At 35.1% G+C, this 57,671-nt stretch carries 44 protein-coding genes and 1 pseudogene (2 of these 45 running past the window's edge); 28 read left to right on the top strand and 17 right to left on the bottom strand.

Annotation, left to right across the window (positions count from 1 at the left end):
• From GWJ01_RS15975 to GWJ01_RS15985, 3 genes and pseudogenes are all read left to right on the top strand, one after another.
• Positions 1-793: pseudogene (locus GWJ01_RS15975) on the top strand (YdbH family protein); it begins 1,844 nt to the left of the window's first position.
• A complete protein-coding gene (locus GWJ01_RS15980; protein ID WP_375804060.1) occupies positions 790-996 on the top strand; it encodes a YnbE family lipoprotein in 207 nt (68 codons plus the stop codon). The pseudogene GWJ01_RS15975 and the gene GWJ01_RS15980 overlap by 4 nt, the downstream one beginning before the upstream one ends.
• A gap of 10 nt (positions 997-1,006) precedes the next feature.
• On the top strand, positions 1,007-1,339 hold the full coding sequence (locus GWJ01_RS15985; protein ID WP_109393811.1) for a YdbL family protein: 333 nt from the start codon (positions 1,007-1,009) through the stop codon (positions 1,337-1,339).
• An 82-nt stretch (positions 1,340-1,421) separates the two neighbouring features.
• Here the strand turns inward: GWJ01_RS15985 and GWJ01_RS15990 are convergent, their stop codons facing one another.
• The 6 genes from GWJ01_RS15990 to GWJ01_RS16020 all read right to left on the bottom strand — a co-directional run bounded on the left by GWJ01_RS15990 (position 1,422) and on the right by GWJ01_RS16020 (position 6,660).
• Positions 1,422-1,973, bottom strand: a complete 552-nt coding sequence (locus tag GWJ01_RS15990; protein WP_109402345.1) for a fimbrial protein — start codon at positions 1,971-1,973, stop codon at positions 1,422-1,424.
• A gap of 26 nt (positions 1,974-1,999) precedes the next feature.
• Positions 2,000-4,162 carry a fimbria/pilus outer membrane usher protein gene (locus tag GWJ01_RS15995; RefSeq protein ID WP_337247778.1) on the bottom strand — a complete coding sequence of 721 codons (2,163 nt, stop codon included), beginning with the start codon at positions 4,160-4,162 and terminating at the stop codon, positions 2,000-2,002.
• Positions 4,159-4,368 carry a hypothetical protein gene (locus GWJ01_RS16005; RefSeq protein WP_161711289.1) on the bottom strand — a complete coding sequence of 70 codons (210 nt, stop codon included), beginning with the start codon at positions 4,366-4,368 and terminating at the stop codon, positions 4,159-4,161. Before GWJ01_RS16005 ends, GWJ01_RS15995 begins: the two co-directional genes overlap by 4 nt.
• Positions 4,358-5,053 carry a fimbrial biogenesis chaperone gene (locus GWJ01_RS16010; protein ID WP_161711290.1) on the bottom strand — a complete coding sequence of 232 codons (696 nt, stop codon included), beginning with the start codon at positions 5,051-5,053 and terminating at the stop codon, positions 4,358-4,360. Before GWJ01_RS16010 ends, GWJ01_RS16005 begins: the two co-directional genes overlap by 11 nt.
• Before the next feature lie 77 nt (positions 5,054-5,130).
• A complete protein-coding gene (locus GWJ01_RS16015; protein ID WP_157957608.1) occupies positions 5,131-5,679 on the bottom strand; it encodes a fimbrial protein in 549 nt (182 codons plus the stop codon).
• A 357-nt stretch (positions 5,680-6,036) separates the two neighbouring features.
• On the bottom strand, positions 6,037-6,660 hold the full coding sequence (locus tag GWJ01_RS16020; RefSeq protein WP_109402341.1) for an FMN-dependent NADH-azoreductase: 624 nt from the start codon (positions 6,658-6,660) through the stop codon (positions 6,037-6,039).
• Between the two features lie 233 nt (positions 6,661-6,893).
• Between GWJ01_RS16020 and hrpA the strand changes: the two genes are divergently transcribed.
• Positions 6,894-10,790, top strand: coding sequence for an ATP-dependent RNA helicase HrpA (hrpA, locus tag GWJ01_RS16025; protein ID WP_161711291.1), 3,897 nt, complete (start codon positions 6,894-6,896; stop codon positions 10,788-10,790).
• 242 nt (positions 10,791-11,032) lie between these two features.
• Here hrpA and GWJ01_RS16030 read toward each other — a convergent pair whose 3' ends face one another.
• Together GWJ01_RS16030 and ydgH are read right to left on the bottom strand one after the other, a co-directional pair.
• Positions 11,033-12,427 carry a basic amino acid/polyamine antiporter gene (locus tag GWJ01_RS16030; protein ID WP_109393804.1) on the bottom strand — a complete coding sequence of 465 codons (1,395 nt, stop codon included), beginning with the start codon at positions 12,425-12,427 and terminating at the stop codon, positions 11,033-11,035.
• A 265-nt stretch (positions 12,428-12,692) separates the two neighbouring features.
• On the bottom strand, positions 12,693-13,646 hold the full coding sequence (gene ydgH / locus GWJ01_RS16035) for a DUF1471 family protein YdgH (protein WP_161711292.1): 954 nt from the start codon (positions 13,644-13,646) through the stop codon (positions 12,693-12,695).
• Between the two features lie 386 nt (positions 13,647-14,032).
• On the opposite strand from ydgH, the gene pntA reads away from it, so the two are divergent.
• Together pntA and pntB are read left to right on the top strand one after the other, a co-directional pair.
• The gene (pntA, locus tag GWJ01_RS16040) at positions 14,033-15,562 is read left to right on the top strand and encodes a Re/Si-specific NAD(P)(+) transhydrogenase subunit alpha (RefSeq protein WP_161711293.1); all 1,530 of its coding nucleotides are present in this window, start codon (positions 14,033-14,035) and stop codon (positions 15,560-15,562) included.
• An 11-nt stretch (positions 15,563-15,573) separates the two neighbouring features.
• The gene (gene pntB / locus GWJ01_RS16045; RefSeq protein ID WP_098942712.1) at positions 15,574-16,962 is read left to right on the top strand and encodes a Re/Si-specific NAD(P)(+) transhydrogenase subunit beta; all 1,389 of its coding nucleotides are present in this window, start codon (positions 15,574-15,576) and stop codon (positions 16,960-16,962) included.
• Between the two features lie 70 nt (positions 16,963-17,032).
• Here pntB and uspE read toward each other — a convergent pair whose 3' ends face one another.
• A complete protein-coding gene (uspE, locus tag GWJ01_RS16050; RefSeq protein WP_109372272.1) occupies positions 17,033-17,983 on the bottom strand; it encodes a universal stress protein UspE in 951 nt (316 codons plus the stop codon).
• A 141-nt stretch (positions 17,984-18,124) separates the two neighbouring features.
• A complete protein-coding gene (locus GWJ01_RS16055) occupies positions 18,125-18,883 on the bottom strand; it encodes an FNR family transcription factor (RefSeq protein WP_036912995.1) in 759 nt (252 codons plus the stop codon).
• Positions 18,884-19,455: 572 nt separating this feature from the next.
• On the opposite strand from GWJ01_RS16055, the gene GWJ01_RS16060 reads away from it, so the two are divergent.
• The 12 genes from GWJ01_RS16060 (at position 19,456) to ahpF (ending at position 34,853) form a co-directional block, all read left to right on the top strand.
• Positions 19,456-21,846, top strand: coding sequence for a DMSO/selenate family reductase complex A subunit (locus GWJ01_RS16060; protein ID WP_161711294.1), 2,391 nt, complete (start codon positions 19,456-19,458; stop codon positions 21,844-21,846).
• Positions 21,843-22,472 carry a DMSO/selenate family reductase complex B subunit gene (locus GWJ01_RS16065; protein WP_075673640.1) on the top strand — a complete coding sequence of 210 codons (630 nt, stop codon included), beginning with the start codon at positions 21,843-21,845 and terminating at the stop codon, positions 22,470-22,472. Before GWJ01_RS16060 ends, GWJ01_RS16065 begins: the two co-directional genes overlap by 4 nt.
• Complete coding sequence (locus tag GWJ01_RS16070) at positions 22,469-23,341, top strand: dimethyl sulfoxide reductase anchor subunit family protein (RefSeq protein ID WP_161711295.1); 873 nt, start codon at positions 22,469-22,471, stop codon at positions 23,339-23,341. Before GWJ01_RS16065 ends, GWJ01_RS16070 begins: the two co-directional genes overlap by 4 nt.
• 14 nt (positions 23,342-23,355) lie before the next feature.
• A complete protein-coding gene (locus GWJ01_RS16075; RefSeq protein ID WP_109402336.1) occupies positions 23,356-24,240 on the top strand; it encodes a 4Fe-4S binding protein in 885 nt (294 codons plus the stop codon).
• A 128-nt stretch (positions 24,241-24,368) separates the two neighbouring features.
• Positions 24,369-25,394 (top strand): NAD(P)H-quinone oxidoreductase, encoded by a 1,026-nt coding sequence (locus GWJ01_RS16080; RefSeq protein ID WP_161711296.1) that lies wholly within the window; start codon positions 24,369-24,371, stop codon positions 25,392-25,394.
• A gap of 516 nt (positions 25,395-25,910) precedes the next feature.
• On the top strand, positions 25,911-27,749 hold the full coding sequence (locus GWJ01_RS16085; protein ID WP_161711297.1) for a tyrosine decarboxylase: 1,839 nt from the start codon (positions 25,911-25,913) through the stop codon (positions 27,747-27,749).
• A 424-nt stretch (positions 27,750-28,173) separates the two neighbouring features.
• Positions 28,174-29,040, top strand: coding sequence for a PadR family transcriptional regulator (locus GWJ01_RS16090; RefSeq protein WP_161711298.1), 867 nt, complete (start codon positions 28,174-28,176; stop codon positions 29,038-29,040).
• Positions 29,033-29,188, top strand: coding sequence for a hypothetical protein (locus GWJ01_RS18735; protein ID WP_167392444.1), 156 nt, complete (start codon positions 29,033-29,035; stop codon positions 29,186-29,188). The genes GWJ01_RS16090 and GWJ01_RS18735 overlap by 8 nt, the downstream gene beginning before the upstream one ends.
• A gap of 696 nt (positions 29,189-29,884) precedes the next feature.
• Positions 29,885-31,408 (top strand): carbohydrate porin, encoded by a 1,524-nt coding sequence (locus tag GWJ01_RS16095; protein ID WP_161711299.1) that lies wholly within the window; start codon positions 29,885-29,887, stop codon positions 31,406-31,408.
• Positions 31,409-31,724: 316 nt separating this feature from the next.
• Entirely contained in the window at positions 31,725-32,375 is a 651-nt protein-coding gene (locus GWJ01_RS16100) for a hypothetical protein (RefSeq protein ID WP_234566193.1), read from the top strand.
• A gap of 279 nt (positions 32,376-32,654) precedes the next feature.
• Positions 32,655-33,218: an alkyl hydroperoxide reductase subunit C gene (gene ahpC / locus GWJ01_RS16105; RefSeq protein WP_006536680.1), complete on the top strand. Its 564-nt coding sequence runs from the start codon at positions 32,655-32,657 to the stop codon at positions 33,216-33,218.
• Between the two features lie 69 nt (positions 33,219-33,287).
• Complete coding sequence (gene ahpF, locus GWJ01_RS16110) at positions 33,288-34,853, top strand: alkyl hydroperoxide reductase subunit F (protein ID WP_075673632.1); 1,566 nt, start codon at positions 33,288-33,290, stop codon at positions 34,851-34,853.
• 253 nt (positions 34,854-35,106) lie between these two features.
• Here ahpF and catA read toward each other — a convergent pair whose 3' ends face one another.
• Positions 35,107-35,748 carry a type A chloramphenicol O-acetyltransferase gene (gene catA / locus GWJ01_RS16115; RefSeq protein WP_109402330.1) on the bottom strand — a complete coding sequence of 214 codons (642 nt, stop codon included), beginning with the start codon at positions 35,746-35,748 and terminating at the stop codon, positions 35,107-35,109.
• A gap of 276 nt (positions 35,749-36,024) precedes the next feature.
• Here catA and GWJ01_RS16120 point away from each other — a divergent pair, with 276 nt between their 5' ends.
• Positions 36,025-36,516, top strand: a complete 492-nt coding sequence (locus tag GWJ01_RS16120) for a hypothetical protein (protein WP_109393793.1) — start codon at positions 36,025-36,027, stop codon at positions 36,514-36,516.
• A 75-nt stretch (positions 36,517-36,591) separates the two neighbouring features.
• Here the strand turns inward: GWJ01_RS16120 and GWJ01_RS16125 are convergent, their stop codons facing one another.
• The 3 genes from GWJ01_RS16125 to GWJ01_RS16135 are packed head-to-tail and all read right to left on the bottom strand — an operon-like array spanning position 36,592 to position 41,073.
• Entirely contained in the window at positions 36,592-39,105 is a 2,514-nt protein-coding gene (locus tag GWJ01_RS16125; RefSeq protein WP_109393792.1) for a PEP/pyruvate-binding domain-containing protein, read from the bottom strand.
• The gene (locus GWJ01_RS16130) at positions 39,089-39,970 is read right to left on the bottom strand and encodes a phosphatase PAP2 family protein (protein ID WP_109402329.1); all 882 of its coding nucleotides are present in this window, start codon (positions 39,968-39,970) and stop codon (positions 39,089-39,091) included. Before GWJ01_RS16130 ends, GWJ01_RS16125 begins: the two co-directional genes overlap by 17 nt.
• Positions 39,964-41,073 carry a 1-acyl-sn-glycerol-3-phosphate acyltransferase gene (locus tag GWJ01_RS16135; RefSeq protein WP_161711300.1) on the bottom strand — a complete coding sequence of 370 codons (1,110 nt, stop codon included), beginning with the start codon at positions 41,071-41,073 and terminating at the stop codon, positions 39,964-39,966. Before GWJ01_RS16135 ends, GWJ01_RS16130 begins: the two co-directional genes overlap by 7 nt.
• Positions 41,074-41,215: 142 nt before the next feature.
• On the opposite strand from GWJ01_RS16135, the gene GWJ01_RS16140 reads away from it, so the two are divergent.
• The 4 genes from GWJ01_RS16140 (at position 41,216) to GWJ01_RS16155 (ending at position 45,753) form a co-directional block, all read left to right on the top strand.
• Positions 41,216-41,701, top strand: a complete 486-nt coding sequence (locus GWJ01_RS16140; RefSeq protein WP_109402327.1) for a GNAT family N-acetyltransferase — start codon at positions 41,216-41,218, stop codon at positions 41,699-41,701.
• 191 nt (positions 41,702-41,892) lie between these two features.
• Complete coding sequence (locus GWJ01_RS16145) at positions 41,893-42,801, top strand: AEC family transporter (RefSeq protein ID WP_161711301.1); 909 nt, start codon at positions 41,893-41,895, stop codon at positions 42,799-42,801.
• 92 nt (positions 42,802-42,893) lie between these two features.
• Complete coding sequence (locus tag GWJ01_RS16150; protein ID WP_161711302.1) at positions 42,894-44,234, top strand: hypothetical protein; 1,341 nt, start codon at positions 42,894-42,896, stop codon at positions 44,232-44,234.
• Positions 44,235-44,301: 67 nt separating this feature from the next.
• The gene (locus tag GWJ01_RS16155) at positions 44,302-45,753 is read left to right on the top strand and encodes an AMP nucleosidase (protein WP_161711303.1); all 1,452 of its coding nucleotides are present in this window, start codon (positions 44,302-44,304) and stop codon (positions 45,751-45,753) included.
• 90 nt (positions 45,754-45,843) lie between these two features.
• On the opposite strand, the gene GWJ01_RS16160 is transcribed toward GWJ01_RS16155, so the two are convergent.
• Together GWJ01_RS16160 and GWJ01_RS16165 are read right to left on the bottom strand one after the other, a co-directional pair.
• Positions 45,844-46,836, bottom strand: coding sequence for a tyrosine-type recombinase/integrase (locus GWJ01_RS16160; RefSeq protein WP_161711304.1), 993 nt, complete (start codon positions 46,834-46,836; stop codon positions 45,844-45,846).
• A 340-nt stretch (positions 46,837-47,176) separates the two neighbouring features.
• Positions 47,177-48,211, bottom strand: coding sequence for an isoaspartyl peptidase/L-asparaginase family protein (locus GWJ01_RS16165; RefSeq protein ID WP_161711305.1), 1,035 nt, complete (start codon positions 48,209-48,211; stop codon positions 47,177-47,179).
• A gap of 853 nt (positions 48,212-49,064) precedes the next feature.
• Between GWJ01_RS16165 and GWJ01_RS16170 the strand changes: the two genes are divergently transcribed.
• From GWJ01_RS16170 to GWJ01_RS16190, 5 genes are all read left to right on the top strand, one after another.
• The gene (locus GWJ01_RS16170) at positions 49,065-50,138 is read left to right on the top strand and encodes an HlyD family secretion protein (RefSeq protein WP_161711306.1); all 1,074 of its coding nucleotides are present in this window, start codon (positions 49,065-49,067) and stop codon (positions 50,136-50,138) included.
• A gap of 8 nt (positions 50,139-50,146) precedes the next feature.
• Positions 50,147-52,903 carry a ribosome-associated ATPase/putative transporter RbbA gene (gene rbbA, locus GWJ01_RS16175; RefSeq protein WP_202611267.1) on the top strand — a complete coding sequence of 919 codons (2,757 nt, stop codon included), beginning with the start codon at positions 50,147-50,149 and terminating at the stop codon, positions 52,901-52,903.
• Positions 52,904-54,031, top strand: coding sequence for an ABC transporter permease (locus GWJ01_RS16180; RefSeq protein WP_109402322.1), 1,128 nt, complete (start codon positions 52,904-52,906; stop codon positions 54,029-54,031).
• 269 nt (positions 54,032-54,300) lie between these two features.
• Positions 54,301-54,690: a hypothetical protein gene (locus GWJ01_RS16185; protein ID WP_109402321.1), complete on the top strand. Its 390-nt coding sequence runs from the start codon at positions 54,301-54,303 to the stop codon at positions 54,688-54,690.
• Entirely contained in the window at positions 54,677-57,424 is a 2,748-nt protein-coding gene (locus GWJ01_RS16190; protein ID WP_161711308.1) for a phage tail protein, read from the top strand. Before GWJ01_RS16185 ends, GWJ01_RS16190 begins: the two co-directional genes overlap by 14 nt.
• 39 nt (positions 57,425-57,463) lie before the next feature.
• Here the strand turns inward: GWJ01_RS16190 and kdpE are convergent, their stop codons facing one another.
• Positions 57,464-57,671 carry the end of a two-component system response regulator KdpE gene (gene kdpE / locus GWJ01_RS16195; protein WP_161711309.1) on the bottom strand. Its footprint extends 476 nt past the window's final position, so only the last 208 of its 684 coding nucleotides appear in the window; its start codon lies beyond the right edge, outside the window — the gene reads right to left on this strand; it ends in the stop codon at positions 57,464-57,466.

Consider the following 57,671-nt stretch of genomic DNA (forward strand, 5'->3'; position numbering starts at 1 on the left):
ACAAGGATTAGTTGCTGGTGGGCATCTTGTTGTTAGACAGGGCGGAATGTGGCTTAAAGATGGTGTCTTAGAAGGTTTAGATTTTATCTTACCTTGGCGTTTAAATAGGGATGAATGGCAATTAGGGGTTAAACAACCCGTTCAGTTACGAATAAAACGAGTTAATAACCTTTTTGAAATGACCGATATTACGGCAGATCTCCAAGGCTTTTATCCAGCAACTGAAAGTAAACCACTAATCTTATCTAACGTTAATGTCGCAATGCTGGATGGAACAATATCTTTAGCAGAATTAACGATACCACAACATGATGCTGCGATTATTTCTATTGATAATATTCAATTAAGTCATCTGTTTACTCTATTAAAAGTGACTCAGTTTGCAGCGTCAGGTAAAGTGAGTGGTGAGTTTCCATTCTTTATTAATAATAATCAATGAATTATTAAAAATGGTTGGCTGGCTAATTCATCTTATCTAACGTTAAGACTTGATAAAGATTTCGTTGATTCAATTGATGATAACAATATGTCAGCCGGTGTTGCTATGGCATGGTTGCGTTATCTAGAGATCAGTCGTTCTTGGACGCGTGTTAATTTAAGCAATTTGGGTGAGTTAGTGCTAGAGGCTGAAATTCAGGGAACGAATCCTTTAGAGGATAAACGCCGTCAGGTTAATCTAAATTATCGACATGAAGAAAATGTCTTCCAATTATGGCGAAGTTTACGATTTGGTTCACAATTGGAAGAGTGGTTAGAAAAAAGCTTATCAGATTTAGGGAGTGAGTCAGAGTGAAACCATTATTCTTTAAAAAACTATTTTTATTAACGGCCATGGTAATGGGAATATCAATGTTAACAGGATGTATTCGATTAGAAGTCGCGACACCTGATAAACCTATAAATATTAATATGAACGTAAAAATTGAACATGAGATTAATGTAAAAATAGACAGACAAGTTGAAGATCTCTTAAAAAATAACAGCGCCATTTTTTAAAGGGTAAATGATGAATTATAAAAAATATCTCTTAAGTTTTGGGCTAATAATAGCTTTAACTGGTACAAATGCTATCGCATTAACACTTGATGAAGCGAGATCACAAGGGTTAGTAGGGGAAACCTTCAGCGGTTATATTGAACTTGTACAAACAAATAACAAACAAGCGCAACAACTTGTTGATGAAATCAATCAAGCTAGAAAAGCAAAATATGTTGAAGTTGCTAAAACTAACCAAGTAACACCAGAATCAGTGGCTCGACTTGCAGGTGAAAAATTAGTCGCAAGAGCTAATGAAGGTGAGTATGTTAAAGGTATTAATGGTAAATGGGTAAAAAAATAGTAACTCTTTAAATAAGCATTTAATTCCATTAAAAGCACGATCTATTATAAATAGCTATCGTGCTTTTCCATAATTGAAATCACTAACTATCGTCAAATGTAACAACATCATCATTTATTTTTATAGTAAACTGAATATCGGATTGTATATAACCGGGTTTTGGAGGTGTATCATCTTTTTTTACATAATTAGCAAAAAAATAAAACTCAACTTTTCCATCAATGAGATCCTCAACAAATTCATTTTCTTTATTAAGATCTAATGGTCTTTGTTCTTCATTGTATAATAATTGAAATGCAATATTAGCACTTGCACTATCATCAGTGAACTGATTTTTTAAATAACCGGTATTACTATCAATGCTTGAATTTTCAATTTTTAAACGAACTTCGCCATGGCTTTTCGAACAGTCATTTATAGTAATAATAATGATGTGGCTATCAGTATCGGCTAATGTCCCCACTTCATGTGATGAAAAATCATTTTCATTAATAGAAATCTTATCGCTAATGTTTTCATAGATATAATCAATATCACAACTTAAAGGAATTTTATGATCACCACGTCTAGGTTCTGATGATAGTGAAAAAGAGATAAATAGTAACGTAATTATTAAATAGATGGTTTTTTTCATATTTTTCTTAATAGAGATAACTTAGTTTAAATACAATTGATTTCTTTTTTTATTAGTGTGGTGTTCTTTTCATTATTATCAATTTCATAAATAAATTGACACTGTTTATCTTCTCCCCATTTTACTTTTACTAATCCATTCTCTGTAATACCAGAAAGAAAAATAATATTATTTTCTGATACTAACCCATGAGAAATAATATTACCGTTTTTATCGAATGTGGTGACTGTCGATGCAAAGGGAAGTGGGGTTGTTGATTTAAAAATAACACGATAACCAATTTTTATTGGGAAAGTTATTTTAGATACTGCGCCTAATGTGGGAATAATATTTTTGCTATAAATTTCGGTTTCTGCTTGTTGCGGTAATGTCGTTGCATTTAATTTAATATTATTTATTCGATAAGGTGTTATGTTATTTAAAATTAGATTTCCAAAAATATCTGATTTTGTTTTTGTTGAAAATGATGTTTTAATTCCAGATATTCCTTGAGTATTAATCAGTGCAAATGTTCTACCTAAACGAGGAGTGAGAGTAATACCATTAGAATGAAGAACAATTCCTCCATTAATAGAAACATTGTAATTATAACTATCTTCCATTTTGTTCATATTAAATGTGTAAGATTGATAGTTGTTTTGATAACGGGCATTGGTAGAAAAACGGTTGGACTTTCTCTTCTCATTATAAGTATGTTGATAATTTACTGAATATCCTAAATTATAGTTAAGCAGAGCACCTCCAATGTTGGTCGTGTTGATATAATGTTTTTTCTTATTTTGATAATTTGTTTGATTATTAAACCAATTATAGTGATCACTATTATTACCTAATGGTATATGGAGATTGAGTGAGAAGGAATGATCAAAAATAGATTTGTCTTTTTTAAATTCATATTTAAGATTATAGTTTATTTTATTTATTGAGGATGAAAAAGAAGTACCTAATTCAAAGTTTTTAGATATATTTTCATATGTTTTTTCGTGATACCGACAAGAAAGATAACCTAAGTCATTAATATTTTGTGATACAGAAACCGAATAATTTCTTTTAATACTATCTTTTTTTTGAAAATTATCTAAATAATGATAAAAAGATATTCCAGAAGTAAAGTAGGTTTGTGTTTTTGACATGCTTTTTTGATAACGAAATTGATATTTTAATTTATCTCTACTATTTTCATAACTTAAATCTGTTGCTAAACCACCCAATATACCTAAATCAAGAGATAGTCCAGATAGATAATTCATATGGGTATCTCGTTTTTTTATTGCGCTATATGAGGTGATCCTTTGACTAAGACCATATGAAAATTCACTTAAAAGGAAAATAGAATGTTCTTTATGGCTATTCTTAGCTAATGTACCGGAAATAAAATTATATTGATAACTACCTTTATTTAGTTGATTAGGTAATGATGTGAAATAATGTGTTGATATTTTTATTCTTCCATCTGCTTCTTTAACTTCTAGACTGAGTTTTTCACTCCCTAAAACAGGTAATGAATTTATAATAAAAGGACCAGGGGGAACAGTGCTTTCATAAATAACTTTGTCACCTTGTTTAATCATTACTTGAGCTTCTGTATCAGCAATTCCTTCAATAATAGGTTTGTTAGCATAAAGAGTATTACTTGAAATTAAATTATTGGATATTAATTGAAAGCCAATTATTTTATCTGTTGGTAATATTCGTGTTGTGGGTGAAAACTTACCTCCATAAAAAAGAGCAGAAAAAGAATTAATTTGGCGATAGGTATATATTGATGAAAGCTTCGATTGGTAACGGTTTTTATTCCAATAAAAGTTGTTCTGACTGCGTATGCGCCAAGCACCAAAATTAAGGCCTGTTTGTAAATTGAGTTTTTGTTCTAGTGCTTTTTTTTGATGATGTCTAATTGAATAGGAGTATTGGCTAAATAGTGCAGTGATCCCATTATCCCAATCTTTTTTATCGGTAATATAATTATCTTTTTTTATTAATGCTTTTTGTGGAATAATTAAATTTAATTTTTGATTTGAAAAAGAGTATTTAAAATTAATTGAATGGTCACTTAAAGGAATTATATCTTGATATTCTTTTTTTATTGAATAAAAATCGATATCAATACCAAGAGAAATTAAATCACTAACAGAGATACAAGGGGTTAACTTGTTGTCTATATTTTTAAAGTAAAGAAGTTTTGCTATTTTTTTCTATTATTGATATAAATTATAGAATGATAAAAACCTTCAGGTTTTTTATTTTCAAGTAATTGTTTAATCGTTTCTTTATCAATATTAGAAAATGCATGAGCATAAATAGAGAGTGAACTATCTTGAGCTATAGTATTTTTGTTATAAATGGAAATTAAAATAAAAAATACTGCTTTTGTTTTCATATGATTAATAATCATTAATAACTTCCTTGTCTACTGCCTCTATTTCAAGACCATATTGATTAAATATTTTCCATTTTACGACCCCGTTTATTAAAATTTCTTTTTTTGTATTATATTTCTTAAAAGGAGGGATTGTTTTACTTTCATTAATTGTTAAAACATCATCACAAGAAATTGAAGATAGAGTAATAAAATAAGGTGTGGGATTATTTATAATAAATTCATTATTTTTATTTTTTAAAAACTCAATTTTTTTATAAGCATATTTCGCATCTTTTTCTATTGATAAAGGTCTATATATTAAGTTATATACAGAATTTAAAGAGACATGTAACATGTTTTTATTGTTGTCGGAATTTGATAGAATCGGTATTCTTTTAATGTTTATTCTATATAATGTCTCTCTGTTTTCTTCTTTTATTTTATCGTTTTTAAGTATTTTTAAAGAAAAGGTTTCATCTTTTTCCATCTTAATAAGAGGAGGGGTTATCATAAAAGGAATTTCATTATTATTTTCTTTATCATAATGTGTAATCCAACTTTGTATAAAATAATCACTATTTGTTTTGTTATTTATTTCAATTGTTTCTTGATTGATACTTTCAATAAAAATAAATTTATCTTTATTTATTTCTATTGATGATTGACTATATGTGGGAAATATGAAAAATAATACGAAAAATTTAAATTTTTTAAACATATTCTTTTGCTAGTTAAAGTAGAAAGTATAAATATTAAAACAAAGCTGGTATTCCAGCTTTGTTGATTTATAGAGTTTTAATCCATAGCAATATCACTATATATAACATCAAAAGTTAAAGAGGATGATACCGCACCTGGTGTCGCATCTATGCCATTAGGTTTCATATAGTTAACGTCAAATAAAAATTGTGCGCTGTTATTTCCTTTATCCACATTAACTTGAAATTCATCAGGTTTTTCATTATCTAAATTAATGATGTTTTTATCAGTATCAAAAATAGCAACCTCAACATTGCTACCATTATCAGCTAAATTTTTCAAACGCATATTAGTTTGTTTTTCTATTTTTAATTGTAATCTATTAATGTTGTCTTTACAGTTAGTAAATTGAATCGAAAGGGGCTGAAATGCAGTGTTGGCGATATCATCATTACCAAAGTTATTCTCTTGAACCGGTAGTAATTCAACGGGTTTTATTGCCTCTAGTTGACATTTTGGACTCGGTGTAACAGAACCATTAATTGTAATTGTTCCTACATTTTTTTCTGTATATTCAGCAGCATTTGATTGAATTGATAAAAGAGTCGTAGATAGAATAAATAATGAGAGTATATTTTTTTTCATCGTAAGTTCCATTTATTGAATTAAGAGAATTATTTAATTACTTCTATATTACTTAAGGCGATTAAATTTTATTAATTTGGTTTTTACAAATCAAATTGGTTTTTTATATGAGCATTCATTTGTAGTATGAATAAAAGAATAAACAATAAAATATGGCTATTAAAATAATCTGTATTTTATTATTACTTTGAAAGTTTGATTAAATTTGGTTTTTCTTGCTATTAAGGTTTTTAAATTATAAATTAGAAATGATTTTTTTATAAAATAAAAATTAGCATATCTTTGTGTTTGGTGAAGTGTAAAATTTAGATATAAAAAAAGCACCTGAAGTAGGTGCTTTAAGAAAAATATAAATTATTATTTTGCTGTAATGCTTCTTGAGTTAACAACAGCATCAATTTCTTTTTGTGCTTGTAGGTGAGATTGCTGTGCGTATTCTTCACCATATGCGGTACCTTCAGCCATAATAAACTGTACGTCATTGATACCGATAAAAGCTAAAAATTGTTTTAGGAATGGAACAATAAGATCAGAAGGTTGATCTTTATGAACACCACCACGACTGGTTAATACAATCGCTTGTTTATTTTCAAGCAAGCCAACAGAACCCGCTTCAGTATATTTAAACGTTTCACCGGCGCGAGCAATAAAATCAATATAATGTTTTAATTGAGCCGAAATTGAAAAGTTATACATTGGTGCAGTAATCACTATCATATCGTGGGCTTTTAATTCACTAATTAACTCATCTGATAATGCTCTAGCTGCTTTTTGTTCATCCGATAGCATCGCAGTTTCTTTGCCAAAAGCAAATAGCGTTGCTTGGTCTAAAGTAGGCACTGGATTTTTAGCGAGGTCACGTACTGTAATTAAGTCATCTTTATGATTACTTTGCCAATTTTCAATTAAGTAATCGGTCATTTTATTACTGTGCGAATAGCTATCTAAAATACTGGATTTCAGTACAAGGATCTTTTTCATTATTTTCTCGTGGTCTATAAAATGTTCTATTTATTTAAATTTGTTAGTTGGTAGTAGTTTACCCGATCTTTAAAATATCACATCACAATCCTTTGAATATGCTATTCAAAATTATTGATTATATAAAATTATATACTAATAAATTTAATCAAGCCTTTATGTGCCAATAGCCGGATGTGATATCATAAGGGCATTAGTTTTGATTAGAATAACCTCAAAAAGGATAATAAAAGGTGACATTATCATCTGCCACACTCTATCAAGAAATAGAGCAATTATCGTTGCGGGAGCAGCAACGATTAAGAAAACGTCTACGTGGCGTCGCTAAAATTAATAATGAAGAGTCTAAACAAGCGGTATTAAGTGCAATTAAAGACGATATTACAACAGCACAACAGATGATAATTCGCCGCCGTGCCAATTGTCCTGAAATTACTTACCCAGAAAACCTTCCTGTTAGCCAAAAGAAAGATGCCATTTATAATGCAATAAGAGATAACCAAGTCGTTATTATTGCAGGGGAAACTGGCTCAGGTAAAACAACACAGATCCCTAAAATTTGTCTTGAATTAGGACGAGGGATCAAAGGTTTCATTGGTCATACACAGCCTCGCCGTTTAGCTGCACGGTCAGTAGCTGAACGTATCGCTCATGAGTTAAAAAGTACATTAGGAGAATCTGTAGGTTATAAGGTTCGCTTTAGTGACCATGTTGGCGATAATACTCTCGTCAAGTTAATGACAGATGGTATTTTATTGGCAGAATTACAGCAAGATAAGCTGTTACTTCAATATGACACTATCATTATTGATGAAGCCCATGAACGCAGTTTAAATATCGATTTTATTCTTGGTTATTTAAAACAGCTATTACCTAAACGCCCTGATTTAAAAGTTATTATTACTTCTGCAACCATCGATCCTGAACGTTTTTCTAAACATTTTAATCAAGCACCTATTATTGAGGTGTCAGGTCGAACTTATCCTGTTGAAGTTAGATATCGTCCTATTGGTGGTGACGAACTTGATAGTGATAAGGATATGACCGATGGTATTGTTGATGCTATTGATGAATTAAGCAGAGAAAGTGCGGGTGATATTCTTATTTTTATGAGTGGTGAGCGCGAAATTCGCGACACTGCTGATGCGTTGAATAAATTACAACTTCGCCATACGGAAGTATTACCTTTATTTGCCCGTTTATCTAACAGTGAACAGAATCGAATATTTCATCCTCATAACGGTAGACGTATTATTTTAGCGACTAACGTCGCCGAAACGTCATTAACTGTACCCGGTATTAAGTACGTTATTGATACCGGCTTTGCGCGTGTTAGCCGTTATAGTTATCGTACTAAAGTACAACGGCTTCCAATTGAGCCTATTTCTCAAGCTTCGGCAAATCAAAGAAAAGGGCGTTGTGGTCGTGTTTCTGACGGTATTTGTATTCGTCTTTATTCAGAAGATGATTTTATTTCTCGCTCTGAGTTTACTGATCCTGAAATATTAAGAACTAATCTTGCATCTGTTATTTTACAAATGACGTCGATAGGGTTAGGTGATATTAGTGCTTTCCCATTTGTGCAGCCACCAGATAAACGCAATATTCAAGATGGTGTTCGTTTATTAGAGGAACTAGGCGCGTTACAAAACGAAACTGACCACAATGGTGCTTATCGTTTAACTCCAATGGGGAAACAACTTGCACAACTTCCTATCGATCCTCGTTTAGCGAGAATGGTACTTGAAGCGCGTAAATATGGCGCAGTGAAAGAGTTGATGATCATTACATCCGCACTTTCGATTCAAGATCCGCGCGAAAGACCAATGGATAAACAGCAAGCCTCTGATGAAAAGCATCGACGCTTCCAAGATAAAGACTCTGACTTCTTATCTTTTTTAAATATGTGGGATTATTTAAAAACTCAGCAAAAAGAGTTGAGTCAATCTCAATTTAGAAAATTGTGTCGCCAAGAATTCTTAAACTTTATGCGAGTAAGGGAATGGCAAGATGTTTATACACAGTTGCGACAAGTTGTTAAAGAGTTAGGGTTCCCTGTTAATAGTGAGCCTGCTGATTTTAGAAGTGTTCACGTTGCGTTGTTAAGTGGCTTGTTGTCACATATTGGGCAAAAAGATGCAGATAAACAAGAATTCACTGGCGCAAGAAATGCCCGTTTTTCTATTTATCCGGGGTCAGGTTTATTTAAAAAACCACCAAAATGGACAATGGTGGCAGAGCTAGTCGAGACATCTCGTCTATGGGGAAGAATTGCAGCACGCGTTGAACCTGAATGGATAGAACCTATCGCTGAACATTTGGTGAAACATCAATATAGCGAACCTCATTGGTCAAAAGCGCAAGGCGCTGTAATGGCTAATGAAAAAGTCACCCTGTATGGTTTACCAATTGTAGCTTCTCGACCTATTAATTACAGTCAAATTGATCCACTTTTATGTCGTGAGCTTTTTATTCGCCACGCGTTAGTGGAGGGAGATTGGCAAACTCGCCATGCATTTTTCCGTGACAATTTAAAATTACGCACAGAAGTTGAAGAGTTAGAGCATAAATCTCGTCGTCGAGACATTCTTGTTGATGATGAAACAATGTTTACGTTCTACGATCAACGAATACCTCAGGATGTCGTTTCGTCTCGTCATTTTGATAAATGGTGGAAAGAGGCACAAAAGGCATCACCTGATCTGCTTAACTTTGAAAAAAGTATGCTTATCAAAGATGATGCTAAACGTGTTAGTGCGCTAGATTATCCAAATTATTGGCACCAAGATAATTTAAAATTACGCTTAACCTATCAATTTGAACCGGGTACTGCGGCTGATGGTGTCACTGTTCATATTCCATTACCTATTTTGAATCAGGTAAAAGACGAAGGTTTTGACTGGCAAATTCCAGGTATTCGCCATGAATTGATTGTGGCTTTAATTAAGTCACTACCAAAACCTATCCGTCGTAATTTTGTACCAGCGCCTAATTATGCTTCTGCATTTTTAGAGCGTGTACCTCAAGTTGAAGGTGATTTACTCGATAGGCTTGAAAAAGAGTTGCGCCGTATGACAGGAGTGACTGTCGATAGAGAAAGCTGGCAGCTTGACCAAGTCGCTGATCACTTAAAAATGACATTCCGTGTTGTTGGCGAAAAAAATAAAACGCTGGCAGAAAGTAAAGATCTCAATAAATTAAAAGAGAACTTAAAGGAAAAAGTGCAAGAAACATTATCAGCAGTCGCCGATGATGGTATTGAACAACAAGATTTACATATTTGGAGTTTTGGTGATTTGCCTCAGCGTTATGAGCAAAAACGGGGTGGCTATTCAGTGAAAGCTTATCCTGCACTCGTGGATGAAAAAAACAGTGTGGGTATTAAGCTTTTTGAAACAGAATCTGAACAGCAAGCTTCAATGTGGGAAGGGGTAAGACGATTATTATTATTAAATATTCCGTCACCTATTAAATATCTGCATGAAAAATTACCTAATAAAGCAAAACTTGGTCTTTACTTTAACCCTTATGGCAAAGTGTTGGAGCTGATTGATGATTGTATTGCTTGTGGTGTTGATAAACTGATGTCGTCTTATGGTGGTTTAATTTGGCAAGAAGATGAATATCAAAAACTGCAAGAATATGTCAGAGGTGAACTAAACGATGCTGTGGTTGAAATAGCAAAACAAGTTGAAGCGATTTTAACTCAAGTATTTGCTATTAATAAGCGTTTAAAAGGGCGGGTGGATATTAGCGTTGCTTTTGCATTATCTGATATTAAAGCTCAACTTGGTCAGTTAGTTTTTCCTGGTTTTGTTACCTCTCATGGATGGAAACGCCTTGCGGATATTCCTCGTTATTTGAGTGCAATTGAAAAACGAATGGAAAAACTAGCTATTGATCCTAATCGCGATCGGGCGCAAATGAGTCGAGTTGAAAATGTTATTCAGCAGTGGCAACAGTGGTTAGGCAAACTAACCGAGAAACAAAAGCAACAAGAAGAAGTGCAAAATATTCGTTGGATGATAGAAGAGCTAAGAGTAAGCCTATTTGCTCAACAGATAGGGACTCCATATCCAATATCAGATAAACGTATATTGCAGGCGATAGAACAAATTAGTTTCAATTAATCAAACTATCATATATTTAGACCCACGGGAATTTATGCTTCTCGTGGGTTTTTTATTACCTTACTAATTAATAGTTATCTATATGTTAGTTACAACATACTATATAGTTCTTGATTTATACACACCTAACCATCCGTGTAAAAAATAACAGCTTAGCAAGGGAGGTTTTTGACTTAAGGGGAATTTTTTTGAAGAGAAGAGAGGCCGAGAGGTACTGTTTTTCAGTACCCCTCAGATTATCTTTAGTAAATAGTTAAGTAACCCAATGCTGGAATAGCGCCAAATAAGACAAGAGCTAACAGAATTTTCTCACTTAAAAGCAGCGGTTTTTTATCTTTATATTGTTTGCGTGTATATAAAAACATCAGAATACCTGGTGCATACAGAACAACAGAGAGTAATAAATTAATAACACCTGATGCATAAAGTAACCATAAACCATATAAACTTGCAGGTATGGCAATTAATAATAAAGCACGACTACTGCGAGCAATTGCTACTTTAAATAAAAATGCACCTACGAGGAAGTAAGGAACAAGGATCATCTCTGATGCAATAGTCAGTAATGTGTTGTAGTTACTTCCTGTCAGCCAAATTAAAACTAAAGAGAATTGAACCGCACAATTGGTAAACCATAACGAAGCTGAAGGAGCATCATTTTTATTCTGTTTCCCTAATTGTTTCGGGAAAGAGTGATGTAGTGCTGCAATATACGGTACTTCCGCGGCCATAATTGTCCAGCTTAAATAAGCACCACATACAGAAAGAATAAGGCCTGCTGCAATAATTATCTCGCCCATGTTACCAATAAGTTGAACAAGTAGTGGTGCCATTGATGGGTTTTTCATCACCGCCAATTCTGCTTGGGTAACTAAACCTTGTGATAACAAAGTTACAAGAATATAGATAATCAATGCGATGACAACGGCAAGCACTGTTGCTAAACCAACATCACGACGGTTTTTAGCTCTTGCGGAAACAACAACTGCGCCTTCAATACCAATAAATACCCACAGCGTGATCAGCATGGTATTTTTGACTTGATCCCAAACTGGGACACCTAGATTTACACCTTTAAAATCAAGGGTAAATATATCCATATTGAAAGCTAATAGGGCGACAATAACAAATAATCCTAAAGGAAGTAGCTTTGCCATTGTTGCCATTAAATTAATACTGGCTGCAGTTTGAACACCCCGTAGAACAAGAAAATGAACAACCCAAAGTAAGATTGACTCACCAATTAATGCTTGCCATGTATTTCCATCACCAAAAATGACGTTCTCTTGTGTGTCTGTAAAAAAACTAAAGGCAGCAAAGACAATAACAAGATAAGAAACGTTAGCAACGACAGCACAAACCCAATAACCCCATGCTGAACAAAAACCAATGAACTCACCAAATCCTTCTTTTGCATAGGTAAAAATACCACCATCAAGATCAGGTCGAAGGCGAGAGAGAAGTAATAAAGATGTAGCAAGAAAGAGGATACCAATGCCTGTTATCACCCACCCAATAATCAATGCGGCAGGGCTGGCAACTTCAGCCATATTTTGAGGCAAACTGAATACACCTGCACCAACCATTGAGCTTAATACTAATGCGGTGAGTGATATTAAGCCAAGTTTCTTATTCAAGGATAATTACCTACATGATTAAAATTGTAAATAAATAGCGTATTTTCTTGTTTTTTGGTCAGTAAATAGAATAAATATGAATATCTCAAATTTAAATAAAGATAAAAACACTAAAAAACAGCGAGATTTTACGGAGAGTTGACTTGGTTGTCTATGCATTAAATCATAAAAATTATTCACTTTTACAAAATAATGTCTGATTGATTAAATTTTGAATAAAAAAAACCTTGCAGATGCAAGGTTTTTATCAATAGGAAATTTTTTATTACTTGAACAGATCAGCAGTAATAGTGACTGTACCGCCATCACTTTGCCATTCATTTGTAATATGGTAGAACTTAGCGCCTTTTGCTGCTGCACGCTTAGCAACCTGATACGAGATTTCTGGTGAGTTTACAAAGTATCCACTAAAAGTAATGGTATCGAAAGGGTCCATTAGTGCAGCAGCTGCTTTGTTAACTTCTTGAATTTCAGTGCCATTTGGTAAAGTTACAGTGTAACGACCACTTGCACCAGAACTTTGCGTTTCAGCAAAGGTACCTACGCTTCTATCAAAATCAGTGTTTGATGCAAGACCTGGTTTCTCAACTTTATTGGCAGCGGCTCCGCCTTCTGCAATAAGTGCGCGACCGGCATCAGAATCATAAGGAACAACCGCTTCTGGTGCTTGAATAGCGCGTTTAGGTGCATCTTTTTTGTAGATATAAGCTGTAACTTCTTGGTTACCACCATCATTTATCGATACATTACGTACAATAAAGAATGATGCTGCACCTTTTTTGGCTGCTGCTTTTGCAATTGCGTCGTTAATATCAGGGGTTGTAGGGAAATAACCGCGGATAGAAACTGTATCAAATGGTTGTAGCAGAATTGCTTCAGGTTTTGGTAGCTCTTTCACGCCATGAAAAACGCGATAGCTTTCTTGCTCTGCTTTTGGTGCATCTTTATGGTATAGGTCCGCAGTAACACTCATGTTGCCGCTATCACTAATATCATCTAGGCCTTGAATATAGAAACTATCAGCACCGACTTTATCCGCACGACGAGATACCGCATCAGCGGCTTCATAAATAGCGTTAAAACGACCGATAACTGTAATTCTTTCAAATGGTTTTAGTTCTGCAGCTTGTTCGGGTGTTAATTCCTGAGCAGCCTGCGCAACAGTGATATTAGTTAAAGACAACATCGCTGCTGCGATGACTGAGGTTTTCAGCTTCATACAAAATCCTTCCGCCTTGCGCAATTAATATTGGTCATGTGCTGAACGTCGTGGTTTATCACATAGGGATTAATTATTACATGTAATAATAGCATTTGTCGCATTATTTTATTTAGCGAATTACCACAGAGTCAAATGACCAGTATATGTTACCAGATATTTACCTGAATATAGTGAATAATTCATAAATATGCCTTTTCGACTAAAATGATCCAATTAAGTTCAATTTTAGCTTTACACAGATATAGATTATTGGTTTTATTTTCAGTAGGTTATTAGAGCTCCGATTAATGACATGCATATTATTATTTTTAACATTTTTTTTGCATGAATGTGAAGTTAACGGAGAAATTTTAACAGATCTCTATGGATAAGAAGGGAAAATTATGCGAATTGGTATACCCAAAGAGCGACTTTCTAATGAAACAAGGGTTGCAGCTACACCAGCTACAGTGACTCAACTCATAAAATTAGGATTTACAGTCGCAGTTGAAAATGGTGCAGGTATTGCCTCAAGCTTCGAAGATAAAGCTTATCAGGAAGCCGGTGCCGAGATCCTCGCTCTTCAAAATGTTTGGGAATCAGACATTATTTTGAAGGTAAATGCACCGCTGGATAATGAAATAGCGTTGCTACAAGATGGTGCAACACTGGTGAGTTTTATTTGGCCAGCTCAAAATGCGGCATTGCTTGAAAAGTTAGCTGAAAAGAATATTAACGTTATGGCAATGGATAGTGTACCACGTATTTCTCGTGCACAATCTCTTGATGCGTTAAGTTCAATGGCAAACATTGCAGGTTATCGCGCCGTTGTAGAAGCAGCCCATGAATTCGGAAGATTCTTTACTGGGCAAATTACTGCGGCAGGTAAAGTACCACCAGCTAAAGTGATGGTTATTGGCGCAGGTGTTGCAGGCCTTGCTGCAATTGGTGCGGCAGGAAGCCTCGGTGCAATTGTTCGTGCATTTGATACTCGTCCTGAAGTGAAAGAACAAGTTCAAAGCATGGGGGCTGAGTTCCTTGAGCTTGATTTTAAAGAAGAAGCAGGCAGTGGTGATGGCTACGCTAAGGTAATGTCAAAAGCATTTATTGATGCTGAAATGGCATTATTTGCAGAACAGGCAAAAGATGTTGATATCATCATTACAACGGCATTAATTCCAGGAAAACCCGCTCCTCGTTTAATTACGAAAGAGATGGTCGATTCGATGAAGCCGGGAAGCGTTGTAGTTGATCTTGCAGCTCAAAATGGAGGTAACTGCGAATATACCGTGCCTAATGAAGTCTTTACGACAGAACATGGCGTAAAAATCATTGGTTACACTGATTTAGCCGCTCGTTTACCTGCACAGTCATCTCAGCTTTATGGTACTAACTTAGTTAATCTACTGAAATTATTGTGTAAAGAAAAAGACGGTAACATCAATATCGATTTTGATGATGTTGTTATTCGTGGCGTGACCGTTATTCGTGCTGGTGAAGTAACATGGCCTGCGCCACAAATTCAAGTTTCAGCACAACCTAAAGCAGCTCCTGCTGCAAAGCCACAAGAAAAACCCGTTGCTAAACCAGTTTCACCTTGGAAGAAATACAGTTTATTAGCGATAGTTTTCTTATTGTTTGCATGGCTTGCAAATGTTGCACCGAAAGAGTTTTTATCTCACTTTACGGTATTCGCACTTTCTTGTGTTGTAGGTTATTACGTTGTTTGGAATGTAAGTCATTCATTGCATACACCATTAATGTCAGTTACAAACGCAATTTCAGGCATTATCGTCGTCGGTGCTTTACTCCAAATTGGTAGTGGTGGCTGGGTTAGCCTATTTTCGTTTATCGCAATATTGATTGCGAGTATTAATATTTTTGGTGGGTTTACTGTTACTCAACGTATGTTGAAAATGTTCCGTAAAGGATAAGGGAGACAATTATGTCCAGCGGAGTTGTTACAGCGGCATATATTGTCGCCGCAATATTATTTATTTTCAGCCTTGCCGGCTTATCAAAGCATGAAACCTCTAAACAAGGTAACTACTTTGGTATTGCAGGGATGGCAATTGCTCTGTTCGCAACCATTTTCGGGCCTTATGCTGGTAATGTGGGTTGGATCATTATTGCAATGGTAATCGGTGCTGTTATTGGTATTCGTTTAGCTAAAAAAGTCGAAATGACTCAGATGCCAGAATTGGTCGCAATTTTGCACAGTTTTGTAGGTTTAGCGGCGGTTTTAGTCGGTTTTAACAGTTATCTTGACCACAATACAGCAATGGACCCTGTAATGGTGAATATTCACCTAACAGAAGTCTTTTTAGGGATCTTCATTGGTGCTGTTACATTTACGGGTTCAATTGTTGCTTATGGTAAATTAAGTGGAAAAATGTCATCTAAACCGATGATGTTACCTAATCGCCATAAATTAAATCTTGCAGCTTTAGTTGTTTCTTTCTTATTGATGGTTTGGTTTGTTAAAACTGACAGTGTCGGTTTACAAGTTTTCTTAATCATCGTAATGACTGTGATTGCCTTAGCGTTTGGTTGGCATTTAGTTGCATCAATTGGTGGCGCGGATATGCCAGTTGTTGTTTCAATGCTGAACTCTTACTCTGGATGGGCAGCTGCTGCTGCGGGCTTTATGTTAAGTAATGACCTGTTGATTGTAACAGGTGCATTAGTGGGTTCTTCAGGTGCAATCCTTTCTTATATTATGTGTAAGGCGATGAATCGCTCTTTTATTAGCGTAATAGCTGGCGGATTTGGTACTGATGGCTCAGCTTCAACAGAAGAAGGTGAAATGGGTGAGTACCGCGAAACAACGGCTGAAGAAGTAGCTGATATGCTGAAAAACTCCACATCAGTTATTATCACTCCAGGTTACGGGTTGGCGGTTGCTCAAGCACAATATCCTGTACATGATATTACTGAAAAATTACGCCAACGTGGTGTGAAAGTGCGTTTTGGTATTCACCCAGTAGCAGGGCGTTTACCGGGCCATATGAATGTGTTGTTAGCAGAAGCCAAAGTACCTTATGACGTTGTATTAGAAATGGATGAGATTAATGATGATTTCTCTGACACTGATACGGTTTTAGTAATTGGTGCTAACGATACAGTAAACCCAGCAGCACAAGATGATCCAAACAGCCCAATTGCAGGTATGCCAGTATTAGAGGTGTGGAAAGCGCAGAATGTTATTGTGTTTAAACGCTCAATGAATACAGGTTATGCTGGGGTTCAAAATCCGCTGTTTTTTAAAGAGAATACACAAATGTTGTTTGGCGATGCTAAAGCCAGTGTGGATGCAATTTTAAAAGCGCTGTAATAGATACAAATAGTGAATAGTAAAAAGCCAGTCAAAAATCGACTGGCTTTTTTAATGGATACTTTAACAATTAATCGTGATCGCTATCAACAGTAATAGGGCAAGTAAAACCATCCGGTTTTATTGCTAACAAATCACACTTAATATGATCAATAAGTTGTTCTGCTGTATTTCCTAAGAATGCAGCAGATAGGCCTGTTCTTCCTAATATACCTAAAACAACAATCCCAGCATTTAACTCTTCACAAACTTGAGGGATCACTTGTTCTGGCAATCCTTCTTTAACATGTGTTTTCTCTTCTGGGATACTGAATTTCTGGCGCAGCTCTTTCATCGCAATAAGATGCTGACCACGTAATGCATTGTTATAAAGATTTGGATCAAAATCAGGTAACTCAATCGCAATATTGATAGGTGCAACAGGGTAGGCGCTAAGTAAATGGACATCAGGATCTTTTTGTATGCGATGAGATAAATCGGTTGTTAGCTCAATCAGTTTTAGATTAAGCGCGTCATGATAAGATTCTTCATTTGATAAATTCGCGGCGACAACGATGGTACCGTATTCAGGCCATTCTTTATCTTTGACCATCCAAACAGGGCAAGGGCATTTTCTCAGCAATTGCCAATCAAGCGGGGTAAAAATAAGCGAACCTAATTTATCATGTTGGTGAGCCATTTTAATCAGTAAGTCATGTTGATGTGCAACGACTTCTTCAATAATTGCTTCATAAGGGCGATTATGCCAAATGACTTTGATATCAATCTCTATACCGGCTTCAAGGTAATAGCGTGCTTGTTGTTTTATCCAAGCCGCCTTTTGGCTGATAACACCTTTGCGCATTGCATTGCGTTCATCGGGAGATAAAAGGGTTGTCATGTCATAAGAGAGATCATAAACAGGTAGAAAAGCTTTTATCCGCCCACCATTACGCTGAACGATATAGACAGCACGACGAAGTGCTGGTTGGTCATCTTGGTTAGGATCAATGACAACGAGAAGGTTTTGATATTTTTCCATTGTAATATCCTCTTTAGGGCTGGATTTATCCATCTACAATTTAAAGATAACCCAAGAAGATAAAATGCAATAGCATAAAATAGAAAACGGGGCACAAATTTGTGTGCCCCGTTATAAAATTAGTATGTGAAATGTAACAGATTAAACTTCAACTGATGAAGGAAGCTTGCCTGCAAGTTCACTTAACAGTGTACTATCTTCGATAGTAATGTATTTGCCTTTAACGCTTAACATGCCACTTTTCTGGAAGCGACCAAGTAAGCGGCTAATCGTTTCAACGGTTAAACCCAAGTAATTACCGATATCACCACGAGTCATGGTTAAACGGAATTCACGAGGAGAAAAACCACGCTGTGCGAAACGGCGAGAGAGGTTATAAATAAAAGCAGCCAGACGCTCTTCTGCATTCTTTTTCGAAAGCAGTAAGATCATTTCTTGGTCACCTTTGATTTCACCACTCATTAGGCGCATCATTTGTTGACGTAAGTTAGGCATTTTGCCTGACAGGTCATCCAAAGTTTCGAATGGAATTTCACAAACCATAGACGTTTCTAAAGCTTGTGCGAAACTTGGGTGTTCAGTATTAATAATGGCGTCAAAGCCAACCAAATCACCAGCAAGATGAAATCCTGTTATTTGTTCGTCGCCTTCTTCCGTAATGGTATAACTTTTAATTGTACCGGAACGTATGGCATAAAGTGATTTCAGCTCATCACCTGCTTTAAACAAGGTTTGACCTTTTTGGATGGGCTTTTTACGCTCGATAATATTATCGAGTTGATCAAGCTCATGCTCGTTTAAAGTAAACGGGATGCAGAGCTGGCTAATACTGCAATCCTGACAATGGATTGCACAACCGCCAGATTGGATTCGGCGAACGACGCGTTTTTCTGGGATCATAAGCTTGCTCATTACAAATAAAAATATTGATATGCGTCAATTTTAACACATATTGCAGTAATTAGTAAGGGGAATAACGATACGTGTAGAAATAATTCTGAATGTAACAAAACATGTATCTTGATAAAAACAATGTTTTGCTTAAAGGTCTATTTAGAACAATTTGCGCTAACCCTATACTCAATTGGTATATTATTCGATTTTCTAACGAAGTCATAGTGCTATTACTAAATTATCCTTGTCAAAAGCCAAAAATGAAGAGGCGCTTCAATATTTTCTATCTTTATATTGACATTTTATTTACGGCTTTACCTTAAATTCGTGTTTTTTTTGCATAACTCTTTATTTTTATAACAAAAAATTAGGTAAAGTTAACTAGATGTATTTTTGATACAACTTAATGCTACCTTGAATTAGCTTTTCCTTATAAAAAGTGGAGGATCTGCAAAGAAGTGCGAAATATTGAAACATTCTATTACCTCTTTAGTGGTATTGATGTGCATCAATGAGGGTTTACCACTATATCCTATCATTTTTACTGATGAGAGTTGTTATGTGAGAATGATAATCTAATGAAAAAAATAGAAAAAAGTGAGAAAAACAAAGGGATGATGTCACTAAGTCGTCGCCACTTTGTTCAAACGAGTGCTGCATTAGTTACGGTGCCATTTTTCGCACGAAATGCACAAGCTAATGTAGATGAAAGTTTGTCTATTGCAAAAATGGACGGAAACCCAGCTACCGTTGTAGCAACATGTAGTACTTTTGACTGTGGTGGTAAGTGCGATATTCGCGCCCATATAAAAGAAGGGATTGTCACTCGGATAACAACAAGACCTGATAATGAACTCGATGAATCAATGCCTATTATGAGAGCGTGCGTGCGCGGCAGAGGTTATCGTAAATTTTCTTATCATGCAGACAGACTAAAATACCCAATGAAACGCGTGGGTAAACGTGGTGAAGGTAAATTTGAACGCATTTCATGGGATGAAGCCACAACACTTATTGCAGAAAATATTACACGTTTAACCGAAAAATATGGTGCAGCAAGCCGTTTCTTAACCGTCAATACCGCTGTAACAGGAGGGATCTTCTCTGGCGATACCATGATGAAGAAACTCTTCAATTTAACAGGTGGATACTTACCTTATTATCACTCTGTTAGTTTAGGGAATACGGTCAAAGTGACCCCTTATACTTACGGTATATCTAAAACAGGCAGTTCACTCGATACACTTGAAGATACGCCACTAGTGATTTTATGGGGTCATAACCCTAATGAAACCATTTTTGGTCATACAAACCATTATTTTCAAAAAATGAAAAATAAGGGGACCAAGTTTATTGTGGTCGATCCTCGTTATTCAGATACGGCTCAATCTCTTGCTGACCAATGGATACCTCTTTTACCAACAACAGATAATGCTTTAATGGATGCAATGATGTATGTCATTGTTACCGAAAACCTTCATGACAAGCCTTTTATTGATAAATATGTTGTTGGTTTTGATGAAGAACATATGCCAGAAGGTGTTCCTGCTAATGAGTCCTTAGTGGCTTATTTAACGGGGCAAAAAGATGGAATAGAAAAAACGCCTGAATGGGCAGAGAAAATCACGCGAGTACCCGCAAATACCATTCGTCAACTGGCACGCGAATACGCCATGACAAAACCAGCAGCCCTAATTCAAGGCTGGGGCCCTCAACGCCATATTTGTGGTGAGCGTAGTGCTCGTGGTTCAACATTACTCGCTGCAATTACTGGGAATGTGGGTAAAAAAGGGGCATGGGCGGCAGGTTACGGCGGTATTGGTAATCGTCAATCTATGCGTGGGCCGAATGTTGGGAAGAACCCAATTAAAGCGCAAATTTCCATCATGAATTGGATGCAAGCGGTTGATGATGCAAGCCAAGTACGTGTTGAAGATGGTCTTTTAGGTGTTGATAAACTCGATACCAATATCAAAATGATATTTTCTTTAGCAGGTAACTATTTAGTTAACCAAAACCCAGATGTAAATGCGGCAGCTAAATTATTAGCTGATGATTCAAAAGTTGAATTTATTGTTGCTAGTGACTTATATCTCTCTCCATCTGCAAAATATGCCGATCTAGTTTTACCTGAAACCAGTTTTCTAGAACGTTGGAACATTGGTAATACTTGGGGAACGGGTAACTATTTTCTTCTATCTGAAAAAGTGGTTGAGCCGGCTTTTGAACGTCGTTCTGATTATGAGTGGATAACAGACGTTGCAGAAAAAATGGGAGTAAAAGAAGCGTTTACTGAAGGTCGAAGTGAAAAAGAGTGGATAGCGCATCTTGTTGATACTAATAAAGAGCGTTTCAAAGATAGACCTGACTTCCCTAATTTTGAAGAACTAGTAAAAACACGCCGTTATCTTTTCAAAGATGAACCTTTTGTTGCCTTTGAAGAAAATATTAATGACTTTGCAAATAATCCATTCCCAACGCCATCAGGAAAAATTGAAATTTTTTCTAAGCGTCTTTATGACATGAATAATCCGGATATTCCGGCTTTATCTCATTATGTACCTGCTATTGAAGGCCCTGAAGATAAGTTAACAGCAAAATATCCATTGCAAATGCTAACTTGGAAAGGGAAAAATCGTGCAAATTCAACACAATATGCAAATCCTTGGTTACAAGAAGCACAACGCCAAGAAGCATGGATAAATCCAATTGATGCTGAAAATAGAGGTATCAAAAATGGCGATATGGTGCGCATCTATAACGATAGAGGAATAACTCAAATCCCAGCATTGGTTACACAACGCATTATTCCTGGTGTAGTGGGATTGCAAGCCGGTGCATGGTGGACACCTGATGAAAATGGTGTTGATCATGGTGGATGTCCTAATGTTTTAACATCAACACGAATGACACCATTAGCCCATGGTAACTCGCATTTAACCGTTTTAGTTGAGGTAGCCAAAGCATGAGTGACTTTAAAGAATATGCATCGGTGAGTGATGAACAGCTCGGTTTCTTTATTGATTCCTCTCGTTGCTCTGGTTGCAAAGCTTGCCAAGTGGCATGCAAAGACAAAAATAACTTGGAAGTAGGACGCCGTTTTCGCCGTATTTATGAAGTAAAAGGTGGTGGTTTTGCACCAACAGGACAAGGCGGTCTGGTTAATAATGTTTTTGCTTATACATTAACCATATCTTGTAACCACTGTGATTCACCTGTCTGTGTGAAAAACTGCCCAACTACCGCAATGCATAAGCGTGAAGGTGATGGCATTGTTCGTGTGGATACCTCTAAATGTGTCGGTTGTGGATATTGTGCTTGGTCATGTCCTTACGGTGCACCACAAATGAATGAAGAAACCGGGCAAATGTCAAAATGCGATTTTTGTATCGATTTGTTAGCCGAAGGCAAAAATCCAATTTGTGTTGATACCTGTCCGTTAAATGCAATTAAGTTTGGCAAAATTAAAGATCTAAGAGCGAAGTATGGGCATTTAAACCAAGTTCAAGGATTACCCGATTTTACGATGACCAATCCGAATTTAGTTATCAAACCTCATACCGGAGCGACGAAAAAGGGAGGAGTTAAAGCATGAGTGAATGGCCATTAGTTACCTTTACTTTGTTCGTCCAAAGTTCTGTGGGTGTGACAATTTTTACCGCACTTTATTTTTGCTGGCTAGAAAAAGAAATTGGTAATCAAAGAGCAACTGTTGCTATGCGTCCTGTATTATTAACAGCCGCTATTTTAGGTTGCTTAGGATTATTAGCTTCAACTTTACACATGGGATATCCATGGAATGCTTTTCATGCATTACGCCATATATCTTCATCATGGCTAAGTCGTGAAATCATATTTGCTGCAGTTTATCTTGGTGCATTATGCCTTTATACCTTAATTATTTTGATAAAAGGGCATATGAATAGAACCATACTGGCAATTATTGGTTTACTTGGCATTATCGATATATTCTGTATGGCATCATTGTATTACAACACCTCAATGCTGACATGGATGCACGCAAATACCTATTTTATGTTTATAGGGGCATTATTTGCAGCGGGTGCGGCTATTGCACTATCAATAACAGCGTTTCGTGTTAAAGCATTTGTGAATGGTGAATTAGCAAAAAAGGTTGTAATAAGTGCATTAGTCGTTGTTTTCCTTGCGGTAACAATACGTATGGCTGTACAGCCGTTCTATTTGGAATGGATGTCAGCAGTCATTTCAACAAATGATGCAATAACGTTCCCTCATACGCCTATCATTGCGTATAATGAAACATTCGGATTAAGAATATTTGCATGGCTTATGTCAGTTTTTGGTATTTTAATGATGGGATACAGCGTATGGAAATATCGCAATGCTGTATTTACTTCAGGATTGCGCATGGTTTTAGCGAGTAGCGCAATAATACTGATTGCAGAAATTCTTAATCGTTTTGCATTCTTTATTGTTAAGTAGTGGAGTAGTGATGTATGAGGCGTTTTATTAAGGTGGATCTTCCTCCTGAACCAATTATTAATGATAAATGTGTTAGAAAACGCCTCAAACAAAGCCTATGTGATAGTTGCTCCAAAGTTTGCCCTGTGGGCGCTATCACTTTTGCTCACTTAGATGTAAGAATAGACAATGAACTCTGTTTTCAATGTGGTAATTGCCTATTTACTTGTCCCGTTGATGCGATAGAAAATATCGCACCTCATGAAAGAACACATCAAGATAATTACCTTGTTGTTAATCATGATGAACCGTTAGCAAGTACAGAAGAATTGTTAGTGTGGCATCGCCAATATCAAATTAGAGGGATGAAGATAGCACAGCCTTTAGTGGATAAATGGCTTCCTGTTTTAGCAAACTTAAATCTTCAATTAAAAACGTTACAAGAGCCTATTTGGCAATTGGTTATCACAGAACCTACTGATATTGATAGTGGGCGTCGCTTTATGCTTTTTCGTCAAAAACTGGATGAGAAGCCACTCAATAAAAATCAAGTAAGAACAGGATTAAATGCAAGAAAACAACTTTATCCTGAAGACAGTTGGTTTCAAATTCAGCTAGATAAAGACAGTTGTATTCTTTGTTCTGCCTGTGCCAAAGTGTGTGATGAAGGAGCTATTGAACTTGAAAATAATATATTTACACTTGATGAAAAGCGCTGTACAGGTTGCATGAGTTGTGAAGTAGTTTGTTTTCCTAAATCTATTCATGTTAATGAACAAGTTGCTAAAAATAACGAACCCACACACTATCATTATTATAATGCTCACTGTGAAAAATGCCGTTTAGCTTTTTTATCATGGACGCCAGAAGCAAAATTGTGCCCGATTTGCATACAACATCAGAAGCAAGGTTGGTTATAATCTCTCTCAAATACACTTAAGTTATTTATTGCTTCATAAGCCAATACCCTGATTAAAATCAGAAATAGGGTGTTGATTTTTCTTATTTATCATTAAATTCCGAGTGTGGCTAAATAAAATGGGAGCATATGATGAAAACAACTGTTTTACCTGCAAATATGTTAGAAATTGCCATCACAGAGCCAGGTGATATAGATAAATTACAACCTCAATTATCACCGATACCTCCACTTCCCCCACATTATCTTTTGATCAAAGTTGGCGCTTCTGGTGTTAATCGCCCTGATATTTTTCAACGTCAAGGTAGTTATCCGCCACCAGCTGATGCTTCACCTATTCCTGGTCTTGAAGTTGCTGGAGAAGTTGTCGCATTAGGTGAAAACTGCACTAAATGGCAACTGGGAGATAGAGTTTGTGCTTTAGTTGCTGGTGGTGGTTATGCTCAATATTGTATTGCGCATGAAGACATCGCACTACCGTCAATGAATTTAACGGATATTGAAGCAGCCGCATTGCCCGAGAATTTTTTTACTGTCTGGGCTAATTTATTCCAGTTAGGAAAACTAACACAAGGTGAATCTGTTCTTATTCATGGCGGAACCTCGGGAATTGGTTCAACAGCCATAATGCTGGCTCATACAATAGGTGCGACAGTTTATACAACGGTTGGCTCTGAAGAAAAAGCGGCCGTAGCTCGTGATCTTGGCGCTGATTATATCATTAACTACAAACAAGTTGATTTTGCTAAAGAAATTCCTATTTTAACTGAAGGGAAAGGCATTGATGTCATCCTTGATATTATTGGTGGGGATTACGTAGAAAAGAATTATCAAGTTGCCGGCAAATTTGGGCGAGTTATACAAGTGGGCATGATGAAAGGAATGCCTAAAAATTTAAATATGATGCCAATGATGATTAAGCGTTTAATTCACACTGGTTCAACGATGCGATCCCGTTCAATAGAAGAAAAGGCACAAATAGCGCAAGAACTAAAACAACAAGTGTGGCCACTTATTGCTGAAGGGAAAATTAAGCCCATCATTAATGCTACTTTCCCATTAAAAGAAGTGGGAAAAGCACATCAACTAATGGAGTCTGGTGATTTAATTGGTAAAGTGATGCTTGAAATTTTACCTTATAACAAAAAAGAGTAAAAATAAGAGCAATTAAAACTTATTTGATATAAGAGTAAGAAATTATTTCCTTTCCTAAAAAGCGAATATTCCGAAAAACACATGTTCAATATTTCATGTGTTTTTTTATATATTGAAGAAAAAATGAATTACATTTAAATAAATAAACTCCTATTTTAGATAAGTAATTTGACATCTATTCTTTATAATAGATATTAAGCGATAGAATTATTCATTGATTCTAATTAGGGTAGGTTTAAGTATTGACCTTAGCAAAAATAATATCATATTTACAGAAATATAACTTAAATCAAAATTGATAATAAGTTAAAGAAACTAACAAATAAAGCTAAATCATTTATCCTCAAAGTGTCAGTTACTTAAATTAAATTGGGAAAATATTAACTAATATCAATAAAATAAAGAGGATTCTTACTCATCATGTAGTATATCATTTGAATAAAGGTTAATTATTAACGATCAGTAAACATAATTCTCATTAAAACAGATAATAAAAATTTATATATAGGTGCGATGATGGCAAATTACAAACAAACCTGTCTGAGTGCTACAGAGCGTGTATACCATACCCGAACCGTTGATACCCTTACATGTTATCATCGAGAGATGGCAAAAATATTAATGAATAGTGAGTATTCTTTTCCTAAAGAAAATAAAGTGAAAAGAAATAATAGCGAGAGTTTAGACGCTAAAATAAAAAATAATACTATTGAAAAAAAAGCAGTAGATAATGCTTATGAATGTATTTTAGAGACTTTAAAACAGCAAAATAGTTATAGTCAATCTGATATTGAACCTTATTTTTCCCATCATCAGTCACAAGTGATGCAATTGGCGAAATTCGGCTACCTTTCTGCATTAGTTTATAATTCAGATAATGTTTTTAATAACTATTCACCCTTATTAAAAGAACAAGAAAAGAAAATTACAGATGATCTCTGTAGGTTGATTGGTTTTTCATCCGAAGATGCATTTGGTCATATCACAACAAGCCATACTCTTGCTTGCTATGAAATATTATGGGCGCTCAGAAATTTAAAAACATTACCTATGGCAATTGCTCGCCACCCAAAATCACGAGATTTGGTTGCAGATAAAAAAGCATTTGAGTTATTCAATATGCCTGTCACAGATATTTTAGCAATAAGCGAACAACTCAATGATCGTGGGATTTTTGATGATGTTAGTCATTTAACATGCCGAGGAACGGGCATGACAAAAACAATGCATTTAGGAAAACTACTTGTTCCTGTATCTCGGTTTGAATTTTGGAAAAAAGCAATGGATATCCTAGGGTTAGGGTATGACAACCTTATTGCATTGCCTATTGATGAAACATTTAAAACTGATATTGAAAAAACACGCAGTATTGTTTTTCGTCTGATTGAACAAGGTGAGCCCATTCTTGGCGTTATAGGAATATTGGGTGCACCGTCTTATGGTTGTGTTGATAAGTTAAAGCCACTTTTTGAACTAAGAAAAGAGTGCGAAGAAAAATACAACAATTCATTTTATATCCATATTGATGCGTCTCAATTTGGCTATATGAAAAGCTTATTTCTTGATGATAACTACGATCTTATCCCTTATCAGATTCTGTGTAAGAAATTAAAAAAAGAAGCACCATTACTTGAGTTGACACCCGAAATATATGAAAGTATCGCACAACTTTCTCTCGCTGATTCAGTCTCTTTTGAACCGTTTCAAGCTGGGTTTTCACCATATCCTACGGGTGTTGTATGTATTAAAGATGCGCGTATTAGTCGTTTTTTAACAAATCCTCCTAGATTATGCCCAGAGCAAGCGGATGATGTTCCTAAAATTGATGGTATTCAATCCGCACCAGCAGTAGCGTCGATGTGGAGTGTGCATCAACTCTATCCTTTTACTTCATCTGGGTATGGAAAATATGCACAAATTCAATGGGAAACGCGCGTCAAACTTGAGCAGTTTTTTAATCAAGCAACGGCTTTCGAAAAAGAAGGTGAGCACTATTATATTCGTGTTTTATCTGCATCTGATTTTAATAAATTAAATTTTGCGATTGTAAGAAAAGGAAATAAGGATTTAGAAACGCAAAATGACCTTAATAAAACAATCTATGAAAACTTGGTTATAAAAAGTCATCATAAACAAGATTTAAGTTTGTTAACGCTTTGTGCTCGCAATAGTGATAATGCACCAGCACAGTTTTGTTCTGAGTGCAATTTTGATAACAATGAGTGGGAAACTATCAAACACTTAAATTTGTTACAGTTGACTATAAAAAGTACTGAAACCTGTGATGAACAACAAATTGAGGCTGGATATCAATATATTAAGAAAGTGGTTTTATCAGCATTAGATAATAAGTAGCGATATCTCGTTTTTGTTATATTTCCTACAATTAAAATAAATTTTGTTAAAAAGCGAAGTAGTGAGGTTATTACTCATTATCTTCGCTTTTTTTAAATAGCGATAAGTGACAGTGTCACTTATTTTGTTCTAAGGATGGTTAATTGTTTCGTATGAATTTTAAGCTAACAATATCTGTTTTTATTCTTCTCTATTAATTACCTTCTTTTATTTTCACTGATAGCACATAAAAGCAAGCTAGAGAATGAGAATCATTCATAATTGAGTCAGTGATTTTAAAGTTTAATCATAAATAAATCATATTGTTAGTGAAAGAATCGATTTAGATGTGTATTTAGATATATCTAAAACTTGATCATTTAGATATATCGGATTATATTACATTACATCAATTCGATATATCTAAAACAATGAGGGAATATTTATGATGATTCGAGCATTAAACTCACTTTATCAACAGCGTGCTGAAAATGGCGAACGTGGTGGTCATGGACATGGCCACGGAAAAGGGCGTTGTGGTGGTAAAGGTAAACATAGCCAACACCAAGAACATCATGGTGAACATTGTTGTCATGGCGAACATGGCCATGGGCACGAAGAACGTGGTGAATGCTGCCATGGAGAACACGGTCATGAACATGAAGGTCGTGGAGAATGTCGTCATGGCGAACATGGTCATGGACACGAAGGACGTGGTGAATGCTGCCATGGAGAACATGGTCCTGAAGGGCGCGGTAAACAACGTGGTCGTGGATGTGGTAGCAGAGGAAAAGGTCAAGGTCGCCAATTAAAACGTATGTTTGATCACGGTGATTTACGAGTTCTGTTACTTAGCATGATCTCGAAAAAACCAAGTCATGGTTATGAAATTATTAAAGAAATAGATGAGGCTTCTTCAGGATTATATGTACCTAGCCCAGGCGTTATTTATCCAACGCTAACACTACTTGAAGAGCAAGATCTATTACTTGCTACGATTGCTGAAAAAGGCCGTAAAAACTACAGCATTACACCTGAGGGTGCTGCATTTTTAGCAGAACATCAGGAAATAGATACCAATATTCAAAGAAAACTGGCTTACGCAAGAGATTTATCTCAAAACGCAGGTGGTGTTTCTGAGGAAATTGAATCTGCTGTTGGTAAATTAAAAGCAGTTTTACGCCATAAATTAGTGTTAAAAGAGCTCTCTGTGGAAAGAGCAGGACGTATTGCTTCTATTCTTAATGAAGCAGTTGAGAAAATTGAAGCTATTAATGAGGCATTGATCTCAGAGGAAAGGGAAGATGAATAAAACAGATACTCAGCTACAAAATTCAAGAAGAAATAATAAAATAGACAAAGATGATTTGGAGAATAATCCAGCAGTAAAAGAACAAATTTGCCCTAAAATGCCAGTTTCTTACTTTCGTAGAGCGTTACGTAAACCTGGCAGAATATGATAATGATGGACGGAGGTTATAATGATATGACCTCTGTCAGTTCTTCTCCTTTCTCATTTTATTTATTCTCCTTCCACCGTATTAGCTTACCCTTATAGCAAGGTGTCTAAATGATAGAAGCTAATAACACCGTTATAAAATTATTCTCTTCAGATCTTAACTCTCTTTTGCTTAGTTTAAACCTTACTTAATAAATCACTTTATTTCCTTTCTATATTCCCATTTTTGATGGTCATTTGTGTCTTTTTTCTTAGGTTATTGTACCAATATCAAAAAAATCACAAATGATTGTGGAAATGTTCCATATTAACGATTATTTTATTTAGGCTAGTGAACCCATTAAAAAATTTGAAAACTTAAACCAGAGATATGCTGAAATAACAATAAATTAAATACCAAATCAAAATAATAAATGTTTGTAAGTACTTAAACGAGAATAAGTACCTCAGTTCAAACATAGCCTTACTTATGATACTGAAAGTTAATCAGTAAAAATAATGGCAAGGTAATGAAGATATGGGTTTATTTATTGTTAAGAATAGAAATAACGATGCGAATAACCGATTGATATTTATATAATATTATCGAATAAAAATAACAATACGCTCATTAGATAGAACAATCAATTAACCAAATCGATTGTTCTGTATTTGCCGTACCTGTTGAACCAACATTTGCTAATTTAGGAATATTCAAATGAAAGTAAAAGCATTATCTGTTGTGATAAGTTTAATACTCGCTACGCCATTTTGCTCAAACGCACAAACTGACATAAGTGCAATAGAAGCAAGGTTAAATAGCCTTGAACAACGTGCAGCCGCCGCGGAGGCTAGAGCCACCGCAGCAGAACAAAAAGCGGCTCGCCTTGAGCAATTAATTAATTCCAACAGCTTATCTCAAGAAAAGAAAGCAATGAATCATGTTACAACCGCCAACATGGAGCAACGCATTGCTATATTAGAAATGCAATCTGATGAGGCACAAGCAAAAGTAAACATTGCACAAACTCAACTTAATGAAATCCAACAAAAACAATCCTCTCAGTTTGCTAGTACGAAAAATAAAGAAGGTACAGGTTTTTTCTCTACCAATACAAATTGGGGTGATCTCAAATTGTACGGTGACGTGGAATATAATATCGATGCTGCTAGTAAGAAAGGGCAACTAACATCGATGAGAATGATGCCTGGTAATCAAAAAAATTTTGATGATAATGAAAAATGGTCACTTAACGGGCGTATTTTAATTGGTGTGGATGGTGAACGAGAATTAAAAAACGGTAATTATGCTGGTTTTCGTGCTCAGCCAATGGCTGACATGACGGGTAAAATGAATCTAGATGATGCTGTTTTCTACTTTGGTCAACGTGATAAATGGCAATATAAAATAGGTCGTTATGAAGCTTACGACATGTTTCCACTAAATCAAGATACATTTGTTGAGTATTCAGGTAATACAGCAAATGATTTATATGGTGACGGTTTTGGCTATATCTATATGATGAAAGAAGGGCGAGGTCGTAGTAGTGATGGTGGTAGCATGATGGTTAATACACGCTATAACGACTGGTATTTTGAGCTAAATGCTTTAGTTGAAGATGGAACTTCTGTTTTCAAAGATGGTGAGTATCACGGGCGTAAACTTGATAATCGTAAAAATGTTATTTATATGCGACCTGTTGTTGCATGGCAAAAAGATAACTTAACAATTGCAGGTGCTATAGACGCAAACGTAATAAGTAAAGCCTATGGCTATGATGATGAAAATGGAAAATTTCAAGATCAATCGCGACGTACAGGTTATGGCTTAACTGTAAAATGGGACACTTTAGCTGATGATCCTATTAACGGTATTGTTGCAAATTTAAGTGCTGCTTATCTTGATGCTAAAGGTGAAAATGATTTTTCTATTGGTAGTAATGTCTTATGGCACAAATTTCAACTTGGTTATATTTATGCTTATAATGATATCAAAGCTTACTATCAAAAAAGCGAAAATAGCAGTGGTCAAAATGATACCTATTTAACGCTCAATCCTGGCAAGTACAATATCAACACTGTATTTACTTCTTATGAATTACCAAATATTTTAGATATGGATAATTTTAAAACCTATTTAGGTGCTTATTATTCGCGTATAGATGGTAAAGGCGATATTAATGTACATAGTAGTGATAAAGATCGTTACGGTGCCCGTATCCGCTTTAAATATCTATTTTAACCTTGCCTTTATACTCAAAGTTAGCGATTAGCTTCATATATAAAGACTTCAAAACATTAGTTGGAGTCTTTTTTCTTATATAATGTATATAGTCATTAAATCTATTAACTAGATTGATTTTTTGAACTTACCACTCTTTACTTTCTGAACCTTGATTATTTCTAGTTGTGAGACCTCTCGAATTTTTGAATTTTTCTTAATTAGGTAACTGATTTTACGGGTACTTTTGTTTTATTTCCTGCCATAATCGATTTAACGTTTACAGACGCTTAAACAGCGTATTAAGTACGAATGATATTTATCAGGAAATAATTCAATGTCTTTCTATATACAAAGCAGCAATTCAAATAACGATAAAACCTATAAGAAAAGTAGAACAAAAATACCATTAATAGGCTTAGCCTTAATTCCTTCATTTGTATTTGCTAATGACCTTTCTCAATTGCCACAAAAAGAACGCGTAGCTTACTTTACTCAGGCTCAGCAAGCAGGGATAACAGGTGTTGCAATTAAAACCAAGCCTGTCCTAGCAAGACCAGCCAAAGAAGGTGAGATTATCACCACAATAATTAAAGGAGAAGGGGTTGAAACCGTTTCAGAACCAGCAAAAGTAGGTGATTGGGTAGTACAAAACATTTGCCCAGAAACAGGTAATGAGGAGATCTTGGTAAGAAAAACAAAATTTGCTCAGCGTTACAATCCCACAGAGAAAAGTGAAATTAATCAAGCATCTTATCCTAATGGTTATCAGCCTTTTACCCCCAAAGGCATTGAGATGAATTACTTTATCGTTCCTGACTCTGCACCTCCATTTGCAATGAAGGCACCTTGGGGAGAATTACAACGTTTTCAATCGGGTGATGCTGTTGTGCAATCCACAACAGATAGCCAAGATGTTTATCGTATTCAAAAAGCAGCATTTGAATGTACTTATACTATTCTTAAACCTGCTAAATTAGCGAAATAATATTTAATTTACCTATGATGATGGATATTAATTTTATAATTCATTAGGTTATGATTTTTCTGTTACTGAGGATAAAGATATTAAACAAAGAATAGGCTAATAGAAAGTAGGCATAATTTACTTGTTGTACATTTGCTTTAATAGCTACATTTCGTTAACCTACCTCTATCAATTTCTTCAACTCATTAGGTAAAACCTATTGAACTGATAGCAGGAATGTATTAGCTATTCTCAAGTGGAATAGGTACATTAGACCCATACCAAACAGGAGGAAATACAATGTCTTTAATTAATACCCCAATCAAACCATTCAAAAACATGGCATTTAAAGACGGTCAATTCGTAGAAGTGACTGAAAAGGACGTCGAAGGCAAATGGAGCGTTTTCTTCTTTTACCCTGCAGACTTCACTTTCGTGTGCCCAACTGAATTAGGTGACTTAGCTGATCATTATGCTGAGTTCCAAAAAATGGGCGTAGAAATTTACTCAGTTTCTACTGACACACATTTTACCCATAAAGCATGGCACAGCAGCTCAGAAACTATCGGTAAAATCAAATATGGCATGATTGGCGACCCAACTGGCGCATTAACTCGTAACTTCGAAAATATGCGTGAGAATGAAGGCCTTGCTGACCGTGGTACTTTTGTTGTTGACCCACAAGGTATCATCCAAGCAATTGAAATCACAGCTGAAGGTATTGGCCGTGATGCATCAGACCTGCTGCGTAAAGTTAAAGCTGCTCAGTATGTAGCTAGCCACCCAGGTGAAGTTTGCCCAGCAAAATGGAAAGAAGGTGATGCAACCTTAGCTCCATCACTGGATTTAGTTGGCAAAATCTAAATAAGAATTAAGCCACTAAAAAGTTATTTATCGGGTGTTTCGGCACCCGATTTTATTGAGGGTGCAAAAATGTTAGATAATAATTTAAAAGCTCAATTGAAAGCTTATTTAGAACGATTAACCCAGCCAGTTGAGTTAGTAGCAACATTAGACGACAGTAAACATTCTGCTGATATCCAAGCGTTACTAAAAGAAATCGAACCATTATCCGATAAAGTCACTTATCGTGAAGATAATAACGCTAATGTACGTAAACCATCTTTTCTTATTACCAACCCAGGGAAAGAAACCGGGGTTCGCTTTGCGGGCTCGCCATTAGGTCATGAATTTACTTCATTGGTTTTAGCATTATTGCAAACCGGTGGTCACCCATCAAAAGAAGCACAAGAATTACTTGAACAAATTCGTCAGTTAGACGGTGAGTTTCATTTCGAAACCTATTATTCGCTCTCTTGTCATAACTGCCCTGATGTTGTTCAGGCATTAAACTTAATGGCGATTTTAAATCCGAAGATCACACATACTGCGATTGACGGAGGCATGTTCCAAAATGAAATTCAGGAACGTAATATCATGGGCGTTCCTGCTGTATTCTTAAATGGTAACGAATTTGGTCAAGGTCGCATGACCTTAGCTGAAATTGTTAATAAAGTAGACAGCAATGCAGAAAAACGTACTGCGGAATTATTAAATCAAAAAGATGCATTTGATGTATTGATTGTGGGTAGTGGCCCTGCTGGTGCATCAGCTGCTGTTTATTCTGCTCGTAAAGGTTTAAATACAGGTCTTATCGGTGAACGTTTTGGTGGCCAAGTTCTTGATACTGTTGATATTGAAAACTATATTTCAGTACCGAAAACCGAAGGTGCAAAACTTGCTGGTGCATTAAAAGCCCATGTTGATGATTACCAAGTGGATGTGATTGATAGCCAAACTGTTAGTCGTTTAATTCCGGGGGCGTCTGAAGGGGAATTACACCAAATTGAAACGGCGTCAGGTGCAATTTTAAAAACTCGTAGCTTAATTATTGCAACAGGTGCTCGCTGGAGAAATATGAATGTTCCCGGTGAAAATGAGTACCGTACTCGTGGTGTAACTTATTGCCCACACTGTGACGGCCCACTGTTTAAAGGTAAAAGAGTTGCTGTTATTGGCGGTGGTAACTCAGGTGTTGAAGCTGCAATTGACTTAGCTGGCTTAGTTGAACACGTAACAGTATTAGAATTTGCGCCAGAAATGAGAGCAGATGCGGTATTACAGAAGAAATTACGTAGCTTAGGCAATGTAGAAGTTATCTTAAATGCGCAAACCACAGAAGTGTATGGCGATGGCACTAAGTTAACTGGCCTAAAATACAAAGATCGTACTAATGATTCTATGCACGATATTGCATTAGCAGGTATTTTCGTTCAAATCGGTTTATTACCTAATACACAGTGGTTAGAAGGTACTGTTGAGCGTAATAAGATGGGCGAAATTGTTGTTGATGCCCGTGGCGAAACTAATATCAAAGGTGTATTTGCTGCCGGTGACTGTACAACAGTTCCTTATAAGCAAATCATTATCGCCGCCGGTGAAGGTGCTAAAGCCTCATTAAGCGCATTTGATTACTTAATTCGTACCAGTGCAAAATAAGTAAATCAAAGATAATCAATAAGTTATAGAGAAAGGCATCTTTTTTAAGATGCTTTTTTTGTACATAAGTTATTAGCTAATTAGATACTGATACAACTAAAGAAAGTAATATTCGATTCACCAATGAAGAAATTAAATGGATCAATAAACAAGTTAGATAATTATTGGTTTTCAAGTGAGTTTCTCTAATAATAATCCGCTCTTTTATTTAATTGATAAAAGAGCGGTGTTTTTTATTTAAAAATCAATATTGTTAGCCCGAAAAACCATCACATAACTCTTGAAGTTTATTGATCATTCTAGCCATATGAAAACCATCACATGTAGCATGATGCACTTGAATAGATATCGGTAATAGAAATTTACCATTTTGTTGAGTATATTTTCCCATAGTAAAAATAGGGGGAAAATAATCTTTGACATTAGCTATATTTAAATTAAATCCGTCAAAACTTACCCATGGGATCATCGAAATGCAGAAATGATTTTCTGGTAAATTACCTTTAGCGGATAGACTTAGATTATCTTTATATTTTTGATAATCTTGATTATATCCTTCTAGAAAAGAACGCCAATCCTCAACGTATTCGCTCCATAACTCTGAAAAAGTCTCAGTCTCTGGATGAAAAATTGTGTATGCGGGATTGATATAATCCCAAATAACTAATTCATCATCTTTGATTGTCATTCTAGACTCAGAGTAGTTATTAACTGTTTTCGCAATTAAATAGATCATTGCAGGGTAAAGCTTAAGATTATTTTTAGCTAATACTGTCTTCAAGACAGTAATATCTATTTTAGTTGTTAAGCTAAAACCACACTGTAGGTTATGTCGATAATGTAAGAAATGTTCTTTTCTATTCCATTGTTCTAATTTGATTTTTTCATAATTCATTTTTAAAGCCCTTCTTGTTAAGTAATAAGGTTGTTTTTAACGAAGAAGGGCAAAACGGGTTGTTTGAATAGGTAGCATAGTAGCTCTTTATATATTTAATATTTTAGTTAGATAAAAAAAAGCAAAATAATAAGAGGCGATTGTTAAACTAAATATCAAAATTTGAAGGTATTTTTGTGCTGTTATCAGATTATCACATCATTATTTTGGAGATAAATATTAAGTGTATTATGATAAAAAAGATAGAGATATACTTTAAAAATGAAGGGATTTATTATGCAAGCTAAACTTGCTTATCAATGGAAACAACAAAGGCGTGGAAGACTCTCTTTTTTAGGTCTAGAAATTGCTTGGACAATGTTCTTTTCTATTGCAGAGAACTTAGCAGATCGATGGTTTATATCACTTTATCCCGAAAAGGTAGAGTTGGTTACTGAATATTATTTTTACTATCAATTCTCTTTTACATCATATGGCCTAATAGAATTAGTATTTTTAATAACACAAGTCTACATATTTACGCTCATATTATCTCAACGAGTAAGAGATATAGGCATAGGTTATCCTGTTGTTATTTCAATTATTTTAACGGTTACTCCTATCTTATTAACACCATATTTATTCTTTAATGCACCATCTATGTTAACGATATTATATGCCATTTTATTAATAACTGGGTTGGTCGCTTTACTTGCACCATCTGCTTATAAAGTTGATATTAACAAGGTTTCAAAAGAGAGAGATAACAACAGTAAAATGGATAGTTAAAAAGTCAGTAAAATAAAAAAAGAAAAGCATCGTTTAGATGCTTTTCCTGATCTAGCGGTGATGATTTTCAAATTATTAGGACAAAATCTCAATTATGCCTTTTTGTCCATCAACTTTCACTTTTTGCCCATTTTTTAAAATATTTAAGATATTGCGAACCCCCATTACTGCAGGTAATCCCAATTCTCTAGCAGTAACCGCACCATGAGATAATGGCCCACCGCTTTCTGTAATAATGCCAGATGCGCGATAAAAGAGAGCAGTCCATGCAGGATTAGTTGTTCTTGCAACTAAAATGGCATTCTGTGGAAATTCGGCAAAATTCTCTGGGCCATAAACAAGATAAACTTCGCCTTCGATAATACCTGCACTACCAGCTAAGCCTTTTAATTGATGCTTATTTGTATTTAGTTCATTACAACTATCTTCACCATAGATCCATTGTGGAGTGACTGATTTTGCTTTTAGATATCCTGCTTTGTTTTGGTAGATATGATGACGTAACTGATTCCACTCAGTAGGATTATCTGCAAGAATTGCATCAGCTAAAGGTTGTTCATTAGCAAAATAAATATCCATTGGGCAATCTAAAACACTACGGATAACTAATCGCTCTCCTAACGCTTTTAATCCGCGACGCATAGGTAAGGCTAATCGAGTTGTTTGATAATGCTCTAAGTCATCAAGTGCAGTATAGACGCGAGCTAATCGAATAATCTCTTGTAAGAAAAAGCGCAACTCTTCAGGCGCATCAGAGATAATTGAAAATTCAGTTTCTGACTGTAGGATTTTTTTGCCTAACGGATCATCTGTTTGTTTATCATCTGTTAAATCTGCCATTGCTTTAATTTGAGTTAATACAATATGTGGGGCATCTAACCAAGTAGGATGATATGCATCAAAATCTAATTCTCTATGACCATGATTAGCTAAGAATAAGGTAAATTGCTGGTAAAAATGAGGATCACATACCTCAATTTCTTGCATAATACTTTCAGGAACAATGGATGTTATAAGTTTGAGAAGTTGAGGGTGCTGTCGAACATAACGAGAAAGAGCCCAGAGTTCTGCATTCACTTGTCCAGTTTTAGTTTCAGACATAGCAATTAAATTATCGAATGCTGTATGTGCATATTTTTCTTCTTTAAAGAAGAGTTTTAGCAATGCCATCAATGCAGAATAGAGTGAGCGCTGAGTCAAGGATATGGCAATGTTAGGTAAAAAGTAATCAGCACCTAATTTATTAATTCTTTGCACATAATCCCATAGTTGAAGCAAACTTTTATCCTGCAATGGTTCATTCATCAATGCGCCAATAGAGATTAAATATTTATCTAAATCACGCATCCAAGTGATAGGTAATTCCTGTACCCAACTGAATTTTTGTGCAATTTCAGGCAAAGATTTTAACAGGGTAGGCAAATCATTCATCATCGATGTAGGGAGACGATTATTATACAAGGAAACCGCATTTTGGTTGCCGTAAATATAATAATCTTGCATTCCGAACCATTTACCATTAAATGAAGGAAGTCCCATAAGATTAAGGCTAAAGTTTAATGATGAATGAAAACCTGCTTCACACATATCCCATGTTAATGGCGTGATAGGATTAGGAAATCTTTCTGCTGATTCTTCTCTTGTCCAAATGGGGGCAATTTGTGTCACATTACGTGATTGCAAAAGCCATAATTTTCCATCATGAAATGCCCATTCTATATCTTGTGGGAAATCAAAATATTTTTCTGCTGAGATAGCAAGTTCCGCCACTTGTCTACACTGGTCTGCTGTCAGCGAGGATATGGATTGTTGAGCAGATTTAAGTGGTAAGATTTGAGTACCATTATCAACCATAACAATGGCATTTATTTTTTGAGCAATCGTTTTTTGTTTTAATGTGAAACTCTCTCTATCAATAAGAAATTCATCAACAGGATCTTCACCAGCAACAACAGTTTCACCTAATCCAAATGCAGCATTAATTAATACAGTAGAAAGAGAGCCTTGAACTGGATCAACAGAAAAAGCCACACCCGCAGCTTCATTTTCTTGGACGTTAATCATTCTTTGTAGCACAACTGCCATTGATGCTTGAGTATGGGGTAAATTTAAATGTTGGCGATAGAGCATAACGTGCGTGTGCCATAAAGATGCATAACATTGGCGAATTGCGTCCAGTAAATTAGGCAAAGTTTTAACACCTAATACCGTATCGTGTTGCCCTGCAAAGGCGGCTCCAGGCATATCTTCCAATGTTCCGGAAGATCTTACGGCTAAAGCAGTATTATTTAATTGGAGTTCTTTTAATCTTGAACTTAAAGAATGAATTAAGCTCTCTGGCATGGATGCTTGTAAAATTAAATGGCGAATATTTTTACTAACGACTTCAATTTCTTGCTTTTTTTCTGATAATAAGCGATTAATTTCAGGTAGTAAGGGTGTAATAAATAACTGGTAAGCTTGACAAGAGAGGATTAAACCATCAGGAACAGGCAGTGATTGAATTGTTTTTGCTAAACTCGCGCCTTTACCTCCACTAATAGATACTTCAGAAGCAATAGGTTCGTTAATTTTATAAATGAGTTCCATATTCGACCTTATTATTTTTACAAGTGATGTAAAGCACCAATGATGCAAGCAAAGCACCGACAATAACATCAATGCCGTAGTGATAATGTAAATAGACAGTTGCTAAAATAAGCCCTATTAAGATAGGAGATAAGCAATACGCTGTTTTTCGATAACCTGAAAAATAGAAAAAGCCAACAATATAAAGAGTGATCCCTGTATGCAATGAAGGAAAGACATCCATTCCTGTAATTCCTTTATCAACAAGATCAGTCAGAAATAATGTCATAGCACCAGAGTAAACTGGATAGTTAAAATCAGAAGGAAAAGCAGAGTAAGGGCCGGCTGCGGGGATAGAGAAGTAACCAATAAAGCCGAAAAAATACATTAGCATTAAGCCGAAAAAATAGTTTTTAGCCAGTATATTATTTCGGCTAAAAAAGAAGAAAAGGGCACTGCCAATAATCAAGAAGTAGAAACTAAAATAGCAAAAAGAAAGAAATTCACTTAGCCAACCTGACTGTAAAGAAATTGTCCATTCTGGCAAGCTTTTTCCACCCCATAGGATTTTATCTAATTTATATAAAATATCATCAAAATTCCATTGATATAAACCATAGCGAATCGATTTAAATAGAGGAAAAATAGTCCAACAAGTAATCAGTTGTAATAAACCAAACCAATAGAATCTAGAATAAGAGGTTGCATGTTGTGTTTTGTATCCAACAAAAACGAGTGTTACCCATAAAAAAGAGCCTAAAAATATGGGATACAACATTTCTGTCGCATTCGTTAACCAACTTCCGTAAGTTCCTAATGCCCAAATAATAAACAGTTGTAGAGAAAATAAATGGTTAAAAAGCACTCTGGTTTTCATGGTTAACATATTTGAGCGCCTTTCTTCCTTATTAAGATAAAACCGAATAGTGCACTAGCTAAACTTATACCAATAAATATAGGGAAAAAGAATAGGAGCATGATTAAGATGGGGATCCAAATTGCAGCCGCTATTGCGCCTCCTAATATTTTGAAAAAGCTAATGGTATTACGGGCATCAGCAAAATGAGACGCAATAAATGACGATAATAATATTGGAAATAAAATATACATGAATAAAAATGAAATATAACGCAAAAGTAATATAGGAAATTGAGAATTTCTTTCTATATTTTGATTGTCATTATTTGATTCAACTAGGTTGTTTTGATAGGCAATAAAGGATTCAGCATAAGAATGACCGTCCTTATTTTTATTAAACGCATAGGCTGATGCTTTCTCAAAAATATCAATGTTTGGACAATTAACGGAAATTTTATTTAATGCTGTAGAAACTTCAGTATGAATATTTTGTTCCCATTCTCTGGTTGACAAATTATCTTTTTGTGAATTTATAAAAATATTTTCGCCAATATAAACTTCAACTTTTGAACTGAATTTATCAGGGGCTATATAAAACAAGCCCATAGGGATAATATCAAAAACTACTCCCTCACTGATTAGTGTTCTAATAATTCTTGCTGCCCCTCGTTGATAAGGTAATGGCTGGAAACCCCACTCACTACTGCCCTCAGGGAATAAGAGTAAGTTGCCACCTGCTTTTATATGCGCAATTGCAGCATCTGAAGGACTTGAAAATGTATTTGCATTTACACCTAAACGTTGTCTATCCTTTTTTCTAACTACAGGAATACCTGTAAAAAAAGTTCTCATTAAACGACTATTTAATAATTGAATTGATGCTAAAGCTTGAGCTTGAGGAAATGCCTTTAATGCAATGTAGCCATCAAAAGCACTGTTCCGATGACTACATAGAATTAACTTTGGATGTGTATTTTCAGTTTGATATCCATTATGGTGAATAAGTGAAATTTTGGAAAAGTAGATTTCTCTAATTGCACCTGAGATGCATTGATAATAAAAAGGAAGTGGAGAACCAGCAACAAAAAAGGAGGTTTTTTTTATTGGTGAAGGTAATATTGAATTGGGCATAAGATTTCCTTACATTATTCCTTCTGCAAAAACATATCACGCTCTTAAAAAAGTAACACTAAAAAATTAAAATTTAAAATGTATTGTTAGAATAAATTATTTTACTAATTTGAGGCTCTTAATTCTAATGAATAAGATGGAAATGAGTATGATTCAACTTAGACTCGCTGAACCACAGGAAGCAAGAAGGCTGTGGTATTTACGAAATCAAGCATTGCGATTTGGTTGTGAGAATGTTTATCCATCAGAGATTTTAGCCGCTTGGACTCCTGATGAGATGCCTGAAGGATATCGGCAGGCTATTATTGATAATCCATTTTATGTGATTGATTATCAAGAATACAATATTCCTGTTTCTTCGGGTTTCTTAGATGTTAAAACTGGTTTTGCTGAAGCTATTTTTACATTCCCTGAATACATGGGAAAAGGATTTGCAGGATTAATTTTAAAGCAACTGAAGCATGAGGCAATTAAAAGAGGGCAATCTAAATTATTTTTAGATGCAACACCTAATGCAGTATTATTTTATTTAAAACAGGGTTTTAAAGCATTAGAAGAGCGTGATTATTATTCTGATTTAGCGAAAGCAAGTTTACATTGTTACCGCATGTACATTGATTTAGATTAGTCGCTTGTATTTCGACGATCTTAAAAGGATATTTTTTATAATGGACTAATAATAAAAAAGCTATTCTTAAAATGCGGTATAAATTTATTTTTATCATTTTTTGAATTAGCTTTTATATTAATAAGATAAAATAGCAATCCTCATGATGTTGCGATATTGTGAAGTATCACAGTATCTTTGGGATAAATATTATGCAAAATGTGTTATTAACGTTATGGCCGTTATTTGCGTTAATTGCGCTAGGTGCAATTTTAAGAAGAAATAAAACGTTTGAACCTGCATTTTGGGTTGGAGCTGAAAAACTTAACTATTTTTTACTTTTTCCTGCCTTATTGATTAATAGCTTGGCAAATGCTCCTTTATCTGATCCGCAATTACCTCACCTTGCTGGTGCTATTTTTTCTGTCGTTTTAATTGTCACTATATTGTGCATTATCTTGAAAAAAATAACAGGGTGGTCTGCTGGTCGCTTCGGTGCGATTGTTCAAGGCAATATTCGGTTTAACACTTATCTAGGCTTAGCTATTGTTGCTGATTTATTTGGAGTTGAAGGTTTGGGAATAGCGGCTTTGATTCTAGCAACACTAGTTCCCCTATCAAATGTGACCTCGGTACTTTGTTTAACAGCAGGGCAAAATGTGACTTCGCGTCAGCTGATATTGCCTATCATAAAAAACCCTTTAATTATCTCTTGTGTTATTGGCATCATAATAAATTTGTTAGGGGTTGGGCTTCCTTTTGGTAGTGATCAATTTCTGAAATTGTTAGCAGCAACGAGTTTACCTTTAGGCCTTATTTGCATTGGTGCGGCATTGCATCTATCAACACTAAAAGCAGAAAGCAAAATGATTGGTATTAACACAGTTACTCGTTTGCTTATAGTACCGGTAATCGCGTATAGCATTGCTTGTTTTTTAGGCTTATCTTCATTAGTTATGACGCTTTTTGTTGTTTTCTTTTCTATTCCAACAGCGCCCACTTCTTATATTTTAACCCGGCAGTTAGGGGGGGATTCTGAGTTAATGGCAGGGATCATTACATCTCAGACGATATTTGCAGTGCTGACATTGCCTATTATTTTAAGTTTTTTAGCAATATAGAAAGGTTTCATTATTAAAAATAACTAGATTGTTTTTTTATATCATAAAATCTTTATCCTGATATTTTTATTTTATAATATTAGGAGAATATTATGATAATGAAAATTGCTGATTATTCAATAAGTTCTGTGAATGCAAAACAAATAAAAAATACACCCAATCCACTAGATGCAAGAACTATATGGGAAAAAATAAAAAATTGGTTTGGTTTTGGACAAGAAAGTACGGTTATCCCATTAATTAAAAATACTTTTTTTAGTAATGGTATATATAATTTAGGTAACCTGCTTGGGTTCTGTAAATTAGAACACCTTACTATTGGTGATGAATATAAAAAAATTTTTTTGATTGAAATAAACGGTGATGAAATAACTTATTCTATTAAATTGGATGAAAATCCTTACGGTGAAAGAATAAGCTTCTCATATAATATAAATGATATTGACCAGGATTTGAAATCAATAACAGATATAATAATAGCATTAAAAGAAAATAATTTTGATGAGTTTATATTTGATGCTATAGCAATCTGGGTTGAAAAAAATAAGAATAACATTAATAAAAGCGATGATATTAAAAAAGAAGTTATTATTGATTTAATAAACAATAGAATTAAGATTGTAAATGAAAATAAATTTGATAGAGATTTCATATTAGCAAATAGATTATATAAAAAAGCTAATTTTGATTGTAAGAAATTCCCTGGTGAATTTAAGGTACTAATTGAAGATGAAAGGAAAAAAGCAAATAAAGAAGGTAAAAGATTATTAGATAAAATCGAGGCTGAACTACTTACTGATTTATCAAGGATGTCATTGAAAATTAATGGTGTTTCTATTGCTGGCCTAAGAGATAAACCAGAAGGATTAGCCGAGGATTTATTCAAAGAATTAGAGTTTGAAAAATTAAAAAATGAATTTACAGATTTGGATGAAAATGATAAGGAACTAATTTATTCCTTATTATATCAAAAAGGACTTCTTGAATTTAAATCATTTTTGATGAAACAAGATACACTTGCGGGATTAATTAATGTTCCTTATTCAGCAGAAACGGCAATAGATATTATAAAAGATAATAGTAAAAATACAATAAAAATTAAAATAGAAAATAAAAAATCATTAAAAGATAAAAGTACTAATAATAAAGAAAATATAGTGAATTTAATGGAATCAGAGTTACCTTATGTTAATGAGCAACACTGTAATTTAGTCAACCTCGTTAGTAAAGAACTTATAGGAAAGCCTTTTTCATTAGAGAAATATATGAATATTAAGGGTATTGTTAACTCTAATATTTCAGAGTTATTATTAGTCGGAAGGGGTATTACGTTAGAAGATAAAACTAAATTAATTTTTGAGTATGATATTAAAAATAAAACACTTGTTCTTGATAACGAAAGTGAATATGAATACGCAATCTTGAAATATTGACTATTGGGCTAAACAGAGCTTCTTGCTATTATGGTTATAAATTAATAATAAGTAAGAGGCTCTTTTTATGTCGCAACCTCATCACCTTGAAATCCAAGCAGTTATTACCAAACTAAAAGAACAATATCAAAATGCTGTTGATGCATTACGTAATGCAATTGTTGATTACGCACAAGATGGAAAATTACCCGATGTAAAACAAAGAGCTGAAGGATTATTTGCTTATCCTCAATTAACGGTATATTGGTCTGGTGAAACAAAAACAGAAGATAAAACGAGAGCTTATGGGCGTTTATCTCGCTCAGGAACTTATTCTACCACTATTACTAATCCCGCTTTATTTGAAAATTATTTATCAGAACAATTGCAACTTATTGCTGATGCCTACTATACAACTTTTGAAGTCAGCGCCTCAAAACAAGAAATCCCTTATCCTTTTGTCATTGATGGAACAGGCATTGGCTTTGATAGAAAAATGAGTGCTTCTTTAGCTAAATATTTCCCGACAACTGACTTATCTAAAATTGGTGACGAAGTTACTGATGGATTAATTTTTGATAGGGATGTTTTACCACTTTCTCATTTTGATGCTTTACGTACAGATTTTTCATTGGCTCGTTTAAAACATTACACAGGTACATTACCTGAAGATGTTCAACCTTATATTTTATTCACTAACTATAACCGCTATGTTGATGAATTTGTTCGTTGGGCTTGTGAACAAGTCGCAGACAAAAATAGTCCATATTGCGCGCTTTCTTGTGCTGGCTTTCAGCAAATTACGGCTGAAACTGTTGATCCTGAAAAGTTAATATCCGATTTAACTTGGAAAAAATATCAAATGCCAGCCTACCATTTAATTGCAAAAGAAGGTCCAGGAATAACATTAGTTAATATTGGTGTAGGGCCTTCAAATGCAAAAACAATTTGCGATCATTTAGCTGTTTTACGCCCTCATGTTTGGTTAATGATTGGCCATTGTGGTGGTTTACGTGAAAGCCAACAACTTGGCGATTATGTATTAGCGCATGCATATTTACGTGATGATCATATTTTAGATGACGTATTACCACCTGATATTCCAATTCCTAATATTGCTGAAGTGCAGCGCGCGCTTTACGATGCAACAAAAATAATTAGTGGAAAACCGGGGCATGAAATAAAACAAAGATTAAGAACAGGAACTGTTGTAACAACAGACGATCGTAACTGGGAATTACGTTTTTCTGTCTCAGCTAGACGATTTAACTTAAGTCGTGCCGTTGCTGTTGATATGGAAAGTGCAACAATCGCAGCACAAGGTTATCGTTTTAGAGTTCCTTACGGCACATTATTGTGTGTATCTGATAAACCTTTACATGGTGAAATTAAATTACCCGGTCAGGCTAATCATTTTTATGAAGGTGCAGTATCAGAGCATTTACAAATTGGTATTGAATCTATTGAATTGCTTAAACAAGAGGAGAGTAGCTTACATTCTCGTAAATTGAGAACTTTTAATGAACCGCCTTTCAGATAAATTTTAAGTAACAATAAATCCCAAATTATAATTAATTCAATGATTTGGGATTATTATTAAATTTTATCAAAAGTAAATTATTTAAAAAACTTAAAAACGTAAATGTCTAGCTGCTTTTCTTAGTCGATCATCGCCACGCCTATCGTAACGTTGAGTCGTCATAATACTGGCATGTCCCATGGCATCTTTTACAGTGACAATATCTTCACCATTATCAAGCATTGCAGAAGCAAATGTTCTTCGTAGATCATGAGGAGCAAATTTATCAATACCACTTTCTTGTTGTCGAGTTTCTAAAATATAGTAAATAGCTTGATCGGTGATCCGCTCATCGGTGACATCATCAAATCGGCGAATACGAGTGAAAAGAGGACCATCTTGTGTGCCTCTTATTTCATCAATCCATAGTTGAACGCGATCCCAAGTATCATCGGGCATATAAGATATACGTTCTTTATTACCTTTACCTCTAACAAGAAAAGCTTGATCTCGAAATTGAATGTGCTCGTAATTGATCGCCACTATTTCTGAACGACGTAATCCACAGCCTAATAACACACTTAATATTGCAGCATCTCTTAAACCTTTCGATGAATTGTCTTTTTCACAATTTCTGAATAAAGCACGAATTTCACTACTAGTGAGTGCTCGGCCTTTAGGTAATCGACTTCCTCTTACCGATTTAACTTGGCGGATATGCTGATAACTTTCAGTATCCATTTGTTTCATTGCCCAAGCTTCTAAAGCAACACCTTTTAACGCAGCAAGATAAGTATTGATAGTGGCAGGAGCCTTATTGGCATCAGATAACATATCAATAATAGCTTGAATATGATGACGACGAAGTGCTCCCCATTGGCAATTTTTAAGAGAAGAAAAACCGATCATCTTAGCAACAATAGTTAAAAACGATCCCATTGTTTGACGACTACGTTTTGAACCCAAACTCATTAAATATGCCATTGCAGGATTAGTATGAGCAGGCGAGGTGAATGTTGTATTAAGATCCAATAATGCTTGTTTTTCAGACAAAACTAGCGATGTTTCAGGTGTTAACTCCTGATCGTCGTGGTGAAATTCCACTATGATTTCCTTATTAAATCAACATAACCATGATGAATATTCTAACAGATCCAAAAAAGAAAAAAGCTACTTTTTCAAAGGATCATTTTAATAAGTAGAAACGATCTTGTTTGTTTTGTCATCGATTTGATTGCTTGATGAGCACTTTTGGGGTAAATAACGATCAAGTTAAGTTAAGGAAAAAATAGTGATAAATAACGTTAAGAAAAAAAGTAAGGAATAATAGGAGGAAAAGGGAGATTAGGCCATTTTAGCACCCAAAATTTTCACTTTTTATCGACTTGAAAATAATGAAGATAGCAGTAAAAATCGGGTGCTAAATAATCAATAGCTATTTAAATCACTCTTTATAAATTGCGACAACAGGTTTTCCGTCATTACCAATTGTGCCACGATACATACCTTCAGAATTAAAACTCATTGTGTAGTTACCTGTTTTATCTAATACGATAACACCACCACTACCATTAATGGCTTTAACTTCATCAAGTGCATTTTGAGCGGCTTCTTCTAAAGGTAAATTTTTATAATTAACTTGGGCTGCAATATTGAAGGCAGTTAATGTTCTGATAAACATTTCACCAGATCCTGTTGCGGATACAGCAACGGTTTCATTATCAGCATAGTTACCCGCTCCAATAATTGGGGAATCACCAACTCTACCATAACGCTTGTTTGTCATTCCTCCCGTAGAAGTTCCCGCTGCTAAATTACCATGTTGGTCAAGAGCGACTGCACCTACGGTGCCATATTTATAATCGTACATCATAGGATCAGCAAAAAGGGCGGCTGTTTTACCATCATGGTCTAAAACAACTTGTTCTTTTTCTATCGCTTTTTGAAGTTGTTGCCAACGATGTTCAGTTCTAAAATAGGAAGGATCAACAATAGTAAGTCCTTGTTCTTTAGCAAAAAGATCGGCACCATTTGATACCATCATAACGTGTGGGCTTTTTTCCATCACCGCAATGGCTGCGTTAATTGGATTTTTAACCGTAGTTACACCAGCAACAGCACCAGCTTTACGGGTTTTACCATCCATAATAGAAGCGTCAAGTTCATTACGACCATCATGGGTAAAAACGGCACCTTTTCCTGCATTAAATAATGGTGAATCTTCCATAACATTAATGCATTTTTGAACGGCTTCTATGCTAGTGCCTCCACTATTTAAAACAGCATATCCTGCATTTAATGCTTCGGTTAGTTTCTCTTTGTACTCTTTTTCTTGCTCTGGCGTGATAGTGTCTTTAGTGATTGTTCCTGCACCACCATGAATAACAAGGCGAATTGGTGTGTCGATATTTGCAAAAACAGAGGTAGCAAATAGAGTGCAAAGTGTCATTGTGGCGAGTTTATACTTAATATTATTCATATAACCCTTCTTGTTTTTAATTAAAATTGATTTGATATCATCATATGGATTTTACGATCTTGATCTTAAATTCTAATTAATTGCATCAACGTACTTTGATAACTAACGGCAATAATCACTATATAAAAAGTTTAAGACATAAGTGGTCTGAACACTCAATTTTCTTTTTAATTTGTCGATCTTCATCATGTAATAGTTTTCTTTTATTTTTTAATTGGAAAAATCAACACGTTATATTTTTTAGTTTTTTTTTCTTAAAGAAGGGAATAAATATAAATCGTAGCTAATAATATTTTTTAAAAACAAAAATAATAATGCTATTTTTACTTTTTATTTTTATTTTTATTTTATATGATGAGATTTAAAATATAAAATTTATTAAATTATATGATAAATACATTTTTTGATAATTTTAAATTAGAGAAGAATTCAATTTAAAATTGAATTCTTATGAAAAAATTAAGTAATGTTTTAATATTAACGAGCAGTTGATAACTATTCGTTATTATTTCATTTGTATTTGAATGTAACGAAAATGGATTTTCTATATACAATTTGTGTGTTTCCTTGAATAATCAAAAATAGATGGTGGATTATGTGATAAAAGTACTACATTAATTTGAGTTAAAGCTCTATTATAATGACATAACATTTATAATTCATAAGGTTAGGGTTTGAAATTTTATTTTTTTTATAGTGAGTGAGTTAGCTTTATCAACACAAATGAACTATTTTTAAATAGATATAAAATAAAAAAACTAATACGTCTCATTGTTTAACTATTTTCTTACATACAGCGGATAAACATATTTTTGGTATTCTTTTATGGCTAAAGGAAGGTTAAATAATTTATATGAAAAATCAAAAAAAGAGTCGTTTTTTTGTTTATAGCATCATTCTCGTCGCAGTTGTTGCTGCGGGAGTTTTTTGGTGGAAATCTCAAGCGCCAACACTTCCTTCAGGATTTGCTCAAAGTAATGGGAGAATAGAAGCAACAGAAATTGATATTTCAACGAAAAGTCCGGGAAGAATAGACTCTATTTTAGTTCAAGAAGGTGATTTTGTTAAAGCGGGTGAAGTGTTAGCATACATGGATACTCGAACACTTAAAGAACAACTTCATGAAGTTCAAGCTCAATTAAACCAAGCAAAAAGTAGCGTGGTCACTGCGCAATCTGCATTATCACAACGTAAAAGTGAACAACTTGCAGCCCAAGCAGTTGTTCGTCAACGTATTGCTGAGCTTGATGCCGCACAAAAAAGACTTAACCGTTCTCGTGCATTAGTAAAAACGAATGCCATTTCTATTCAACAATTAGATGATGATATTGCAAGAACAGAAGGTGCAAGAGCAGCGGTTGAAGCTGCTAAAGCTCAAGAAACGGCGACTATTGCCGCAATAGAATCGGCTAAAGCGGGGATCATTCAAGCCAATACAAAAGTGGATGCAGCAACAGCAACCGAAAGACGTATTCTGGCGGAATTGGATGACAGTATTTTAAAAGCACCGCGTAACGGTCGTGTTCAGTATCGCGTCGCAGAGCCTGGTGAAGTTTTAGGTGCTGGCGGTCGTGTATTAAATATGGTTGATCTAAGTGATGTGTATATGACTTTCTTTTTACCAACAGAAGCCGCGGGTAAAGCTGCATTAGGAAGTGAAGTTCACATTATTTTAGATGCCGCACCTCATATCGTTATTCCTGCTAAAACAACCTATGTTGCCAGTGTCGCTCAATTTACACCCAAAACTGTTGAAACTGATAATGAACGATTGAAACTCATGTTCCGTGTAAGAGCTCGTATTGCTCCTGAATTACTTGAAAAACACCTTGAATATGTCAAAACTGGTTTACCGGGTCGTGCTTATATTCGCTTAGATAACAACCAATCTTGGCCAACTGATTTAGAGGTGAAATTACCACAATGAGTCAAACAATGAGAACGCAAAGTCATTCTCATATCATTGAATTGACTCATGTATCCCAACATTATGGCGATACCAAAGCGCTTGATGATGTGACATTGACTATTCCTGCGGGAAAAATGGTCGGATTAATTGGTCCTGATGGCGTAGGAAAATCGAGTTTGATCTCTCTTATTTCTGGTGCGAGAGAGATTCAAACAGGGCAAGTAATTGTTTTAAAAGGAGATATGAGTGATGTTGAACATCGAAGAGCCGTTTGCCCTCGCATTGCTTATATGCCTCAAGGGTTAGGTAAAAACCTTTATCACACACTTTCTGTTTTTGAAAACGTTGATTTCTTTGGTCGTTTATTTGGGCAATCAAAACAAGAACGGGCAGAACGCATAAATGACTTACTTGAAAGTACCGGTTTAGCGCCATTTAGAGATAGACCTGCGGGTAAACTTTCTGGGGGAATGAAACAGAAACTAGGTTTATGTTGTGCGCTTATTCATGATCCAGAATTGCTGATCCTTGATGAACCCACTACAGGGGTTGACCCATTATCACGGGCACAATTTTGGGAATTAATTAATCGTATACGTAAGCGTCAAAAAAATATGAGCGTATTAGTTGCGACCGCTTATATGGAAGAAGCTGAACGTTTTGATTGGCTGGTTGCTATGGATGCAGGAAAAATATTAGCAACAGGTCACGCGGATGAATTAAAAGCCAAAACTCATACTAATGAACTAGAAGCTGCTTTTATCGAATTATTACCAGAAGAGAAAAAGAAAGATCACCAAAAAGTTATTATCCCGCCAAGAGATAAAAGTGACGATGATACTATCGCCATTGAAGCACAAGATTTAACCATGCGTTTTGGTCAGTTTGTTGCCGTAGACCATGTTAGCTTTCGTATTCCTAAAGGAGAAATTTTTGGTTTCTTAGGATCGAATGGTTGTGGTAAATCAACTACCATGAAAATGCTAACTGGTTTACTAGAAGCCAGTGAAGGGCGAGCCTGGTTATTTGGTCAAGAAGTTGACCCTAAAGATATTGAGACTCGCCGTCGTGTTGGTTATATGTCACAAGCATTTTCACTTTATAGTGAATTGACTGTACGACAAAATCTTGAGTTACACGCCAAGCTTTTTCATATTCCAGAAGAGGAAATTCCTCAGCGTGTTAAGGACATGAGTGAGCGTTTTAATTTAACTGACGTAGAAGAAATAATGCCCGATGGTTTGCCATTAGGTATTCGTCAACGCTTGTCGCTTGCTGTCGCTGTTATCCATAAACCTGAAATGTTGATCCTTGACGAACCCACTTCAGGAGTTGACCCCATTGCGCGAGATATGTTCTGGAACTTGATGGTTGATCTATCTAGACGTGACGGTGTCACTATTTTTATCTCAACTCACTTTATGAATGAAGCAGCGCGTTGTGACCGAATGTCCTTGATGCATGCTGGTAAAGTATTAGTGACAGATACACCTGCAAATTTAGTTAAAAATAGCCAATTTGATACACTTGAAGAAGTCTTTATTGATTATCTTAAAAAAGCATCAGGTGAACAAGAAACACCTGAACTTGATGAAAAAAGCTTGCAGCTTCCTACATCTAGTAATGAAAGTGCAGAAAAAGCATTAAAGCAACGATTTAGCTTACGACGTTTATTTAGCTACAGTATTCGTGAAGGTATGGAGTTACGCCGAGATCCTGTTCGTCTTACCTTAGCGCTATTAGGTACGGTGATCCTGATGTTTATTATGGGTTACGGTATTAGCTTGGACGTTGAAAACTTACGTTTTGGTATCATGGATAGAGATAAGACAGGGCTAAGTCAGGCATATAGCCAAAACCTTTCAGGCTCTCGTTATTTTATTGAAAAAGCACCAATCACAGATTATGACCAACTAGAAAAGCGACTACGTAGTGGTGATATTACAGTTGCGATTGAAATTCCACCCAATTTTGCACGAGATGTTGCTAAAGGTCATACGGTAAAAATAGGTGTTTGGATTGATGGTGCAATGCCTAATCGGGCTGAAACTGTTCGTGGTTATATTCAGGCAATGCATTCAACATGGATGCTCGATATGGCTATGCGTCAACCCACTAATGTGGTTGATAAGTTGGCACCTATTAATATAGAAACTCGCTATCGCTATAACCCTGATGTAAAAAGTTTACCCGCAATTGTACCCGCAGTTATTCCTCTTTTATTAATGATGATCCCTGCAATGTTAAGTGCGTTGAGCGTCGTTCGTGAAAAAGAGCTTGGTTCTATTATTAATCTTTATGTTACCCCCATTACCAAAGCAGAGTTTTTATTAGGTAAACAATTTCCTTATATCTTATTGGGCATGTTTAACTTTTTTATGCTCTGTGCGCTTTCGGTCTTTGTATTTGGGGTGAATTTTAAAGGGAGTATGTTAACGCTTTCTTTAGGGGCATTACTCTATATCACTATTGCTACAGGAATGGGATTACTTATTTCTTGTTTTATGAAAAGTCAGATTGCTGCCATTTTTGGTACTTCAATTATTACCTTAATTCCAGCAACGCAATTTTCAGGAATGATTGATCCTGTTTCGTCACTGGAAGGTATCGGTAAATGGATAGGGCATATTTATCCTACATCTCACTTTTTAACTATCTCTAGAGGGACATTCTCTAAAGGATTAAACCTTTTTGATTTACCTTGGTCTTTTATTCCTTTGCTTATCACTATCCCAATTGTTATTGGGTTGAGTGTCTTTTTCTTGAAAAAGCAGGAGGCTTAAATGTGGCGCACAATCCAAAATGTGTTTAATTTAGGCGTAAAAGAGCTACGCAGTCTCTCTCGTGATAAAGCGATGCTGGCATTAATTGTATTTGCTTTTACGGTATCAATTTATTCATCAGCAACTGTTACACCTGGCTCATTACATCACGCGCCAATAGCTGTTGCTGATCAGGATAAATCACAGCTATCTGCACGTATTGTAAATAGTTTTTATATGCCTTATTTCTTGCCTCCAGCCGATATTACTCCTGAACAAATTGATGGTTTGTTAGATAGAGGGGCTTATACCTTTGCACTCGATATTCCGCCTAATTTTCAGCGCGATCTTTTAGCCGGTCGTAAACCTGAAATACAAGTTAATATCGATGCAACCAGAATGAGCCAAGCTTTCCTAGGTAATAGCTATATTCAAAACATTGTAATGGGTGAAGCAAAAACTTTTTTAGCGAAAAATAGGACTAACGATCCACTACCTGTTGATTTGGAAGTTAGAATGAGTTTTAACCCAAACCTAACACAATCTTGGTTTGGCTCTGTTATGGCAATTATCAATAATATCACTATGTTATCGATAGTATTAACAGGGGCTGCATTAATAAGAGAGCGAGAGCACGGCACCATTGAACACTTATTGGTTATGCCTGTAACTCCTTTTGAAATTATGCTTTCTAAGATATGGTCAATGGGATTGGTTGTATTATTGGCATCAGCTATGTCGCTGGTATTAGTCGTGAAATCTCTACTTCATGTTCCTATTGAAGGCTCTGTTTTACTGTTTATGTGTGGTGTTGCTTTAAGCTTATTTGCGACAACCTCGATAGGTATTTTTTTAGGAACAATGGCACGCTCAATGCCCCAATTTGGTTTATTGATGATTATGGTATTATTGCCATTAAATATGTTATCAGGAGGGATGACATCACGAGAAAGTATGCCTCAGTTTGTACAGGATGTAATGCAAACAATGCCAACCACACACTTTGTTAGCTTAGCGCAAGCTATTTTATATCGTGGTGCTGACTTCTCTATTGTGTGGCCACAATTCATTATCTTAATTGTTATTGGTTCGGTGTTTTTCTCATTAGCATTATTACGTTTTAGAAAAACCATTTCGGCGATGGCCTAATAAATTTAAATATTAATCGATAAATTAACCTATTTTCTTCTATTATTAAATATAGAAGGGAATAGGTTTTTTATTAATTTAATTATCTAATGTTGGTGTTTTTACTTAACGAAGAGATTTCATAAATAATATTTACTAAGGTAAATAATACATTAAAGATAAGATGTTAAGTAAAATCCAGTAATAAACAACCTTATCCATTATTAGAGTAATGAGATTAATATATTTTTATTGATTATCTTAAATATATTTTAAATAAGGCTAATTTTATGAAAATAATGAAGATATTAAAAACAGTAATAGGAGAAAGGAAATTTAATAAAGAAGAACAAATTGGCATAGATATAATGGATATTAAACCAATTAGAGATAAATTATATTTACCTTACTCCATAAATGCCTGGTATACCACAACACTTAATGAACCAATAACGTTTATTCAACTTCCTACTGCTATATCTGGCTCTCAGATTTTACTTCATATGACGCAAGGTTCAGGCGCAAATCAAGTCGTTTTTATTGATGAAGTATTATGGCCTTTAGGTCGTAAGCCTCTCTTATCTTGGAATAAAAATGCTATTGATATGATTCAATTTATAGCCCTTAACGGGACGTGGTTAGGGCGATTTATTGGTGGAGGTATGCATGTATCAGAATGACAATTTAATGTCTGTCTATAATTTGTTATTTGGGCACCAACGTTTTCTTGATAATAATACCGGTTTAACAATAGATAGAAGTAAACAGCACTTTGTTTTTAATCCTGATGGTGTTTTATCAAATAATAGGCATACAATCGGATATACACGCTTAGAGTCACAACCTAATGGAGATGCAACAACTGAAGGTCAATCTTTACAAATATTAGGTTATCTCTATGTATATAAAGCAACAAAAGATAAGTATTGGCTAGATAAGGCAATCTGGTGTTTTGATGCCTATATTAAATATTTCTATCAAGGCCAAGAAATACCCGACCCTCCCCATGATAGATGGTTAAGTCAATGGATTATTAATGGTAAAGAGCCTACTTTATCTAATTGGCCAATTAACTTTGATGAACCCACTAATTCAGGATTTATTGATACTGAAATTATGTTTGTTGATGGAACATGTCAAATACCACACGGAGCGCCTTATTGGGGGGAATATCTTGATATCGTGACACAAGCTTATCGTGGCGTATTATCTTATCCTAATATAAATGCCCGAGTTGTTGAACTGAATAATGATGGAAGTATTAATTGGAGCCAAAAGGGTGAGTCTGTTGAATTAGCATGGTTGATTGATTTATATGGACGAAAAATTGATAACCAAGGCCATATTTTAGAAGAAAGAGCAATTGAACCTAAAGGTTATGTAAAAATGGCATCGCCAATTAATGGATTATGGAAATTGTGTCATGCCAATATTCAGCCTGTTGAACAAGGCGGCTTTCTGATAACACGAAATATGGCATGGCATAATCGACCACTCAATATTCCTATTATCGATAAGCGAAATTATGGTAATGCTGCTGATGCTGAAGAATGGTTTTTAGAGGCAAGTTATACATTATGGAAAATAACGAACGAACGCCGTTATTGGTTAGCTTGGCGAAACAGTGCATTAATGTGTATGCGATATGCGAATATTGATTCTAACGATAAGTTTTTCAGGCAATCGACCACTGAGTTAAGTCCATTTACTGATGGGATTTCCTACGAGTATCACTACCCCAAGAGCCGTCATATCTCTCTTGATAGAAATAAACAAGGTTTTATTCGAATAGAGACAGATGGAAAAGCAGTAGTGACTTTAGAACAACAAAGTATTTCAAAGAAAATTGATCAGAACTCTAAAATAACTATTAATGTAGGGGGAGTCGATAAAAATAAAGTACCATTAAAAGTCAGAATTAATATGGATACTACTTCACAAAGAAATAGTGATGTTGTGAAAAATTGGTTTTTACACCTTCCTCATACCTCTATTAATAATGACGTTATAAAGTATGAATTTAATGTAAGTTCATTTGTTCAAAAAAATAATGATATTGAATATCTTACAGTTAATGATGTGGGATATATTAAACTCGACGAAGATATCGAAACTTCATTTGAGTTCAAAGATAATATTATTGATGGTCGTTCAGCCACTGTACAACATGTGCGGCTCAAAGAGAACAGTAAAATAATGGTGGGTTTTTGGTTAACAACTGAAGGAAAGGCGATACCAACATCATTTACGTATAAATTGGATAGAGATAAATGGAAAATCATTATTTACGATGCTTATCTCTGGCGTTGGTATTGGATATTACCTATGACGAAAGATCAGTGGTCTACTATTCAATTAACGCCTGAAACACTTATATTAATGGATTATCAGCCTTATTATTCAGGCAATGAAATTAAACCTACACATCCGAATTTACAAGCAGTCTCTAGTGTCACTCTTGCTATTTATGAACTTGAAGAAGGCGATAGTTCAGAAATCACTTGGTATTGCTTTAACGATATACCAACTCATTTTAATGATCTTGATGGTTGGACACATAAGTTTTCAATCACTCTATCCGGTAATGATAGTTTTGAAGGGCTGATTGGTGATTGTGACATTAGCTATAATGACCTCAATAAGCTCGCATATACACCTGGCGTTATTCCTTTCTCCAATAATTCTACAAAAGATTCATCTCAATTCGATTCGTGGCGTGGATTACCTTATCCCGGTTATCAACATCCATTTATTTATATTTATGAAGAAAATGCGCAGATACATTTAGAAAATATGTGTCAGTTTCTGTTTGATGCTCAGAAAGCTTATGAAGATAAATTTAAGATAAAAGGACCCGTCGCGATGGCATATGTGTGGAACCGATGGGATAACATTGAGTATGGTGAGGCAGATACCTTTACTTTTAATCATTGGGGTAGTGATGCATGGGCTGGCTATCAACCTCGTGCATTCGCTTCTGCTGCCAGAGCGTGGTATGAATTAGTTTTATGTCAGAAAAGCATTCCTGAAAACCTTATTCAATTTACAAATAATTGGGTTGATTATCTTATTCATTTCTTCGAAAAAGCCGGTGGATTTCCTTGTGAATTTCCTGCTGACTCGCCACCGCCAGAAAATCGAAATTTTGTCGGTCATATGACAGGATTATGGCTATGTGGTCTCTGTTTTGCTTCTTTGTCTGGATGTAAAAATAACAAGCTAGATTGGATCATTGAAAAGTCTGTTACTGAACTTATTGAACACTATCACGTGGTGTCTCCGACAAGCCCAATGAATGGCAGTTGGTCCCCAGCAGTCAGAAAAGGAAGTGATAATGGGATGTTTTATGGTTTCTGGTCAGGTGAGATCTTACGGGGATTAGGTATGTATATATTGTATAAACAAGAAAGCTGATTAATAAATTAACCTTGCTTATTTTCCTATTACCCTCAGTTACGGCATGAATCGATAACCGATCCCCGTTTCTGTAATTAAATGCACAGGACATGCGGGATTGGTTTCTAGTTTTTGGCGTAAATGACCCATATAAATGCGCAAATAGTGGCTATGTTCAACGAAATTAGGCCCCCAAACATGTTGCATTAAATGCCGTTGAGTAAGCACTTTTCCGCTGTTATTAACCAATTCACTTAGTAAACGA

Source organism: Proteus sp. G2618 (genome assembly GCF_009915995.1).
Classification (GTDB): Bacteria; Pseudomonadota; Gammaproteobacteria; order Enterobacterales; family Enterobacteriaceae; genus Proteus; species Proteus terrae.

Bases quoted from the DNA above. Each gene is read 5' to 3' on its own strand.
- GWJ01_RS16145 (WP_161711301.1), top strand. From the start codon at position 41,893: ATGCAAAATGTGTTATTAACGTTATGGCCGTTATTTGCGTTAATTGCG.
- ydgH (WP_161711292.1), bottom strand. From the start codon at position 13,646: ATGAAGCTGAAAACCTCAGTCATCGCAGCAGCGATGTTGTCTTTAACT.
- GWJ01_RS16140 (WP_109402327.1), top strand. From the start codon at position 41,216: ATGAGTATGATTCAACTTAGACTCGCTGAACCACAGGAAGCAAGAAGG.
- GWJ01_RS16150 (WP_161711302.1), top strand. From the start codon at position 42,894: ATGATAATGAAAATTGCTGATTATTCAATAAGTTCTGTGAATGCAAAA.
- pntA (WP_161711293.1), top strand. From the start codon at position 14,033: ATGCGAATTGGTATACCCAAAGAGCGACTTTCTAATGAAACAAGGGTT.
- GWJ01_RS16020 (WP_109402341.1), bottom strand. From the start codon at position 6,660: ATGAAAAAGATCCTTGTACTGAAATCCAGTATTTTAGATAGCTATTCG.
- GWJ01_RS16165 (WP_161711305.1), bottom strand. From the start codon at position 48,211: ATGAATAATATTAAGTATAAACTCGCCACAATGACACTTTGCACTCTA.
- ahpC (WP_006536680.1), top strand. From the start codon at position 32,655: ATGTCTTTAATTAATACCCCAATCAAACCATTCAAAAACATGGCATTT.
- rbbA (WP_202611267.1), top strand. From the start codon at position 50,147: ATGAGAACGCAAAGTCATTCTCATATCATTGAATTGACTCATGTATCC.
- GWJ01_RS16060 (WP_161711294.1), top strand. From the start codon at position 19,456: ATGAAAAAAATAGAAAAAAGTGAGAAAAACAAAGGGATGATGTCACTA.
- GWJ01_RS16120 (WP_109393793.1), top strand. From the start codon at position 36,025: ATGCAAGCTAAACTTGCTTATCAATGGAAACAACAAAGGCGTGGAAGA.
- ahpF (WP_075673632.1), top strand. From the start codon at position 33,288: ATGTTAGATAATAATTTAAAAGCTCAATTGAAAGCTTATTTAGAACGA.
- GWJ01_RS16075 (WP_109402336.1), top strand. From the start codon at position 23,356: ATGAGGCGTTTTATTAAGGTGGATCTTCCTCCTGAACCAATTATTAAT.
- GWJ01_RS16180 (WP_109402322.1), top strand. From the start codon at position 52,904: ATGTGGCGCACAATCCAAAATGTGTTTAATTTAGGCGTAAAAGAGCTA.
- GWJ01_RS18735 (WP_167392444.1), top strand. From the start codon at position 29,033: ATGAATAAAACAGATACTCAGCTACAAAATTCAAGAAGAAATAATAAA.
- GWJ01_RS16125 (WP_109393792.1), bottom strand. From the start codon at position 39,105: ATGGAACTCATTTATAAAATTAACGAACCTATTGCTTCTGAAGTATCT.
- GWJ01_RS16065 (WP_075673640.1), top strand. From the start codon at position 21,843: ATGAGTGACTTTAAAGAATATGCATCGGTGAGTGATGAACAGCTCGGT.
- GWJ01_RS16135 (WP_161711300.1), bottom strand. From the start codon at position 41,073: ATGCCCAATTCAATATTACCTTCACCAATAAAAAAAACCTCCTTTTTT.
- GWJ01_RS16010 (WP_161711290.1), bottom strand. From the start codon at position 5,053: ATGTTTAAAAAATTTAAATTTTTCGTATTATTTTTCATATTTCCCACA.
- GWJ01_RS16095 (WP_161711299.1), top strand. From the start codon at position 29,885: ATGAAAGTAAAAGCATTATCTGTTGTGATAAGTTTAATACTCGCTACG.
- GWJ01_RS16070 (WP_161711295.1), top strand. From the start codon at position 22,469: ATGAGTGAATGGCCATTAGTTACCTTTACTTTGTTCGTCCAAAGTTCT.
- catA (WP_109402330.1), bottom strand. From the start codon at position 35,748: ATGAATTATGAAAAAATCAAATTAGAACAATGGAATAGAAAAGAACAT.
- GWJ01_RS16190 (WP_161711308.1), top strand. From the start codon at position 54,677: ATGTATCAGAATGACAATTTAATGTCTGTCTATAATTTGTTATTTGGG.
- GWJ01_RS16170 (WP_161711306.1), top strand. From the start codon at position 49,065: ATGAAAAATCAAAAAAAGAGTCGTTTTTTTGTTTATAGCATCATTCTC.
- uspE (WP_109372272.1), bottom strand. From the start codon at position 17,983: ATGGAAAAATATCAAAACCTTCTCGTTGTCATTGATCCTAACCAAGAT.
- GWJ01_RS16055 (WP_036912995.1), bottom strand. From the start codon at position 18,883: ATGATCCCAGAAAAACGCGTCGTTCGCCGAATCCAATCTGGCGGTTGT.
- GWJ01_RS16005 (WP_161711289.1), bottom strand. From the start codon at position 4,368: ATGATTATTAATCATATGAAAACAAAAGCAGTATTTTTTATTTTAATT.
- GWJ01_RS16090 (WP_161711298.1), top strand. From the start codon at position 28,174: ATGATGATTCGAGCATTAAACTCACTTTATCAACAGCGTGCTGAAAAT.
- GWJ01_RS16080 (WP_161711296.1), top strand. From the start codon at position 24,369: ATGATGAAAACAACTGTTTTACCTGCAAATATGTTAGAAATTGCCATC.
- pntB (WP_098942712.1), top strand. From the start codon at position 15,574: ATGTCCAGCGGAGTTGTTACAGCGGCATATATTGTCGCCGCAATATTA.
- GWJ01_RS15985 (WP_109393811.1), top strand. From the start codon at position 1,007: ATGAATTATAAAAAATATCTCTTAAGTTTTGGGCTAATAATAGCTTTA.
- GWJ01_RS16155 (WP_161711303.1), top strand. From the start codon at position 44,302: ATGTCGCAACCTCATCACCTTGAAATCCAAGCAGTTATTACCAAACTA.
- GWJ01_RS16015 (WP_157957608.1), bottom strand. From the start codon at position 5,679: ATGAAAAAAAATATACTCTCATTATTTATTCTATCTACGACTCTTTTA.
- GWJ01_RS15990 (WP_109402345.1), bottom strand. From the start codon at position 1,973: ATGAAAAAAACCATCTATTTAATAATTACGTTACTATTTATCTCTTTT.
- GWJ01_RS16100 (WP_234566193.1), top strand. From the start codon at position 31,725: ATGTCTTTCTATATACAAAGCAGCAATTCAAATAACGATAAAACCTAT.
- GWJ01_RS16185 (WP_109402321.1), top strand. From the start codon at position 54,301: ATGAAAATAATGAAGATATTAAAAACAGTAATAGGAGAAAGGAAATTT.
- GWJ01_RS16130 (WP_109402329.1), bottom strand. From the start codon at position 39,970: ATGTTAACCATGAAAACCAGAGTGCTTTTTAACCATTTATTTTCTCTA.
- GWJ01_RS16085 (WP_161711297.1), top strand. From the start codon at position 25,911: ATGGCAAATTACAAACAAACCTGTCTGAGTGCTACAGAGCGTGTATAC.